Origin of the sequence: Neorhizobium sp. S3-V5DH (assembly GCF_004343065.1) — a bacterium.
Classification (GTDB): domain Bacteria; phylum Pseudomonadota; class Alphaproteobacteria; order Rhizobiales; family Rhizobiaceae; genus Neorhizobium; species Neorhizobium huautlense.
The window spans coordinates 1-50,981 of record NZ_SMCL01000016.1 but is presented as its reverse complement, the minus strand read 5'-3'; the positions used below and the strand labels follow the sequence as shown (position 1 = coordinate 50,981).

67 protein-coding genes, 2 tRNA genes and 1 pseudogene (1 of these 70 running past the window's edge) are annotated in these 50,981 nt (G+C 58.5%); 51 read left to right on the top strand and 19 right to left on the bottom strand.

Going from position 1 to position 50,981, the window contains the following annotated elements; genetic code table 11:
• The 6 genes in view from EDE09_RS19880 to EDE09_RS19855 are tightly spaced (at most 10 nt apart) and all read right to left on the bottom strand, a layout consistent with a single transcriptional unit that may run on beyond the window.
• Positions 1–311, bottom strand: partial view of a hypothetical protein gene (locus EDE09_RS19880; RefSeq protein ID WP_132412561.1) — the 5' portion only. 121 nt of this gene lie to the left of the window's left edge; only the first 311 of its 432 coding nucleotides appear in the window; its start codon is at positions 309–311; its stop codon lies off the left edge, out of view.
• 2 nt (positions 312–313) lie between these two features.
• Positions 314–1,288, bottom strand: coding sequence for a recombinase RecT (locus EDE09_RS19875; protein ID WP_132412559.1), 975 nt, complete (start codon positions 1,286–1,288; stop codon positions 314–316).
• 10 nt (positions 1,289–1,298) lie between these two features.
• Positions 1,299–1,634: a hypothetical protein gene (locus EDE09_RS19870; RefSeq protein WP_132412557.1), complete on the bottom strand. Its 336-nt coding sequence runs from the start codon at positions 1,632–1,634 to the stop codon at positions 1,299–1,301.
• Positions 1,634–2,662, bottom strand: coding sequence for a hypothetical protein (locus tag EDE09_RS19865; RefSeq protein WP_132412555.1), 1,029 nt, complete (start codon positions 2,660–2,662; stop codon positions 1,634–1,636). The genes EDE09_RS19870 and EDE09_RS19865 overlap by 1 nt, the downstream gene beginning before the upstream one ends.
• Positions 2,649–2,915 (bottom strand): hypothetical protein, encoded by a 267-nt coding sequence (locus EDE09_RS19860; RefSeq protein ID WP_132412553.1) that lies wholly within the window; start codon positions 2,913–2,915, stop codon positions 2,649–2,651. The genes EDE09_RS19865 and EDE09_RS19860 overlap by 14 nt, the downstream gene beginning before the upstream one ends.
• Positions 2,915–3,172, bottom strand: a complete 258-nt coding sequence (locus EDE09_RS19855; RefSeq protein WP_132412551.1) for a hypothetical protein — start codon at positions 3,170–3,172, stop codon at positions 2,915–2,917. The genes EDE09_RS19860 and EDE09_RS19855 overlap by 1 nt, the downstream gene beginning before the upstream one ends.
• 175 nt (positions 3,173–3,347) lie before the next feature.
• On the opposite strand from EDE09_RS19855, the gene EDE09_RS19850 reads away from it, so the two are divergent.
• Positions 3,348–3,593: a hypothetical protein gene (locus EDE09_RS19850; protein ID WP_132412549.1), complete on the top strand. Its 246-nt coding sequence runs from the start codon at positions 3,348–3,350 to the stop codon at positions 3,591–3,593.
• On the opposite strand, the gene EDE09_RS19845 is transcribed toward EDE09_RS19850, so the two are convergent.
• The gene (locus tag EDE09_RS19845) at positions 3,590–4,243 is read right to left on the bottom strand and encodes a S24 family peptidase (protein WP_132412547.1); all 654 of its coding nucleotides are present in this window, start codon (positions 4,241–4,243) and stop codon (positions 3,590–3,592) included. The two genes, EDE09_RS19850 and EDE09_RS19845, sit on opposite strands and share 4 nt — an antisense overlap.
• An 85-nt stretch (positions 4,244–4,328) precedes the next feature.
• Here EDE09_RS19845 and EDE09_RS19840 point away from each other — a divergent pair, with 85 nt between their 5' ends.
• The 18 genes and pseudogenes from EDE09_RS19840 to EDE09_RS19760 all read left to right on the top strand — a co-directional run bounded on the left by EDE09_RS19840 (position 4,329) and on the right by EDE09_RS19760 (position 14,502).
• Positions 4,329–4,523: a hypothetical protein gene (locus tag EDE09_RS19840; RefSeq protein WP_132412545.1), complete on the top strand. Its 195-nt coding sequence runs from the start codon at positions 4,329–4,331 to the stop codon at positions 4,521–4,523.
• A complete protein-coding gene (locus tag EDE09_RS19835) occupies positions 4,520–4,831 on the top strand; it encodes a hypothetical protein (protein ID WP_132412543.1) in 312 nt (103 codons plus the stop codon). The genes EDE09_RS19840 and EDE09_RS19835 overlap by 4 nt, the downstream gene beginning before the upstream one ends.
• A gap of 3 nt (positions 4,832–4,834) precedes the next feature.
• Positions 4,835–5,077: pseudogene (locus EDE09_RS19830) on the top strand (DUF2312 domain-containing protein); the annotation flags it as partial.
• Between the two features lie 979 nt (positions 5,078–6,056).
• Complete coding sequence (locus EDE09_RS19825; protein ID WP_132412541.1) at positions 6,057–6,380, top strand: hypothetical protein; 324 nt, start codon at positions 6,057–6,059, stop codon at positions 6,378–6,380.
• Positions 6,377–6,550 (top strand): hypothetical protein, encoded by a 174-nt coding sequence (locus tag EDE09_RS28290; RefSeq protein ID WP_165924239.1) that lies wholly within the window; start codon positions 6,377–6,379, stop codon positions 6,548–6,550. The genes EDE09_RS19825 and EDE09_RS28290 overlap by 4 nt, the downstream gene beginning before the upstream one ends.
• 339 nt (positions 6,551–6,889) lie before the next feature.
• Positions 6,890–7,327, top strand: coding sequence for a hypothetical protein (locus tag EDE09_RS19820; RefSeq protein ID WP_132412539.1), 438 nt, complete (start codon positions 6,890–6,892; stop codon positions 7,325–7,327).
• A 4-nt stretch (positions 7,328–7,331) separates the two neighbouring features.
• Positions 7,332–8,762 carry a DNA cytosine methyltransferase gene (locus EDE09_RS19815; RefSeq protein WP_132412537.1) on the top strand — a complete coding sequence of 477 codons (1,431 nt, stop codon included), beginning with the start codon at positions 7,332–7,334 and terminating at the stop codon, positions 8,760–8,762.
• A complete protein-coding gene (locus EDE09_RS19810) occupies positions 8,759–8,959 on the top strand; it encodes a hypothetical protein (protein WP_132412535.1) in 201 nt (66 codons plus the stop codon). The genes EDE09_RS19815 and EDE09_RS19810 overlap by 4 nt, the downstream gene beginning before the upstream one ends.
• Positions 8,956–10,221, top strand: coding sequence for a site-specific DNA-methyltransferase (locus tag EDE09_RS19805; RefSeq protein WP_132412533.1), 1,266 nt, complete (start codon positions 8,956–8,958; stop codon positions 10,219–10,221). Before EDE09_RS19810 ends, EDE09_RS19805 begins: the two co-directional genes overlap by 4 nt.
• Positions 10,218–10,454 carry a hypothetical protein gene (locus EDE09_RS19800; protein WP_132412531.1) on the top strand — a complete coding sequence of 79 codons (237 nt, stop codon included), beginning with the start codon at positions 10,218–10,220 and terminating at the stop codon, positions 10,452–10,454. Before EDE09_RS19805 ends, EDE09_RS19800 begins: the two co-directional genes overlap by 4 nt.
• Positions 10,451–10,825 (top strand): DUF1064 domain-containing protein, encoded by a 375-nt coding sequence (locus EDE09_RS19795; RefSeq protein WP_132412529.1) that lies wholly within the window; start codon positions 10,451–10,453, stop codon positions 10,823–10,825. Before EDE09_RS19800 ends, EDE09_RS19795 begins: the two co-directional genes overlap by 4 nt.
• The gene (locus EDE09_RS19790; protein WP_132412527.1) at positions 10,822–11,376 is read left to right on the top strand and encodes an HNH endonuclease; all 555 of its coding nucleotides are present in this window, start codon (positions 10,822–10,824) and stop codon (positions 11,374–11,376) included. The genes EDE09_RS19795 and EDE09_RS19790 overlap by 4 nt, the downstream gene beginning before the upstream one ends.
• Entirely contained in the window at positions 11,369–12,151 is a 783-nt protein-coding gene (locus EDE09_RS19785; RefSeq protein WP_132412525.1) for a YdaU family protein, read from the top strand. The genes EDE09_RS19790 and EDE09_RS19785 overlap by 8 nt, the downstream gene beginning before the upstream one ends.
• 37 nt (positions 12,152–12,188) lie before the next feature.
• A complete protein-coding gene (locus EDE09_RS19780; RefSeq protein WP_132412523.1) occupies positions 12,189–12,512 on the top strand; it encodes a GcrA cell cycle regulator in 324 nt (107 codons plus the stop codon).
• Positions 12,509–12,973 carry a hypothetical protein gene (locus EDE09_RS19775; protein ID WP_132412521.1) on the top strand — a complete coding sequence of 155 codons (465 nt, stop codon included), beginning with the start codon at positions 12,509–12,511 and terminating at the stop codon, positions 12,971–12,973. The genes EDE09_RS19780 and EDE09_RS19775 overlap by 4 nt, the downstream gene beginning before the upstream one ends.
• 82 nt (positions 12,974–13,055) lie before the next feature.
• Entirely contained in the window at positions 13,056–13,670 is a 615-nt protein-coding gene (locus EDE09_RS19770) for a transcription termination/antitermination NusG family protein (protein WP_245505206.1), read from the top strand.
• A gap of 95 nt (positions 13,671–13,765) precedes the next feature.
• A complete protein-coding gene (locus EDE09_RS19765; RefSeq protein WP_132412517.1) occupies positions 13,766–14,293 on the top strand; it encodes a hypothetical protein in 528 nt (175 codons plus the stop codon).
• 134 nt (positions 14,294–14,427) lie between these two features.
• Positions 14,428–14,502, top strand: a tRNA-Ile gene (locus EDE09_RS19760).
• Between the two features lie 319 nt (positions 14,503–14,821).
• On the opposite strand, the gene EDE09_RS19755 is transcribed toward EDE09_RS19760, so the two are convergent.
• The gene (locus EDE09_RS19755; RefSeq protein WP_132412515.1) at positions 14,822–15,070 is read right to left on the bottom strand and encodes a hypothetical protein; all 249 of its coding nucleotides are present in this window, start codon (positions 15,068–15,070) and stop codon (positions 14,822–14,824) included.
• 23 nt (positions 15,071–15,093) lie between these two features.
• On the opposite strand from EDE09_RS19755, the gene EDE09_RS19750 reads away from it, so the two are divergent.
• From EDE09_RS19750 to EDE09_RS19695, 13 genes are read left to right on the top strand one after another with little or no spacing between them, the layout of a single operon-like run.
• A complete protein-coding gene (locus tag EDE09_RS19750; RefSeq protein ID WP_132412513.1) occupies positions 15,094–15,708 on the top strand; it encodes a terminase small subunit in 615 nt (204 codons plus the stop codon).
• Positions 15,672–17,126, top strand: a complete 1,455-nt coding sequence (locus EDE09_RS19745) for a PBSX family phage terminase large subunit (protein WP_132412511.1) — start codon at positions 15,672–15,674, stop codon at positions 17,124–17,126. Before EDE09_RS19750 ends, EDE09_RS19745 begins: the two co-directional genes overlap by 37 nt.
• The gene (locus EDE09_RS19740; protein ID WP_132412509.1) at positions 17,123–18,502 is read left to right on the top strand and encodes a phage portal protein; all 1,380 of its coding nucleotides are present in this window, start codon (positions 17,123–17,125) and stop codon (positions 18,500–18,502) included. Before EDE09_RS19745 ends, EDE09_RS19740 begins: the two co-directional genes overlap by 4 nt.
• 6 nt (positions 18,503–18,508) lie before the next feature.
• Entirely contained in the window at positions 18,509–19,651 is a 1,143-nt protein-coding gene (locus EDE09_RS19735; RefSeq protein ID WP_132412507.1) for a hypothetical protein, read from the top strand.
• 3 nt (positions 19,652–19,654) lie between these two features.
• Positions 19,655–20,104 carry a hypothetical protein gene (locus tag EDE09_RS19730; RefSeq protein WP_132412505.1) on the top strand — a complete coding sequence of 150 codons (450 nt, stop codon included), beginning with the start codon at positions 19,655–19,657 and terminating at the stop codon, positions 20,102–20,104.
• Positions 20,105–20,116: 12 nt separating this feature from the next.
• On the top strand, positions 20,117–21,160 hold the full coding sequence (locus EDE09_RS19725; protein ID WP_132412503.1) for a major capsid protein: 1,044 nt from the start codon (positions 20,117–20,119) through the stop codon (positions 21,158–21,160).
• Between the two features lie 54 nt (positions 21,161–21,214).
• Positions 21,215–21,595, top strand: coding sequence for a hypothetical protein (locus tag EDE09_RS19720; protein WP_132412501.1), 381 nt, complete (start codon positions 21,215–21,217; stop codon positions 21,593–21,595).
• A gap of 3 nt (positions 21,596–21,598) precedes the next feature.
• Entirely contained in the window at positions 21,599–22,093 is a 495-nt protein-coding gene (locus tag EDE09_RS19715; RefSeq protein ID WP_132412499.1) for a DnaT-like ssDNA-binding protein, read from the top strand.
• 1 nt (position 22,094) lies between these two features.
• On the top strand, positions 22,095–22,457 hold the full coding sequence (locus EDE09_RS19710; protein WP_132412497.1) for a hypothetical protein: 363 nt from the start codon (positions 22,095–22,097) through the stop codon (positions 22,455–22,457).
• Positions 22,457–22,633, top strand: a complete 177-nt coding sequence (locus tag EDE09_RS28285) for a hypothetical protein (RefSeq protein WP_165924238.1) — start codon at positions 22,457–22,459, stop codon at positions 22,631–22,633. Before EDE09_RS19710 ends, EDE09_RS28285 begins: the two co-directional genes overlap by 1 nt.
• A complete protein-coding gene (locus EDE09_RS19705) occupies positions 22,633–22,833 on the top strand; it encodes a hypothetical protein (RefSeq protein ID WP_132412495.1) in 201 nt (66 codons plus the stop codon). The genes EDE09_RS28285 and EDE09_RS19705 overlap by 1 nt, the downstream gene beginning before the upstream one ends.
• On the top strand, positions 22,830–23,879 hold the full coding sequence (locus EDE09_RS19700) for a head morphogenesis protein (RefSeq protein WP_132412493.1): 1,050 nt from the start codon (positions 22,830–22,832) through the stop codon (positions 23,877–23,879). The genes EDE09_RS19705 and EDE09_RS19700 overlap by 4 nt, the downstream gene beginning before the upstream one ends.
• Positions 23,879–24,325, top strand: a complete 447-nt coding sequence (locus EDE09_RS19695) for an HK97 gp10 family phage protein (protein WP_132412491.1) — start codon at positions 23,879–23,881, stop codon at positions 24,323–24,325. Before EDE09_RS19700 ends, EDE09_RS19695 begins: the two co-directional genes overlap by 1 nt.
• Here the strand turns inward: EDE09_RS19695 and EDE09_RS19690 are convergent.
• A complete protein-coding gene (locus EDE09_RS19690) occupies positions 24,282–24,515 on the bottom strand; it encodes a hypothetical protein (protein WP_132412489.1) in 234 nt (77 codons plus the stop codon). The genes EDE09_RS19695 and EDE09_RS19690 overlap by 44 nt on opposite strands.
• Here EDE09_RS19690 and EDE09_RS19685 point away from each other — a divergent pair.
• The 11 genes from EDE09_RS19685 (at position 24,514) to EDE09_RS28480 (ending at position 35,415) form a co-directional block, all read left to right on the top strand.
• Positions 24,514–24,762 carry a hypothetical protein gene (locus tag EDE09_RS19685; RefSeq protein WP_132412487.1) on the top strand — a complete coding sequence of 83 codons (249 nt, stop codon included), beginning with the start codon at positions 24,514–24,516 and terminating at the stop codon, positions 24,760–24,762. The genes EDE09_RS19690 and EDE09_RS19685 overlap by 2 nt on opposite strands.
• On the top strand, positions 24,762–25,196 hold the full coding sequence (locus EDE09_RS19680; protein WP_132412485.1) for a phage tail terminator-like protein: 435 nt from the start codon (positions 24,762–24,764) through the stop codon (positions 25,194–25,196). Before EDE09_RS19685 ends, EDE09_RS19680 begins: the two co-directional genes overlap by 1 nt.
• A gap of 12 nt (positions 25,197–25,208) precedes the next feature.
• Complete coding sequence (locus tag EDE09_RS19675; protein WP_132412483.1) at positions 25,209–25,703, top strand: phage tail tube protein; 495 nt, start codon at positions 25,209–25,211, stop codon at positions 25,701–25,703.
• A gap of 9 nt (positions 25,704–25,712) precedes the next feature.
• The gene (locus tag EDE09_RS19670) at positions 25,713–26,120 is read left to right on the top strand and encodes a hypothetical protein (RefSeq protein WP_132412481.1); all 408 of its coding nucleotides are present in this window, start codon (positions 25,713–25,715) and stop codon (positions 26,118–26,120) included.
• A 363-nt stretch (positions 26,121–26,483) separates the two neighbouring features.
• Positions 26,484–28,430, top strand: coding sequence for a phage tail length tape measure family protein (locus tag EDE09_RS19665; RefSeq protein WP_132412479.1), 1,947 nt, complete (start codon positions 26,484–26,486; stop codon positions 28,428–28,430).
• Positions 28,430–29,137 (top strand): hypothetical protein, encoded by a 708-nt coding sequence (locus tag EDE09_RS19660; protein ID WP_132412477.1) that lies wholly within the window; start codon positions 28,430–28,432, stop codon positions 29,135–29,137. Before EDE09_RS19665 ends, EDE09_RS19660 begins: the two co-directional genes overlap by 1 nt.
• 3 nt (positions 29,138–29,140) lie before the next feature.
• A complete protein-coding gene (locus tag EDE09_RS19655) occupies positions 29,141–29,356 on the top strand; it encodes a hypothetical protein (protein WP_132412475.1) in 216 nt (71 codons plus the stop codon).
• Complete coding sequence (locus tag EDE09_RS19650; RefSeq protein WP_245505204.1) at positions 29,335–29,937, top strand: transcriptional regulator; 603 nt, start codon at positions 29,335–29,337, stop codon at positions 29,935–29,937. Before EDE09_RS19655 ends, EDE09_RS19650 begins: the two co-directional genes overlap by 22 nt.
• Positions 29,934–30,341: a hypothetical protein gene (locus EDE09_RS19645; protein WP_132412473.1), complete on the top strand. Its 408-nt coding sequence runs from the start codon at positions 29,934–29,936 to the stop codon at positions 30,339–30,341. Before EDE09_RS19650 ends, EDE09_RS19645 begins: the two co-directional genes overlap by 4 nt.
• Positions 30,338–32,476, top strand: coding sequence for a phage tail protein (locus EDE09_RS19640; RefSeq protein WP_165924237.1), 2,139 nt, complete (start codon positions 30,338–30,340; stop codon positions 32,474–32,476). Before EDE09_RS19645 ends, EDE09_RS19640 begins: the two co-directional genes overlap by 4 nt.
• A gap of 35 nt (positions 32,477–32,511) precedes the next feature.
• On the top strand, positions 32,512–35,415 hold the full coding sequence (locus EDE09_RS28480; RefSeq protein ID WP_207914869.1) for a hypothetical protein: 2,904 nt from the start codon (positions 32,512–32,514) through the stop codon (positions 35,413–35,415).
• Here the strand turns inward: EDE09_RS28480 and EDE09_RS19630 are convergent, their stop codons facing one another.
• A complete protein-coding gene (locus tag EDE09_RS19630) occupies positions 35,416–37,965 on the bottom strand; it encodes a glycosyltransferase family A protein (protein WP_132412469.1) in 2,550 nt (849 codons plus the stop codon).
• A 173-nt stretch (positions 37,966–38,138) separates the two neighbouring features.
• Between EDE09_RS19630 and EDE09_RS19625 the strand changes: the two genes are divergently transcribed.
• On the top strand, positions 38,139–39,875 hold the full coding sequence (locus EDE09_RS19625) for a hypothetical protein (RefSeq protein WP_132412467.1): 1,737 nt from the start codon (positions 38,139–38,141) through the stop codon (positions 39,873–39,875).
• 3 nt (positions 39,876–39,878) lie between these two features.
• Here the strand turns inward: EDE09_RS19625 and EDE09_RS19620 are convergent, their stop codons facing one another.
• From EDE09_RS19620 to EDE09_RS19610, 3 genes are all read right to left on the bottom strand, one after another.
• Positions 39,879–40,529 (bottom strand): class I SAM-dependent methyltransferase, encoded by a 651-nt coding sequence (locus EDE09_RS19620; RefSeq protein ID WP_112803124.1) that lies wholly within the window; start codon positions 40,527–40,529, stop codon positions 39,879–39,881.
• Positions 40,530–40,656: 127 nt separating this feature from the next.
• Entirely contained in the window at positions 40,657–41,526 is an 870-nt protein-coding gene (locus EDE09_RS19615) for an FkbM family methyltransferase (RefSeq protein WP_112803126.1), read from the bottom strand.
• Between the two features lie 43 nt (positions 41,527–41,569).
• Positions 41,570–41,851 (bottom strand): hypothetical protein, encoded by a 282-nt coding sequence (locus EDE09_RS19610; RefSeq protein ID WP_132412465.1) that lies wholly within the window; start codon positions 41,849–41,851, stop codon positions 41,570–41,572.
• 81 nt (positions 41,852–41,932) lie between these two features.
• Between EDE09_RS19610 and EDE09_RS19605 the strand changes: the two genes are divergently transcribed.
• Both EDE09_RS19605 and EDE09_RS19600 read left to right on the top strand, forming a co-directional pair.
• Complete coding sequence (locus EDE09_RS19605; protein WP_132412463.1) at positions 41,933–42,616, top strand: lysozyme; 684 nt, start codon at positions 41,933–41,935, stop codon at positions 42,614–42,616.
• Positions 42,616–42,864 (top strand): hypothetical protein, encoded by a 249-nt coding sequence (locus EDE09_RS19600; protein ID WP_132412461.1) that lies wholly within the window; start codon positions 42,616–42,618, stop codon positions 42,862–42,864. Before EDE09_RS19605 ends, EDE09_RS19600 begins: the two co-directional genes overlap by 1 nt.
• A 212-nt stretch (positions 42,865–43,076) precedes the next feature.
• On the opposite strand, the gene EDE09_RS19595 is transcribed toward EDE09_RS19600, so the two are convergent.
• Positions 43,077–44,384, bottom strand: coding sequence for a calcium-binding protein (locus EDE09_RS19595; protein WP_132412459.1), 1,308 nt, complete (start codon positions 44,382–44,384; stop codon positions 43,077–43,079).
• A 327-nt stretch (positions 44,385–44,711) separates the two neighbouring features.
• Between EDE09_RS19595 and EDE09_RS19590 the strand changes: the two genes are divergently transcribed.
• Together EDE09_RS19590 and EDE09_RS19585 are read left to right on the top strand one after the other, a co-directional pair.
• Positions 44,712–45,164: a hypothetical protein gene (locus tag EDE09_RS19590; protein ID WP_132412457.1), complete on the top strand. Its 453-nt coding sequence runs from the start codon at positions 44,712–44,714 to the stop codon at positions 45,162–45,164.
• Positions 45,148–45,480, top strand: a complete 333-nt coding sequence (locus tag EDE09_RS19585) for a hypothetical protein (RefSeq protein WP_132412455.1) — start codon at positions 45,148–45,150, stop codon at positions 45,478–45,480. Before EDE09_RS19590 ends, EDE09_RS19585 begins: the two co-directional genes overlap by 17 nt.
• A gap of 61 nt (positions 45,481–45,541) precedes the next feature.
• Here EDE09_RS19585 and EDE09_RS19580 read toward each other — a convergent pair whose 3' ends face one another.
• The 4 genes from EDE09_RS19580 to cpdR1 form a co-directional block, all read right to left on the bottom strand.
• On the bottom strand, positions 45,542–45,841 hold the full coding sequence (locus tag EDE09_RS19580; RefSeq protein WP_132412453.1) for a hypothetical protein: 300 nt from the start codon (positions 45,839–45,841) through the stop codon (positions 45,542–45,544).
• Complete coding sequence (locus tag EDE09_RS19575) at positions 45,838–46,074, bottom strand: hypothetical protein (RefSeq protein ID WP_132412451.1); 237 nt, start codon at positions 46,072–46,074, stop codon at positions 45,838–45,840. The genes EDE09_RS19580 and EDE09_RS19575 overlap by 4 nt, the downstream gene beginning before the upstream one ends.
• Before the next feature lie 118 nt (positions 46,075–46,192).
• Positions 46,193–46,267, bottom strand: a tRNA-Val gene (locus EDE09_RS19570).
• Positions 46,268–46,372: 105 nt separating this feature from the next.
• Positions 46,373–46,735 carry a response regulator CpdR1 gene (cpdR1, locus tag EDE09_RS19565; RefSeq protein ID WP_037077221.1) on the bottom strand — a complete coding sequence of 121 codons (363 nt, stop codon included), beginning with the start codon at positions 46,733–46,735 and terminating at the stop codon, positions 46,373–46,375.
• A gap of 180 nt (positions 46,736–46,915) precedes the next feature.
• Between cpdR1 and EDE09_RS19560 the strand changes: the two genes are divergently transcribed.
• Together EDE09_RS19560 and hisN are read left to right on the top strand one after the other, a co-directional pair.
• Positions 46,916–47,803, top strand: coding sequence for an N-formylglutamate amidohydrolase (locus EDE09_RS19560; protein ID WP_105374159.1), 888 nt, complete (start codon positions 46,916–46,918; stop codon positions 47,801–47,803).
• Positions 47,804–48,122: 319 nt separating this feature from the next.
• Positions 48,123–48,899 (top strand): histidinol-phosphatase, encoded by a 777-nt coding sequence (hisN, locus tag EDE09_RS19555; RefSeq protein WP_105374158.1) that lies wholly within the window; start codon positions 48,123–48,125, stop codon positions 48,897–48,899.
• Positions 48,900–48,908: 9 nt separating this feature from the next.
• Here hisN and EDE09_RS19550 read toward each other — a convergent pair whose 3' ends face one another.
• Positions 48,909–49,877, bottom strand: a complete 969-nt coding sequence (locus EDE09_RS19550) for an alpha/beta hydrolase (RefSeq protein WP_165924236.1) — start codon at positions 49,875–49,877, stop codon at positions 48,909–48,911.
• Between the two features lie 453 nt (positions 49,878–50,330).
• On the opposite strand from EDE09_RS19550, the gene EDE09_RS19545 reads away from it, so the two are divergent.
• On the top strand, positions 50,331–50,816 hold the full coding sequence (locus EDE09_RS19545; protein ID WP_105374240.1) for an Hsp20 family protein: 486 nt from the start codon (positions 50,331–50,333) through the stop codon (positions 50,814–50,816).
• The last annotated feature ends 165 nt before the right edge of the window (positions 50,817–50,981 follow it).

The window sequence follows — 50,981 nt, the reverse complement described above, 5'->3', positions numbered from 1 at the left end:
ATGCTGTCCGGAACGAGGGTGATCTCGCCAGTGCGAAGGTTCACGACCTGCTCGCGATAGCCGAAGGTCATCTTGATATCGCGGTGTAGGTTCTCGGCGCTGCCCCATTTTTGCGTGACCTTCACGACAAGCCCCAAGGCTTTCCAGTAGGTGCGGAGCTGCTTGTCCGACCGCTTGGTGACGGGCGCGATCTCAAAGATCGTCCCTTCCGGGATCGACGCCAATTTCTCGGCGTCGTCCTGGGTATGAGCGCGCAGTCCGCGCGGCGTCATGATCGTCTGGATGAGTGGGGGCTTCTCCTTCTTCCGCATGATCAGCCCCCATTCAGCGGATTAAGCTTCGCGAGGCGGCGGCTCTTGATCGCATAGGCGGCTTCGATCATGTCGGCATGGCCCTCCGTCTCGAGCACGGCCGGGGCGTCGAAGTCGTTCCAGATCTCTTCGACGCTGGCTTCGTCAGGAGCACTGTCGAGCGCAGTCTCGATTTCGTTCAGGAAGTCGCCGAGGATGAACTCCGATGCTTCGGAGGCTTCTTGCTCGGGTCCAACGTCAACGGTTTTGGCGGATGGCGGAGCCGGTGGCTTTGGAGGAACCGGAGGCTTCGATGCAGCCTTCACCGTCTCTGCTGCCGGCGTGACGTCGCGCATCTCCTCAATGTCGGCGATCTCGCGTGCCTCGAACTCGTCACGGATACCGCCAAGCACGTCGCCGAAGAGTTCGCGGAGGCAGTAGCCAGCCGCTCGCCAGGCCAGCATGCGCTTCGGGAAGCGGTACCAAGGTGCATCGTTTGGCACGTTGTCGCGCCAGACCTTCTGACCATTTTCCCATACCTGCTTCTTTACGACAGCGCGCTCGTCCCAGAGGCGCGCGCGAGTTGCGTCATCCTGACTGAACTCGACGCGCTTCTCTTCCCCGGTGTCGCTGCGCTTGGCTTCGCAGTAGCCTACAAGCTTGCCGCCGACCTCGTCGCAGCCGGTACGAAGGTACGCGACCCTGCCGGACATGCGGACGACATTGATAAGGCCGTCTCCGTAAAGCGCGGGCTTGCCGTTGATCACGGTGAAGCTCCGAAGGCTGACCATCGGCTTGAGGCCAAGCTCGGCGCCGGACATGATGGCGACCGCCACGGCAGCCGCGGCGTCGTCGCCGGTCAGCTTACCGACGAGTGCCGCCGGCGCGAGGCCAGAGGCAACGACGGCGCGGGATACCCGCATTGTCTCTTCGAAAGTCTGCGGGACTATGGCGATAACATTGCCGCCACCTGCAAGTGCTGGAACGTAAGCGTTCATGATGGGGCTCCTATCGATCGACGTCATCGAAGATCGATCGATTGCCCTTTTCATCGAGCATCGTCCGGTCTTCTGAGTATTTGCGCTGTCCGTTGGGGTACTTGGCGGCCTTCTCTTCGTCGGTGCGAAGGTCCTCGACCGCGCGGAGGATCAACTTCTCCGCTTTGTCAGAGGCGTCCTTAATCGCCACGACCTCGACCTTCGTCTCGCCTTTGGAAGTCGCGACATAGACGCGGTCGCCGACGTTCACCGTCAGGTCGGCCGGGATGAAGTAGTCATAGGTCTTGTCGTCCTTCTGCCACTTGAACTTGACAGCGGCGACGAGCAGGGGAGTTGCTTCGGACATCAGGCAGCCCTCTGCTCTTCGACGCGCTCGACGCCCGGCAGAGACTGCCCTGCTTTGATCGCGCGGTTCGCGAGTTGATCAATGACGGCCAGCAGATCTGGATGCTTCATCAGGACAAGAGCTGTGGCGGCGGCCTGATAATCATTCACGCGGGCGTTGACGAAAGTGCGAAGGGCGACACGTGCGCCGGTCCGGCCGGCGCTCGCGTTACGCGCCTGAGCTTCGCGCTCGGCATCCGCTGCCTGCTGTGCGAGGCGTTCAGCTTCGGCCACGCGGTTGTTGTGTTCGGCGATTGCCGCCGCGTCGGCTATCCCGTCGGCAACCTGTTTCGCGGCTGCCTTTTCGGCTGCAATCCGTGCTTCGTCCGCTTCTCGCGCAATCCGGTCGGCCTCCTCGCGAGCCTTGCGCTGGCGTTCCTGCTCCAAGCGCTGCTGCTCCTGCAGGTAAGCATCCATGTGACGCTTGAGCCGCTTGCTAAGGTCAGCCGGATCTTCCTTGAGGCCGCGCCACTTGTCGTCGATGCGCCGGCTCTCGTCGAGGCTCGGTTGCTTTTCGACTTTGTGAAGGTCGGTTGCCTTTTTGGCGATCGTCGCGAGCCGCTTGGACCAGATGGCCGCGCGATCGGCGTCGGCCTGCGTCGTGATCGGCTTTTTGAGGAAAGCAGCAACCTGCTCCTTCTCGGCTTCAAACTCGACCTGCAGCGCCTCGAACGGATCCGATGGGAGGTTGTGGCCGATGGCCGGAGCCTCCGGCTCATCATCCCAGCCGCCGCCGTCGATAGCCTTGTTATAGGCTTCATAGGAGATCGGGTTCCGGCAGCAGAACGTCCAGATCTCGGCAGCGTTGATCGCGCGCTCGCCGCGCATCGCGTGCCATTCGCCGTTCTCGAACCAGATCGCGACGGGCTCCCACGGCTTATCCTTGAACCGCGTGCGGTAGTATCCCTGCTGCGGGTCGCTGTCGTGGATCGGGCCGAAGTTGCCGGCAAGAGCGTCCTGCCACCATTTCCATGCATTATCGTTGGACATAGACATTCTCCTGGTTGGCGCGGGCCAGCTTTTTGCTCTCCGGCACGGCGATGAAGACGAATGAAAGGGAGATGAGGGCGAGCACGATGCAGAGGCTCGCGCCGTAGGTGAGGAGGGCCATACCCGCGCGGCGCTTTGCCTCGACGGTCTTGATCTTGAGATTGATCTCAGCGAGACGGGCGGAGGCCGATTGGCACTCGCCGGGATCGCAACAGCAGCCGTCAAAGGCGCGGGTTGTGCAATGGTCAGCCATTATTCAGCGGCCTCCAACAGCATGGCGTCTTCCGCCTCAGGAGCTTCGTCCTCAGTGGACCGCATCAGGATCTTCCACTCGGCAGCGCTCGGCACATCCATTTCAGCGCAGAGGCGGTCGAACTCTTCGCGCTCGCTTTCGGTAAAGAAGGCCACATCGACGAAGTTCTTCACGAGGAACCGGCGGCGCATGAAGGATACGAGCGTCCGCATCTCGCGGGTGTCGAAGTTGTGGGATGTGATTGCTGCGGTGTGCATCGCGGTCCTCATTCGTTGATGAGGTCAATGTAGGAAATTTCCTATATTCCTGTCAATAGGAAAAATCCTGCCGATAAGATTTTTCCGGACTCGGATAAATTGTTCTTGTTTTGTTCTGCAATCGGAGTCAGGCTAGAGGCCGCAACAAGAAAATCCCAACAGCGGAGAAGCCGTAATGATCACGTATTTCGTAGTGCAGAGCTTTACGCGGGGCAAAAGAGGCGCCTTGCTACCGGACATTCCCATCCAGGCGACTGACCAGGCGCACGCCTTTAGGATGCTCGATCGCTTGGCAGCTCAAAAGGCAGGCGTCGTCGCATTCAGCAGATCTGGAGATCCAGCGACGGGCGAATATACCGACGCAGTAATCCTCGGCACCTACGGAGACTTGCCAGACGAAGCGGCGGAAATGGCGGCTTAGCGAGCGTTATATTTCCCAACGACCCTATGACAAATCGACCATTCAACCCGGCTTTCGGTGAACTCCATGGCCGGGTTGTACTGCTTCAACCGCCATTCGCTGTCATTGAAAGACGTGAGGCGTTTGATGATTGCCTCTGCCTCATTGTGGGGAGGGACATGGAAAAGGACGACATCGCTATCGCGCGCCGGCGGCAGATGCGGATGCACAAGCGCCATGTCACCCGGCCAGTAAGCCGGCTCCATAGAGCTGCCGGTAAGTAGCACGCCATATGCGTCCCGGACACCTTCAAGGATCGCTGGGCGTTTCACCATCTCCACCGGATCAAAGGTGATAATCACGTGACCTTCGCCACCTTGTGCTGCAGCGAAGATTGGGAAATCCCGTGCGCCAACAAGCTCGCTACCCGGAGTGATGATCGGTTTGAATGCCGTCTGTCGGCCGCTGCTCGGTGCCGTCTGCGGACCTGGGCCGCGACTAATAATGTCACGGATTAACCGTTCGTCCCGCTCTTTTAGCTCACGAGGGGTTCCGCGCTCGACGAATTGCTGAACATAGGCGTGATTTTTCTTAATCGCCGCCGACAGGCCTTTGTAGTTAGTGATGCCAGCGTCCACGGCATCTTTGATCGCTTGCCTTAGCTCGTCCATGAAAATCCGATTGCAGATTCCTATTCTTACGTCCAATAGGTATTTTCCTCTTGCAAAGCAGGAAATTTCCTACTATCGATAGGGAATGAGCGAACTAGACGAATTCAAAAACACGATTGAGCAGTTCATCGAGAAGACCTCGATGACCCCGACCCAGTTCGGGAAGCGGTTTGCAAGCGATCCGCTTTTCGTCTTCCAGCTCCGCGAAGGGCGCGAGCCGCGCTCCGCCACGCGCCGCAAGGTGCTTGAGGCTCTGAAGTCTGCCGAGGTGGCTGCATGAGCACCGAAGGCCAGGTCCCCGAAGACACCGCTCGCGAGGCTGCAATCCGTGCTGTTGACGCGGCCCGGGAGGATTTTCTCCTCGCTAAGGTATCGGAAAACGACGCTCTTCTTAGGAGAGTTGCGATCAGCGTTGTTACTGGCGCTGTCCTTGCCGAGCGCGCCCGCATCGTGGCGCGCCTCCTCGAAGAGGCAGACCTCACGCCGTGCGGCGAAGACGCGATGGTCACCCGCTCCAATGCTTTCCTGATCAAAGCAGATTTTAGCTACGAAGAGGCTGAACGCCTCTCCGACAAGGAGGAGGCATAATCCATGTCTGACGCACACGGCGTAGCCCGCGACCAACTCCGCGCATTCGTCGAGCGCATCGAACGTCTCGAGGAAGAGAAGAAGACCATCGCTGACGACATCAAGGATGTTTACGGCGAGGCAAAATCGATGGGTTTCGATACCAAGATCTTGAAGAAGGTCATCGCGCTTCGAAAAAAGGATGAGCAGGAGCGGACGGAAGAGGAGATGATCCTCGACACCTATCTCCAAGCCCTCGGCATGATCCCTCAGTTCGAAATGTTCGACCGCGAAGAGGTGAGGCCAGCGTCCCGCGAACAGCGCCGCCGGCAGATCATGTCGGAAGACATGGCTGATCACAAAGCCCTCCTCGACGAGATGGCCGATGCTGGCCTGATCTCCGAGGAAGCGCGCCAAGAGAATAAGGTTCTCGCTGACGCTGTTGCCACCAAGTTCGGCAACGGCCCGGTCGGCGACGTCAATCCACGCCTCATCAAGCAGGTGGTCGATGGCATGCAGACCGAAGCCGGTCGCGCCGCGCTGACGGCTGCCGTCGATATCATGATCGCCCGCGAAGAGGCGGAAGAACAGAATGCACCAGAGAGGCCCTCTAATAACGACAAGCCATGCTCGAAGGTAGTTCCGCAAGACAATCCTTCCCCAGCCGGCACAGGGAGCGAGTTGCTTGCGGGTCGTGAGGGCCGCCACGAAGGGGAGGCGGTCTCGACCGGCCTCCCCACCAAATCCGAGATGGACCGTGCCACGGAAGGCTCCTTTGAGACCGGAAGTGAGGCAGCGGAAAAGGGGCGCGAGGCAATCCCGGCTGGGCCGGAAGGCGTTGACCTGAACCATGCTGGCGCCGGTGAAATCCCGGCAACTAATTCCACCGCTTCCGATCAACCTCTCGCAGGAGGCGATCATGTAACCGCTCATCCCGACAACGCCGCAACGGCCGATGGGCTCGTCAGGCATACCCCATCGGCCACCTTCATCCTTCGACCTAATTGCCTGCGGCCCGAGCGCTGCGCCGGTCATGGAACGAACCACTGCCACGCTTGCAAGGTCGCAGCGCGGGAAAGTGAGGCAGCATGAACACTCGTCTGTCCGCTGCAATTCAGAGCCGAAAAGCTCAGTTCCAACCTTACTCGACATGCCCGAAATGCGAACGCGTGCTGTCGATCGCGGAAGTGATCGAGCGCCATTGCGAACGGTGCGGGCAGACAGAGCCGCAGGAGGTGAGGGCGTCATGACGTGCAACTTCCAAGTCGGCCAGAAGGTCGTTTGCATCGAGAATTGGCACCTGAATGGCCGAGGGTATGGAGACGAGATCGGCCCCAAAAAGGGGGAGGTCTACACGATCAGGGACGTTGGGTTTTTGAGCCCTGTAGATCCTGAGATGGTCGTGGTGCGGCTTCAAGAAATACGCAATCAGGAGCGGCCTTATCGGCTGTGCGGTACGTTTGAACCGTGTTTCGACGCTAGCCAGTTCCGCCCGGTCGTCCAGCGCAAGACCTCCATCGAAATCTTCAAAACCATGTTGAACCCGGCTCGGGAAAGGGCATTCGCATGACATCGTTTCTCTACGGCGCCTTGGCTGGTGTCCTCGTCGGCGGCTTCGTCGGCTTCATCACCGCCGGTCTCGTTTTTGCTTCCAAGTCTGGGGCTCTCGCAAATCAGCGACGTGACGAAACGAGCCAGGCCGAACCTCAATTGGTCCGAGCCGCACGGCTCATGAATTGACGGGGCTACCCCTCCAGCCCGTCAACGCTCCGGGTCGTCCTCCTCCCTAGCGACCCGGAGCACTCTTAACCGGACAGCATCATTCGCAAGTCGCATGACGACAGCTTGAGTGACGGATCCGAGACTTTGAAACGAGGCTGGTGACGATGGCGGATCGCCACCAGCAGCAGGGCTAAGCGGCGGTTGTGCCCTGCGAAATGGAATAACGGTTGGCCCAGGCGGACCGGAGACGGCGGGCAAGAGCCCGGCAAGGCGCTTCCCGCCGTCTTTTTCATCATCTCTCCGGTGCATCTGAAAGCTCCCTTTGGACAAGGAGACAGATCGCACAGGGGCGCAGGAATGTACGGAAATAAGGATTCACGATCCGGAAATTCGGTTTCCGGATTCGGAAAGGGCAAGTCCGAGGAACAGATGACTAGCATCGCGTTACAAGAGGCTATCCGCTGGAACACCGAGCTCATGGACCGAGAGTTCCAGGGCCGCGGTGACAAGGACTATTTGATCAGGCACCGGCTCTCGCAGAAGACCGGCGTTCCTGAAAGCTATCTCTTTAGGCTTCAGCACAAGTCGAGGGGGATGAAGGATGTCGCGGGCGAATATTACAGGCGTCTAAAGCTCTACTACGACCGCGTCTGCGAAGTGAACGAGGAAGCAGCGGACCGCTACCGGTCCGAACGTCTGGGAACCAATCATGAAACGACTAACCAAAAGCCTGCTTCGGCGGGGCTGGGAATGGCTGTGCCTGCGGTGGGCAAAGCTAACCAGAAGAAAGCGTGAATAGATGAGATACGGGAGCGTTTGTTCGGGCATTGAGGCAGCAACCATGGCTTGGCGCAAGCTCGGGTGGACGCCGGAATTCTTCAGCGAGATCGAGGCTTTCCCGTCTGCGGTCCTCGCTCACCACTACGGTAGCAACATGCCAGGCGAGCCGCTGGCGAAGAACGGAATCCCCAACTATGGCGACTTCACGCAGATCGGCCCAGAAGCAGGACCTATTGACCTTCTGGTCGGAGGAACCCCTTGCCAGTCCTTTTCCGTCGCTGGAAAGCGTCTCGGACTGGATGATCCGCGCGGCAACCTCGCCCTCGAATATCTCGCCTTGGCTCGCCGCTTGCGCGCCCGTTGGATCGTCTGGGAAAACGTCCCCGGCGTCCTTTCCTCTCACACAGATGAAGAACAAGCAGAAGAGGACGTCGAAGGCGACGACGGGCTCGAAAGCGCCGACTTCGCCACGTTCCTCAGCTTCGTTCAAGAATGCGGGTATGGGTTCGCCTACCGGGTTCTTGACGCTCAATATATCCGAGTGGACGACTACGCTCGTGCCGTCCCACAGCGACGGCGCCGTGTCTTCCTTGTCGGATATCTTGGAGACTGGCGACGTGCCGCAGCGGTACTACTTGAGCCCGAAGGCATGCGCGGGGATTCTGCGCCGCGCCGAGAAGCGGGGAAAGGAGTTGCCGGAGCAATTACGGCAAGCGCTGGCCGCCGTGGCGGCACAGACGATCCGGAGCGCGGAAAGCTTGTAGCTGAGGCCTTCGGTGGCGGCAACACAAGCGGACCCATCGACGTATCGACGGCCCTGACGGCCCATGGTCAACGGCAAGATTTCGAAGTCGAGACCTTTGTTGCAGAAATCGCGGCGACTTTGCCGGCCGGCGGAAATTCGACCGGTGGAGAGCGGCAGCCAAGAATGGGAGCGGAGACAGCCGCAACTATGCTGGTTGCTCACGCGCTGCGCGGTGAAGGGTTCGACGCAAGCGAGGATGGAACCGGGCGAGGCACTCCTATCGTGCCGGTCAGCTTTGGTGGGCAGATGTCCACGCCAATGTGGGACTTCGACTTGTCTCAAACACTGCAGGAGAAGAATCCTCAGGCAGTAGCCTTTAGCGTCAGTCAGAACTCAAACGGTTTCGCCTGGGAAAGCGAGGTCAATCCGACGCTCCAAGCAAGGGCCCAGAGCGAAACGGCAAATCAGATTGACGGCGTCCGCCAAGGTTGGGCCGTCCGCCGCCTCATGCCCATCGAGTGCGAACGCCTCCAGGGATTCCCCGATAACTTCACCAACGTTCCATGGCGCGGCAAGGACACCGCACCTGATGGCCCTCGTTACAAAGCCCTCGGCAACTCCATGGCCGTCAATGCAATGCGGTGGATTGGTCAGCGCATCGACATCATGGAGAAACTGATCAAGGCGGGAAGGATTGCGGCATGACCGACCCCACCGAAATGATCGCTTGGCTCGACCGCCGCATTGCCTCCGCAATGACCTGGCTCGACGACCACGGGCGCGGCTCGAAGAAACCTCGCCCGATCGATCTCATTGAGCTCAAGGAATACGACATCGCCCGGTTCGAGGAGATCAAGGGCGCGTACCTCAAGGCGCTGAAGAAGCGCGAGGAGGCGGCATGATCCAGACCCGCTCACTTCTCGAAGGCCGTTGCACCATGCATGTAGGTGACTGCATCGAGGCGATGCGCGCCATGCCGGCGAACTCGGTCGACTGCGTCGTCACTTCCCCGCCGTATTGGGGTCTCCGCGATTATGGTGTTGCCGGCCAGATCGGGCTTGAGCGGACGCTTGGCGAGCACCTCGAAGTCATGGTCTCGGTGTTCCGTGAGGTCTGGCGCGTCCTCAAGCCCACAGGCACGCTCTGGCTCAACTACGGTGACTGCTACGCCGCCCAGCCGAATGGCAAAAGTGCAGCGGCCTACAAGGCAGACGGTACCGACGATCGCACATTCCGCGACAAGCCTTTCTCGACGGTCGGGCCTGTCTATGATCCGGACTACAATCGGACGCCGCGCGGACATTTCCAAGTCAGCGATCGCCAGAGCCGTGTCAAAACCGGTGGTCGCGTTGTCGCCGGCGGATATCTGAAGCCGAAAGACCTCTGCATGATCCCGAACCGCTTGGCGATCGCGCTGCAGGATGACGGTTGGTATGTCCGTTCTGAGATCGTTTGGCACAAACCTAACCCCATGCCGGAATCGGTCTACGATCGCCCGACATCATCGCACGAGAAGATCTGGCTGCTGACGAAGGGCGAGGATTACTTCTACGACCACGAGGCCATTCGTGAGCCTGTCTCCGGCACCGCCCACGCTCGTAAGCCGGGTCCGAACAGCCGCCAGAACGTCGATCGCGTTCCCGTCTCCAGAAAGATCAAGGTTCCCGGTGGATGGGATGTTGAGAAAGGCTCCCACGGCACCATCAATCGCAAAGGCCGCACGGAAGCAACATACAAGCTCGCTCCTGAGGGCGATCCTTATGTGAAGAGCAAGCAGTCTTTCCGAGATGGCACTTCCGACCTGACTGAAACGAAGAATGCCCGCAACGTCTGGACAATCGCACCGAAGGCTTTCCGCGAGGCTCACTTCGCCACCTTCCCGCCGGCGCTGGCCGAACGCTGCATGAAAGCTGGAACACCTAAGAGGATCTGCGCTTGCTGCGGCGCCCCGTCTGGGTGTGGCCCCATCTGCGAAGTCTTCGGTACCGAGCCTGGGATCGTCTTCGATCCCTTCGGAGGCGCTGGCACAGTGTCACTTGTCGCGGAGAAGCTCGGCCTTCGCAGCGTCATGATCGAGCTCAATCCTGAGTATGCCGATATCGCGGAGCGGAGGATCACCGGCGGACTCCCTGCCTCGATCGAGGAAGACGAGGTGGCGGCATGAACCCCCTCGAGCTCTTCCGCGCTGGTCACGACTACATCGCCATAGCGGCCTACTTCAGCACGACAGAACCGGTCATCGAAAAGGTGATCCACAAGCTTCGCCATGCGGAACGGATGACCGACCGACAGGCGGCCGCGCAGATCAAGCACGAACTTATGCGGTCCCTGGAAAAGAAGGCTCGCGACGCACGCATTCGCGCCGAACTGGCTGAAATCAGAGCGAGGCGAGCATGACAGAGCGCATGTCTGCCAAGCAGTACCGGGAAGAGATCGGTAAGCCAAAAGGCCGGAATAAGTTCGGAGCCAAAAAGACTGTCGTCGACGGCGTAACCTTCGATTCCAAGCGAGAGAGCGAGGTCTATTCGGACCTGCTGAACCTCCATCGTGCCGGCGAGATATCGGGCTTGGTTCGTCAGCGTGCTTTCAACCTGATTGTCGAAGGACAGATCATCGGACGCTATACGGCCGACTTTGCCTTCATAGACCACCGGGAAGACGGCAGGTTTCGCGTCGTCGATGTGAAGGGCGTCATCACCCGTGACTTCCGGCGCGTCCAGAAGATCATCAAGGCAATCTACAACATCGATGTGGAAGTCATAAAATGAAAAACAAACTTCCAGATGAGACGACGCTCAACCAACTGCTTGTCTATTCGCCGGACGATGGGCTTCTGTTTTGGCGCCAGAGACCTCGTTCTATGTTCTCATCGCAGCAGGCATTCAGCAGTTGGAATGCTAGAAAAGCTGGCAAGGAAGCCCTCACGTGCATCAATAGTGCCGGATATAAATCGGGTATTCTTCTCGGGAAGGCCGTCCTCGCTCACCGCGTCATCTGGAAGATGGTGACCGGTTACGACCCGGATGAAATCGACCACATCAGTGGCGACAGGACCAACAATCGATTCATCAATCTTCGCGACGTTTCCAAGTTCGACAACCAGAAGAACTGCAAGCTCAGAGCGGATAATACCAGTGGCGTGCCAGGCGTGGCGTGGAACAAGAGAGACCAGCGGTGGGTGGCGTTCGGTCGCTTGCGGGGGAAGAGGATATCCATCGGGACATTCGTCGAACGTGCCGACGCCATAGCCGCTCGGCAGGCGTGGCAATCATCCGTTGGTTTCCATGCAAACCATGGGAGGAACGGCGGCCATGAGTAACCGCGCCTGGATGCCACTCCACATTGCTGACTATCTGTCCGACACCGGGCACCTAACGGCCGCTGAACATGGGGCATACCTGCTGCTTATCATGCATTACTGGCAGAACGGGAGCCTGCCAGAGAATGAGCGCGTTATTGCCCGCATCGCCAAACTGTCGCCGGAGCAATGGGATGAAAGCCGCGACATCCTTGCTATGTTGTTTGGCCCAGGCTGGACGCACAAGCGCGTTGATGCCGAGCTTTCTAAAGCGGATGATATCATCGAAAAGCGGCGTGCGGCCGCAGAGGCCCGGTTCGCAAAAGGGAAGAAGCAACCTGTTGATGCAAATGCGATGCATGTGCAAAGCAAATGCATTGATACGGGCGTGCCACCGACAACCTCTGACCTATCCTCACTTCGTTCGGATCAAATTGAAAAAGAAACGCGCGAGCGCGACGAATTCTCGGTTTGGTTCAATGATTGGCCTTCGGCTGCCAGCGACGACGATGATGTAGCGTTCGCTGCATGGCGGGACCTGAGCCCGGAAGACCGCTCCGAAGCCATGGCGAAGTCCGCAGCTTATGTCGAGGCTGCCAAGGGCGGCGGTCGAACCGCGATCTGCTCGGCAGCCAAATATCTCCGCAAGCGTATGTGGACCCGCCTCGGCAAGATCAAACCCGCATCAACCGCGCCTCCAAAGCCGAACGGCCTTGCTCACCTGCAGAAACCGCAGAGCCGAGCCGAATACCTAGCTCAAGAATTGGAACGATCCGAGAGGAGCTTCAGAAGATGATCGTAACTGCCAGAGAGTTCACGTCAGGAGCGGAATGATGCCAAAGCTCGTATGGACCGAAGATAGGCTGGCCGAAGCCTCGGCTATGTGGAAGGGCGGCACATTGACCGCCGACATGGCCGAACACTTTGGCACAACCGAAGATTCCATCAGCAATCTCGCCGGCAGCCGGCGTGATCTTTTCCCGCACCGGAAGAACTATTTCCGCCGAGCAGCCGCACCCGTCCGGAGCGAGAAGCCGCGGACTGAGGTTCTTCCATCCTATCCCGACCGCGTGATGCGGAGAACAGCCGCCGGAGCATTGGTGACCCTTCCGCGCGTCGTTTTCATCGACGGGCCATACACGGGAGCCGCGGAATGAGCTACCGCCGCGCTGACTTCGACACCGTCGCTCCTCTCATGCCTTTCGACAAGACCGCAAGCATGGTCACCGGAAAGGGAGAGCATTTCGAATGGTCCCCATCGAACCTGCAAAAGGTTCATTCAACCGATCCGATCAGGACCCGAGCGCCAAACCGAGACGAGCTGCAAAAGCCTTCCTTCACAGATCTGACTGGCAAGAAGATCGGCAGGTTTACGGTGCTGGGCATCGCGGCCGACGTCGTCACGACCAACGGCCAGAACTGGGTCGTCCGCTGCGTTTGCGGGGCATATGAGACGCGGAAATCGCGCTTCATCAAGAAATGCGTGGCCGGTGACAATCCAGGCGAACAGGAGCCCATGTGCGATGCCTGCGGGTATACCCGACGTCTCCAGATGGGCCGGTGGCATCCGAAGAAGGCGGCTGCAGCTGCAGAGGCAATTCAAAACCACATGCGATAACCGAGCGGCGGCTCGACAGCGAGGAATGAAGATGGCGGATACACATTGGTACGCGGTGCGGGCGGTCCCAGGATCTCAGCGTATGGCAACAATCCTGGAGCCGGCGAATGATGAGACTGAAGAGGAGAGATTACAGCGAGAGCGGCGGAAAGGCGAAAGCGTCATCGAGCGTAACCTCCGAAACGAGAACATCGATGTCTATATGCCGTCCTTCTGGACCATCACGCAGCACCAGCGGACGAATAAGATGCGGGAGAAGCGTTTCCCGCTCCTCGTGGGTTATGTCTTCGTCAACATCCACCAGCGCGATTTCGAGAAGGTGAGGGGTGTCGAGGGTGTCATGTGCTTCATGCGACCGTCCCCGGACCGTGGGCCGATCGCCTTCCGCGACACGGACATCGGAAGTCTCATGTTCGCTGACTTCCAGAAGCAGCAGGAATGGGAACGCGAGCGTGAGGAGCGGCTGATCGAGGCGCACTCATATCGTCGGAACGCGCTCAACAAACGTCTCGGCTTGGTATTCCCAAAAGGCAGACGAAAGAACATTCCGCTCCGCGCCATGGCAGAAGCAGCAATAAACGATCTGGCGCCGGCCAGCCGTCAACAGGTTTTAGCGATTCTCGCGGAATTACAGGCTATGGACAAAGAAATGGAGGCTTGCCGAGAAAGTTCGATGTCTCTATATTCGGCAGCGTGATTTGGTGTAGCAGTCGGACCTTCCTATGAGGAAAGGGAATACTCGACGGCCAAGCTGGAAGAAAATCCAACTTCCACCCAAAGGAGAAATGCGCCTTGGGAAATCATAGCATTCCTATGCATTGGCGATACTGCGGTACCAAGAATCCAGACAAGTTCCTCCTTGAGACAGCGTTCCGGTTCGTCACCGAGTTTATCGGTGACGTTCATCGTGATGACGGGTTCAAGAAGAAGGTAGTCAGGCTGCCGGGTAGCAAGATATCCCCCAGCAGAGCACGGCCTGGCGCCGGGGAAATGTGGATCAAGCTGTTTTCTGAATATCAGGGCGATGAATGCATCATCTTCCCATTCTCGACAGCCGCCACCCCTCGCGGAGCCGTGACTTTCAATTTCAAGCAAATGGAAGCCCACCGCGCCATGTGCTTGAAGGTCAACAAACTGCCGGCAGATCCGACGATGATGGCACTGCATAAGTGCGGCAACGGCCACCTTGGTTGCTGCACACCCAATCACCTCTATTGGGGCGACGGGTCCAGCAACGCGAAGGACGCGCATCGGCACAGAATAGAGGGCAAGCCCTCGTGCGAGCGGTCAAACCCGCTTCGTCGCACCAAAGTAGCATAGGCCGCCTTCAGGGCGGCTTTTCTCTTTCCAGAATCGGGCGGCCTCCCGTTGCAATAATACGGTCTGGCGAGGATCGGCCTGATGGCCAAAGGGACGGCTGTTGACCAGGCAGAACCCTGCGGCCCACCTCTTTACGCAGGCAGGGCAAACGGTAAGCCACGCGGCTCATAACCGCGAGATAGTCGGTTCAATTCCGGCGCCTGCAACCAAATACCAGGGGAAGCCGACGCGCCCCGAACTCATGGAGCGCTGGATACGCAACCAGCGCCGTCGGCCAAGCCGGGAGGGTAGCCCGGCATCAGTTCACCAGCGCCGGCACACACCCCGGCTTACCTCCATACCGTCTCCGGCAATTCGGGTGCGAGGGACAACGATAGCCGGCAGGCATTGACGCCTCTACGACGATGCGAGGGTCACAAGCCTGATAGCGAGGCGCGGAACGGGTCAACATACCGGTCTACGGCGTGGAGTGGGGGAGCCCCAGCCTCGAAGTTTCGGCCCCGTCAGCAATGGCGGGGCTTTCTCTCTTCAAAGGCGGATGCTTGTTATGGCGTCGGCGAAGCGCGCCTTGGCTTTCTCCGCAACAATCGCCCGGCGCTCTTTGGGGAGACTGTAATAATTAGTCTTCTCCATCGCTGCCGACCCGTCTTCCAGCACCTTCGCAAGGAAAGCTTTGGGGTCAGTTTGGGTTTTGGCGATAGCTTGTAAAGCGGTCATCGCCAACGTGTTAAGGGAAGCCAGTTCGGCGATCAGGTCTTCGATAGCTTCGTCATCCATTTCATCGTCCCTGAGGTTAACCCATGCCAGTCCTAAAGAACCCACGGCATGAAACGTTCGCGCAAGAGCTCGCCAAAGGCAAGACAGCAGACGAAGCGTATCGGCTCGCAGGCTTTAAACCAAACCGCGGAAATGCTGCGACGCTAAAGCAGAAACAAAGCATTTCAAACCGGGTGACCGAGCTTTTGGAATGGGAGCAGACGGTAGAGCGAAAAGCTACCGAAAAGGCGATCGAGAAGCTCGCCATCACGAAAGAGCGGGTTCTCGCTGAACTCGCCAAGATCGGGTTCGCCGACATCCGCAAGGCCATCAAGTGGCAAGGCACGCTTGTAACCGAGGAAGACAACCCGGATGGCGGTGATGTCCTCGTGATCAAGAATGTCGTGACGAACAATGTACAGCTCATTTCGAGCGACGAGATCGACGACGACACGGCCGGGGCGATTGCCGAGATTAGCCAGAACTCGACCGGCGGGATAAAGCTCAAGCTTCACGACAAGAAGGGCGCGCTGGTCGACATCGGCAAGCACCTTGGCATGTTCGTCGAGAAGCACGAGCACTCAGGCCCTAACGGCGGACCAATCCAGACAGAGACGAGGACATGGCGCGAGGTGCTGCGGCAAGAGACGAAGGGCTGATTGCTGCCGCAACCCTAACCAACCCGGCGCTGTTCGATTTCTGGGAAAAGGTCTTCTTCGGAGAGAACGACATCGCCGTCCTTCATGGCGGCCGGTCGAGCTCCAAGACCAGGGACACAGCTTGCCAGTTGGTCCGGTTGGTCGATCATGTCCGCGTCAAGATGCGCGTCATGTGCATCCGACGGTTCCAGAACCGCATTCAGGAATCGGTTTACACTGAACTGAAGTGGGCGATCAGCCACCTTGGCCTGACAGATGCCTTCGACGTCCAGAAGACGACGATCATCCACATCGCCACCGGTGCGGAGTTCATATTCTACGGCATCGAGCGCAACCTTGAGGAAATCAAGGGCACCTCAGATATCGACATTCTCTGGGTGGAAGAGGCAGAAAAGCTTACCGAGGAGCAGTGGTCAGTCATCGCGCCGACAATCCGCAAGGAAGACAGTCTCGCGATCCTGCTGTTCAACCCGAAGTTCGTCACCGACTACGTCTGGAAGAACTTCGTCATCAACACGCCACCTCACTGCGTGGTGCATCAGATCAACTATACGGAGAACCCGTTCCTTTCCGAGAAGGCGAAGCGCGACATCGCAGCGATGCAAGAGCGCGACCCGGAGATGTTCGAACACATCTATGGCGGCGTGCCTCTCGGAGACAGCGAGCTATCGATCTTCAAGCGCCGTTGGCTCGAAGCCTGTGTGGATGCTCACAAGGTCCTGAAGATCGAGCTGACCGGCCGGAACATCATTGGCTTCGACCCTGCCGACGACGGCGAGGACAAGAGTGCGACGGCCGACAAGATCGACGGCGTCTTCACTGACGCTGAAGACTGGTCATCCGGCAAGGATCAGTTGGTGCAAAACGCCAAGCGCGTTTGGGCGAAGGCCAAGAACGCCGGCGCGACGGTCTCTTACGACACGATCGGCGTGGGTGCGTTTGTCGGCGGCTACATCGACGAGCAGAATGAAGAGAACGGCGCAAGCGTCGAGCACTTCGCATTCCATGCCGGCGGCGGGGTCATGGATCCTGACAAGCCGAGCGATGCGCTGAACGACAACAGCCCGCTGAACAAGGACGAGTATCTGAACCTGAAGGCGCAGGCCTGGGCCAACACAGCCCGCAAGGCGATGCTCACGTTCAATGCCGTGACGCGCGGCCAATCGATCAAGCCTGAGGACGTGCTCTCATTCTCGTCGGAAATGGGCAAGGAAAAGCTCGAAGCTCTCTTCACTGAGCTTTGCGTGCCGTGGTGGGTTGAGACGGAAGGCAAGAAGCGCGTCGTCCCGAAACTGAAGCTCAAGAAGGACTTGGGCGTGAAGTCGCACAACCTCGCTGATGCGGTGATTGCGGCCGACAACGTCAATATCGACGTAGGTCCGACCGTGGCGATGTTCCTGAGGAAGAAGCACCGATGAACAACGTTGTCCGCTTCGTCGGGAACCGAGCCTATCGCAGCATCTATTCGATGTTCGGCGGCATTTTCGCAGGGACAAACGCGAAGCACGATCATTCCAAGGATTTCGGTTATCCCGACGTCCTGACGTTCGAGCAGCTTCACCGGATGTACATGCGAAATGGTATTGCCGCGGCTGGCGTCAACAAGACCGTCGGCAAGACCTGGCAGGACAACCCTTTCCTGTTGGAGAAGGAGAGGGACGGGTCGCAGACAGGCGAAGACGAGGAAACGACGCTCGAGGCGGAAATCCGCCAGCGTTTCGACGATCTGCGCCTCTGGGCGCGGTTTGCCGAAGCCGATCGCAGGTCAATGGTCGGCTGCTATGCGGGTGTTATCCTCCGTTTCGCCGACGGAAAGCCCTTTAATGAACCAGTCGATCGGGTGAATGGTGGCCTCGACGGCTTGATCGAGGTAATCCCCGTTTGGGAAGGGCAGTTGCAGGTAAGCGAGTGGGATACGGACCAAACGTCCGAGACCTACGGCGAGCCGACGATGTTCCAGTTCAACGAGGCTGCCGTCGGTAACTCCAAGCAGCCCCGTAGCATCATGATCCATCCGGACCGCATGATCATCTGGTCGCACGACGGGACCGTTAACTGCACGTCGGCTCTTGAGCCTGGCTACAACTCCCTCGTCGACCTGGAGAAGGTGAGGGGCGCCGGCGGCGAAGGCTTCTGGAAGAACGCCAAGTCTGCACCTGTCCTTGAGATGGATAAGGAAGCTGATCCCAAGAAGATGGCAACCGCCATGGGGATCAAGGTTGAAGATCTGGCCGACAAGATGAACGACCAGGTGGCCGATTATAACGCCGGCTTCGACCAGCTTCTTATGCTGATGGGAATGACGGCAAAGCCTCTGCCCGTCACGCTTCCGTCGCCAGAGCACTTTTTCGCGGTGGCCCTGCAGGACTTCGCCGCATCGATCAACATGCCGGTGAAGATCCTCGTCGGGATGCAAACCGGCGAGCGCGCCAGCAAGGAAGACGCCGACGAGTGGGCGCAGACCAATATGTCGCGCCGCGCGAACCAGACGATCCCGAACATCATGTCGTTTGTGAAGCGGCTGGAACGGGTCGGCATCCTGCCAGAAATGGACTGGTATCTCGATTGGGCTGACCTGACCGAAGCCTCGATGTCCGAGAAGATCGAGCGCGCCAACAAGATGGCCGACACCAACCAGAAGATGGGCAACACCCTCTACGTCTTCACTGATGACGAGATCCGTGCGGCTGTCGGCTACGAGCCGCTGAGCGAGGCCGATAAATACCGCGACGACCTTAGTGAAGAAGAGCAGGGCGCCGCAGCAGGCAAAACGCCGCCGACCCAAGAGGATTGATCAATCATGCCCCAGGTGCGTGTGAACGTCAGGACACTGGCGAACATCAAGGCTGTCCGAAAGGAAAAGCGCAACGGCCGGGACGTGGTCATCGTCCCTAGCGCTACCCTGCCGGACAACGTCGTCATGAACGACATCATGTACCCCGCCGACGAGATCGAAAAGGGCTACATCACCCTCAACCGGACGCCGGCACCCCTCGGCCATCCGACCATCAATGGCAAATTCGTCTCCGCCCGCGATCCGGAAGGCATCAATATCGGCTGGATTGGCGCGTGGAACGAAAACCTGCGCCGCGAGAAGGGCCGCGTCTTCCTCGACAAGGTGATCGACGTCGAGCGCGCCAATCAATCCGAGGGTGGCAAGGCTGTCCTGGCTGCCATCGAGAAGGGTGAGCCTATCCACACCTCGACCGGGCTCCTCTGCAATCTGGAAGCTGCCAACGGCGACGTTCCTTACAAGCACATCGCTCGCAACATCGAGTTCGACCACGACGCAATCCTCCTCGACGAGGAAGGCGCAGCAACGCCCAAGCAGGGTGTCGGCATGCTGGTCAACGCCAAAGGCGAGCAGGAAGAAATCAAGGTCATCAACTCCTCACTCACTGAGGACATCGACCGCGAGATCGATTGGGCGGGCTCCCGCCTCGTCGAAGCTCTCAAGCGCCGTGAATCGGTCGGCACATGGGAGAAAATGAAAGCCGCGATATTGGAAGCCCTTGGCTTTTCCGAGCGGGAACCCTCCACGAACACAAAGGAACTCGACATGACTGTTGAAGAACAGCTCAAGGCGCTTTCCGCGAAGGTTGACGCCCTCTCGGAAGCAAAGCCGAGCGAGGCGATGAACAAGACCATCGCTGACGCCGTAACCGCAGCGGTGAACGCGGCCGTCAAGCCGCTCACCGACGCTCATGCCGCCCTGGTCGCCAACCAGAAGGCCAAGGACGACGCCGAGCATGCAGATCTGGTGGCCAAGGTCGTCAAGGCGAACTTGCTCGACGAGGCAACTGCCAAAGAGACCCCGCTGAACACTCTGCGTGCTCTCGCCGCGAAAGCTGAGCCGGGAAAGGCTGCGCCTCTCAATTCCGGCGGCTTCCGCCCGAAAAGCAATGAGGGTGGCTTCAAGCTCCCCAAGGCAGAGGAGAAGTAATCCATGGCTCGCTATAACAAGATCTTCGCGGGCCCGGTCTCGGAGACCCTTCCGCAGGTCCAGGAGCGCCTCTGCGCTGCGACGATCCTGCCGGGCACCGCACTGGTCGAATCCGGTTCGAGCTTCGCTCAGGCCGGCGCCAATGCCCTGACCAAGGTCTACATCGCCCAGGACAACTACCTGGCGATGAAGGGCGTTGATGACGCTTGGCCGGCCAACGATCGCATTATCGGCATGGAAATGCTCGACGAGCAGTTCTTTAACGTTCGCGTCCCGACCGGCACCAACGTCGCCCGGGGCTCGCAACTCACCACCTCCGCCGCCGGCAAGTTCGTTCTCGCGACCACTGGTCAGAGAGTGATCATGATCGCCGAGGAGGCCTACAACAACACGTCCGGTTCGGACCAGCTTGTGCGAGCGCGCGTTGCTCGTAACCAGCTTGCAGCGGCGTAAGGGGGAAACCAGATGCGCTACTTTGACGAACAGCTCGTCGCCAACTCCCGACCGCATGCTGAATGGTGGGAAGACGTATCCATGAACCGTGAGCACTTCCATCAGGTGGAAGAGCACATGGCTTCCTTGGCCAACGCTGCCGCTGTCCTTCCTCGCGATGCCTGGATCGACATCGACAGCATCACCCGCCGCGTCCTTCGCGATGACGAGGGTGAGGTCTACATGCGCGACCTGATGGCGCTCGCTCGCCCGATCAACATCGGCAAGCTCGTCAGCATGACCCGCGTGGCGTCCGACTCCTCGAACCCGGTCATCCGGTCCATGTCGGGCCAGACGCCGGTCCCGATGGATAAGGTCGTCTATGCCTACCGTGGCACGCCCATTCCGATCTTCCAGGACGGCTATGGCCGGGAATGGCGCGAGTGGAACACTCTCCAGTCCGAGAACTTCGATGCTCTGGCTGACGACGAGGAAGCCGCAAACGCCAAGATCCGCAAGGATCAGGCCGATTATGTCCTCAATGGCGATTCCTCGATCGTCTTCCAGGGCTATACTGGCACCGGCATTCGCAGCAACCCGCTCGCAAAGACCATCAACATCGGTGCTTCTGGTGCGAACATCGATCTCACCTCGCCGGCAACGACGTCCGATGCTATCGATACGTTCTTCACCCAGACGCTCGGTGCGATGCTCGACGCGAACCTGATCACCGGCAAGGTGAACATCTACGTGTCGCCGGAGATCGGGAGAAACCTCGATCGGTCGTATTCCGGCGCCAACGGGTTCAAGGGCGGGACGCTCCTGCAGTACCTGCTCACGAACCGCCGCATCAACAAGATCGAAGTGACATTCAAGCTCTCGGGCAACGAGTTCTTCGGCTTTGTTCCGTCGGCCGAGTTCATCCGTCCCATCATCGGCATGGCAGTGAACACGACTGCCATCCCGCGTCTGTATCCGACGGCGAACTACCAGTTCCTGAAGATGGGCGCGATGGGTCTGGACATCCGGGCCGACTACAACGGCAAGTCCGGCGTCTTCTACTCCACCAACACCTGATGATGCGCCTCGCCTTCGGGCGGGGCACACCAATCGCAACAGGAGAACGATCCGATGAAGATTCGTTTGAAAGCGCCGGCAGGTCTCACCTCTACCGGCATCTACGGCAAGAACGGCGAAGAGATGCCGGTCGGCCACGAAATGGAAGTCAAGGAAGAGCCGAAGGGCTGGGCCGGCCGATACGATATCCTTTCGGGGGGCAAGTCCGAGGCAAAGTCAGAAACGAAGACCGAAACCAAGACCGCCGTCACCAATCCGGCGCCTACGCCTGAGACCGGCTATGCCGTCAAGGACAAGGGCGGCAGCTGGTTCGTCATCACCAAGGACGGCGAGGAGGTCACGAAGAGCTTCCGCAAAGCTGACCTTGAGGGCTTCGAAGAGATGAGCGACGAGGACAAAGGCGCCTTCGTCGACCTTCACAAGAAGGACGCCTAAGTCATGGCAGGGTACGGCAGCGATGGAGCATTTGAGACTTGGTTGACCGATAACGGCTACACCTTGCCTGTCAATGCGCCGTCGCCTGCCGTCCTTCGCCAGCGTGGCAGCCAATACATTGACGCGGTCTATGGTGACCGCTTCGTCGGGTTCATTGCCTCGCACAGTCAGGAGCGCCAATGGCCGCGCACCGGCGCGATTGTAAGCGGTCAGGCCATCCCAGATAACGTGATCCCCGTTGCGGTCGAGCACGCATCCTATTTCGCGGGCTACCAGGAGGCATTGAAGCCCGGGAGCCTATCGGTCGTTGGCACCTCGTCGAGCGCGGTCAAGCGCGTGAAGGTCGGCCAGATTGAAAAGGAATACCAGACGGCCAAGAGCGACGACGGCACGGCCGGTTCGATCACGCCTCTCATTTCGATCGTGGACGGCATGCTTGCGCCGTACCTCGAAGACGAAGATCTCGTTTGCTTCGGCATCTGGTCGGTAGGCTGCTGAGATGGCGACCTTTGACTATGCCGAAATGCAGGCAGTCGCCGACGAGCTGATAACCGAGTTCGGCCAAGCTGGCACGGTAACGCGCATTACTCCTCCCGATCCGGTAGAAGGTGGAGAGCCAACCGAAACCGCTCATCCGGCCACGCTCGTGCCGATGACCTACGACCAGCGGTACATAGACGGAACGAACATCACGACGGCCGATCGGCAGATTTACATTTCCTCGGTCGGCCTCGCAATTGAGCCGACGGTCGGCGACATCATCACGGCCGGCGGCAAGACGTTCCATGTGATCGCCGGCGACCCGAACAACTACGACCGCGTGACGAACGTCGTTTTCATCGTCCAAGGAAGGATTGCGTGATGAGCAAGAAGGTCAAAGTCGAAGTCGCCGTCCCGTTCGAGCGCTACAAGATCGGCGACACGCCCTCCCTCGCGCCGCAGAAGGCCGCTGCCCTTGAAAAGCAGGGCCTGGTGAAGCCTGCGACCAAGACTGCTGAGAAGCAGATTGCCAAGGCAGCCGCACCAAGTGCTGTGTAATGGCTACTCCAGACCACGCCGCTGAGATGGATCGGACACGTCTCCACATCGTCGAGGCTGTCCGAGACCTGTCTGACGTCCTACCCTCCATCGTAGCGAAAGGCGTCAAAGTCGAGATCGAGTTCTCGTTCTTCCGGCACGTCGGCTCGGTTACCAAGACCGACAGCGTGTCGGTGATCTTCTCCAAGGACGAAGTATGACCTTCGACGAACTGCTCGCCACATATGAGCCCAAGCTTGCCGCGGCGTTCCGCGAAAGCATCGAGGCCATCAAGTCGAGCGTCGTCTTGCGAACGGTAACAGAGGCGTTGGACCGTGGCGATGTAGCCGCAGCCATTCGCGCCATCCAGATCGAACCGGAAGCCTTCACGGCTCTCGAACTGGCTTTGCAGGAGGTTTTCAACGCTGGCGGCGTGAGCGCCGTGCAAAGCCTTCCGCAGCTTGTCGCTCAAGATGGCACGCGGGTGATCTTTCAGTTCGGTGTGCGCAATCTCATGGCTGAAACCATGCTGCGGACCATCTCTTCCTCCATGGTCGCCAATATCGTCGAGGACCAGCGCGAAGGTCTTCGCATCGCCTTCGAGGCGGGGCTTGCTCGCGGGCAAAACCCGACGCGCACGGCCTTGGATGTCGTCGGCCGCCTGTCGAGGATCACAGGACGACGGGAAGGCGGGCTTATCGGCCTGACGGCGCCACAGATCGAGTTGATCGAGAAATATCGCGATCGTCTGCTGATGGGCGACGTCGACGGCATGAAGGCTTATCTCGAATTGAAGACGCGGGATCGGCGCTTCGACAGGACCGTTGCCAAAGCCATTCGGGAGGGCAAGCCTGTTCCGGCCGACATGGTCGACAAGATCGTCGCCCGTCTCTCCGATCGCAATCTCCTCCTCCGCGGGAAGACGATTGCTCTGGAGGAAACCCGTACGGCGCTGTCCTCTGTTCGAGACGTGGCCATCCGCCAGCAGATCGAGGCTGGCAAGATCCAGGCGCAGGACGTAACAAAACACTGGCTGCATTCCGGCTCCGAGCATCCCCGCATGCAGCATGTTGAGATGGCGGCACGGTATAAGGCTGAAGGGGTTCCACTCGATCAACCATTCATCGCCGGCGATGGCACATTGCTGATGTATCCGCATGCCCCAGAAGTGCCGGCGCGCCATAAGATCGGCTGTAAGTGTCGGCTTGAGTATCGGATCAACTACATCGCCGCCGGCCTCCGTCGATATCGCGCGCGAGCAGCCTGATGGCCAAGCTTTCATTTTCAGCCAAGATCGCGGCATTTGCGGAAAAGGTGCCTGAAGCTTTCGAGGCTGTGTTCAAGGAGAGCACGCAGGAAGTCGTTCGGGAGATGCAGACGCTGACCCGCGAGGGTGGCCGGATGCGATATGACACCGGGTTCCTGTGGGCCTCTCTGATGGCGTCCACGTCGGCTATGCCTCGGATAAACCCGAATGCGTACCCTGCCGAAGGTGGCTCCTATGCATTTGACTTCGGCCAGGTTGAAGCAGTGATTGCCGGAGCGGATGTCTCGGACACCCTTTATTTTGGGTACACGGCGGCCTATGCGGCTTACAGGGAGTTTGGCGCCCGTGGGCAGCCTCCGGATGCTTTCGTGCGTTCAGCGGCGCAGAACTGGGACGTAATCGTCAATCGGAACGCGAAGAGGGTTCAGCAGGCGTATGGTCTGTGATGCCCTCCATCTTCATCATCATGGTCATCTGAAGAGTGAATAGGGCCAGGCGAGCTGCCTTTAGGGTGTTGTTGCCGTATTCGGTCGCGCCCGATTCCTTGGCCAGCATGATCCACGCGTCGTTGAGAAGCGAGTGGATTTCGCGGTCAGTGAGTAGCGGCTTTTCGGACATCACCAAGGGGTAACACATGCGCCTTTCATCAGACAAGGACGATGCTGGCTATGCCGCATGGTGCCATCTCAATGGCGATGGCAAGGTAGCGAGGGTCTTCCTCGACGGCATCCCTCAGAAGGACGCCACCATGGCCGATGACGAAATCGGTGAAGTCCGGCGCTGTGTTCGCACTGCCGAAGGCAACCTTGCCGTGGGGCATGACGAGATCCTGATGGAGACCGTAAAGGGCGAAGTCCGCATCGTGATCGAGGACCTAACGTAATGCCCTTAGGCGTGGAAGCAAACATCTTTCGGGCATTGTCCGATCGGCTGCAGACGCTTGTGTTCACGCCCGCGCTGTCGATCGCCTGGCCGAATATCCCGTTTCCGGCCGCCGGTCAGCAGATGCCGAATTCATACATCGAGGTGATCTACCTCCCGAACCGAACCAACACGCGAACGCTCGCCAACAGCGGGCACCAGCAGCATCGGGGCATCTTCCAAGTGTCGCTGCACATGAACAAAGCGGCGAATACCGGCATGCGGGTGCCGCTTGAGAAGGCAGACCAGATCGTCGCGCACTTCCCGCTTGGTCTGGTGCTCCATGAGAGCGGTATCAAGGTGAAGATCTACCGCAAGCCCTACCAAATCCCCCAGCCCCCGCGCGACGGATGGCTGACCGTCCCCGTGACGATTGAGTACGAAGCCTACGCTTAAAGGAGAGCGACTATGACCATCAACACGGCGACTGGCGCCAAATACTATATCGGCGGATCTGGGCCGATCGACTATTCCAGCGATGCCAATGCGATCGATGACTTTGAAGCCCTAACCTGGGTGGAGATCGGCGAAGTCGAAGACGGCGGCGAATACGGCGACGAAGCAGCCGACGTCACCTTCCAGTCCCTCAGCGACGGCCGCGTTCGCCACCTGAAGGGTGCGCGTGACGCTGGCGTTCTCGCGCTCGTCTTCGGTGATGATCCAATGGATGCAGGTCAGATCGCACTCAAGGCTGCCGAGCAGACCAAGCTCGATTTCAATTTCAAGGTCGAGTTCGAAGACGCGCCACAGGCTGGCTGGTCCAATTCTGTCGACTACTTCCGCGCCAAGGTGCAGTCGGTCCGGAAGCAGGTAGGGCAGGGCGACAACGTTATTCGGCGCACGGCCAATTTGGGCATCTCCACCGAGATCCTGACCGTCGAACCCGCCGACCTGACGCCGTAAGGAGCGCCCATGTTCGATCTTGCACAGTTCGAAACATTCGACTTCGAACAGGTTTCCGATTTGGAGATCATCCACCCGGTGACAGGCCAGCCGACCGGGCTGGTAGTCGGCGTCCGCTCCTATCGGTCCGAAGCGGTCAAGCGTGTCCAGCGCCGCCTCGGCAATGCCGCCATGCTCGCCAACAAGAGGAACCCGCGCAAGGCGGGGACCATCGAAGAGGTCGAGGAAAAGACGACTGAGATCGTTGCTGCGTCTGTCGCCCATTGGAACATGACGAACGGCGGCCAACCGGTACCGGCCACGCCTGAGAGCGTCATGAAAATCCTGTCGGATCCTCGGTACTTCTTCATTGCCGAGCAGATCGACGCGCGCGCCGATGAGGACGCCCGTTTTATGACGCCCTCGCCGAAGAACTGATCGACTACGCGAGGGCTTATTTCCTACCGCGCCGGAAAAACGATCCGGAGCCGGAGCTTGCTGACGATCTCGAATACATCTGGGATTGGTTCGTCGAGCTCCACAACACACGCCAGTCCGGCTTCTCTGCCAATCCCATCAGTTATCAAGAGATCGAGAGCTTCTGTCGGCTGACTTGTGCGGTGATCTCGCCTTGGGAGCTTTCCGTCATCCGGAAGATCGATTCCGTCGTCGTCTCGATCATCAACAAGACCGGCAGTCATAGGCGTGAAGCGACTGAGGCCGACGTTGCTGAGCAGAAGCAACGCATCAGGTCAGTGACTTCGAATAGACGCGTCGTAAAACGCGAAAGGAAACCGGCGGATGGCTGAACTGGCAACACTCGGCATCGAGGCGAAGGCACAGGGCGTCGATGAAGCGTCGACGAAGCTCGACAAGCTCGCTGGTGCCGCCAAGCGTGCCGAGGCTGCCGTCGAGGGTATTGGGCCAACATCCTCCAAGGCCGGGCAGATGGCTTCCCAGGCTGCCAATGCGACCGCCACCGCACTGAACGCCGAAGCAGTCGCGGCGACGAAAGCTGCATCTGCGATGAAGCTGCATGCTGCGGCGGCCAATCAAAACGGACGTGGCATGAATGCCGCAGCATTGAACGTGGGTAACTTGGCGGCGCAGTTTCAGGATATCGCGGTCACGTCGGCGATGGCGATGAACCCGCTTCAAATCGCGCTCCAACAGGGCACACAGATCAGCGCTGTCTTGGGCCCTATGGGAGCAGCTGGAGCCGTCAAAGCCCTTGGCGCGGCCTTTTTGTCCGTTCTCTCCCCAGTCAGTCTCCTGGTCATAGGCCTCACGGCTTTGGCAGCCTGGGGTTTGCAGACCGTCAACTGGTCGAAGCTCGCGGCCACCGCCTTGACCGGCCTGGCGAACATTCTTGACGAGATTGCACCTTATGCCGTGGCCGCTGCTGGCGCGCTGGCGCTGATCTACGCTCCGGCGCTGATTGGTGGAGTGATCCAGTTGATTGCGCTGCTTGGGCGCCTTGCTACTGCTGCGATGGGCTTGGCCGTTGCCTTTGCCGCTGCCAACCCAGCAACTGCCTTCGTTCTCGGCATCACGGCTGCCGTGGCTGCTGCCAACATTTTCCGCGACGAGTTGTCTCAAATCTTCGGTCGAGACATCGTTGCTGACGCAAAGAATGCCGTGAACTTCATCATCGGCGCCTTTGTTGGCGGGTATGAGGGTGTGAAGGCCGCATGGTCGAAGCTGCCGGCCGCCCTTGGTGACATCGTCATGTCCACCGCAAATGCTGTGATCGCCGGCGTTGAAAACATGATCAACAGCGTCACCAGCGCGATCAATGGCTATATCCAGAGCGTCAACTCGATGATGCAGTCGCTTCCTTTCGGAGTAGGCGAGGGTGTGAGCATCGGCACGATTGGCTCCGTCAGCTTGGGCAGGGTGGGCAACCCATATGCGGGCGCTGCAAACGATGTTCAATCCACAATCGGCTCGGCTGTCTCCGGAGCGATGGGCACGGATTATGTCGGCGGCTTCGGTGCAGCGATCGCCAAGGGTGCCTCCATGGCATCCGAGAAGCTGAAGTCCCTCGCATCAGACCTGACGAAGGTCGATGGTGAGGCGAAGAAGGCTGGCGGATCCGGCAAGGGTGCCGGCGATGCTCTCGACGCTGCAGCAAAGAAGGCCCAGGCAGCGTGGGAAAAGACCAAGGAAGCTGTAGAAAGCGCGAAGCAGTCCCTGGGGGAAGGGTTCGGCGGCATTCTGCAAGGCCTCATCACAAAGTCTATCTCCTGGAAGGACGCAATCCTCCAGGCGGGCCAAGCCCTCCTGAAGTACCTCGACCAGATGTCGATTGCCCAAGGCGGGCAGGGGGTTTTCGGGGGCGGACTGTTTGGTGGTCTCATGAAGGGTCTGCTCGGCTTCGCCTCAGGCGGCTACACCGGCAACGGTGCGGCGTCTCAGGCGGCTGGCATCGTCCACAAGGGCGAATATGTGTTCAGCAAGGCTGCAACGGCGCGCATTGGTGTCGGCAATCTTGATCGGGCTCATAAGGCTGCCAAGGGTTATGCGTCGGGCGGATACGCCAACACGGCCATGCCCACTGCTGCCCCCGCAAACAACAACATCCTGATCGAGGGCTCTCAGATCGTCGTCCAGGGCAACGCCGACAAGCGGACGCTCGCGGAGATGCAAAAGATGCTCGACCAGCGCGACCGCCAGATCACCCGCAACATCGGCAAGACGATCGACGATCGCAACAAGGTCGTTCAGACAAGAAAGACCCGCGCCTGATGCCTCGCCTCACGCCCTTCGTTGACGTCCCGGTCGTGTCGCAACGGCCGCTGGCTGGACCTGAGGCCGTCAACGGGTCGCAGAATACGTCGATCGGAAACTTTACTCAGAGCGTGGCATCGCCTTTTGGCGGATGGGTATGGGAGTTCGTCTTTCCTCCAATGGAAGGCGAGGAATACCGGCATTTCAGAGGATGGCTGTTCGCCCAGCAGAAGGGCGCGAACGCGACCCGCTGGCAGATGGTGGATAGAGACCTGATGCCGCGTTCCCGCGCTGGTGTGGCTGCGGAGGGCGGCAATATGCCCTGGTCGAACGGCATGCGTTGGTCCAACGGCATGCGTTGGGGGCTGACATACCCGAATGTAGCCGTGGCGGCAGCCACGGCGAAGGATGCGACGATCATCAATCTGGCTGACACATTCTGGGGGCATGGCCTCAAGTGGGGAGACCGTATCGGATTCTTCCCGCTTCACCTTGGGCTCTACCAGGTGACGGAAGAGTTGGGGTCAGGGCAGTACCGCATATGGCCGCCGCTCCGGAAGGCGATCAGCACGGACGATTTCGCCACGCTTTACCCGACGCTGGCGCTTCGTCTGATGATGCAGGACTTCGAGTATCCGACCGAAGAGCAGGTCCACACCACCGGCGCAACAGTCCGAATGATCGAAGTTCCGGATTACTACGTCCGACAATACTTCACGGATTGAACGATGCCAGAAAGATCGATCGAGCAGGTCGTCGCAATGAAGCGGCGGGATCTGGCGCGGCTCCATGCCAATGAGCTTAGTTCGGCGCTGTTTCCGGAGCCGGAGCGACACGACGACAGTATTCCTCAGGATGAGAAAGCTGAAATCCAGTTGACCGTCTCGGAACTGGTCGCGCTCCACCGCCGTGAAGTCGCTGCATGGGAAGAGGCGAACGGCTGATCATGGGGCTTTTCAGCGAAGAAGACCGGGAGTTCCTGCGCCGTCCGCATATCGCTCGAGCATGGTTTGCCGAGCTTGGTTTGCCGTCTGGCACGTGGCGGCTGCACAATGGCGTTGGCACGCAAACCGTTGGTGGACATGAGTGGTCCGGTATTTCCGACCCGTCAGGTCAGCAGCTCGTCTCCATGTCCGCGGTGGAGGATCCACGATTTGGTCAGGCCGCCAAGGTCGATATCGTCCTCTCTGGGGTCAATCTCGATTTCCTCCGTTCGGTGAAGGACCAGGCACGGCAAACCGAAGGGGCGGTTGCTGATCTCTACTGGTGTGCTTTCGACCAAGAAACGCAAGAGATTTGGTCGGGCGGGCTGAAGAAGCTGTTCCCCGGTTACCTCTCCGCGCCGAAGCGGCAAAGCACGGGCATTGGCGTTCGCCTTGTCTCCTTCACCGTCGAAACCCTTTGGCAGAGCCAGAACTTCCCCTTTGGAGGGAAATGGACCGATGCCGATCAGCGGCGGCGCTATCCGGGCGATAAGGGGTTGATGTTCGTCGGCGTGAAAGTGCAGGAGGTCATCAAGGCATGACGGACATTTCCGAGATGCTGAAGGCCTATCTTGCCGAGGCGGAAGACGCTCCAATGGTCTGGGGCGAAAGCGACTGCAGCACATGGCCAGCGAAGTGGGTGGAGAGGGTGCGCGGCGTTAGCGTCCCGCTTCCGGCCTGGTCCAGCCGTGAGGAAGCCCATGCGCTGATGCGCGATACAGGTTCACTCGTCTCTCTCTGGGATGAGGCGCTGTCGGAATGCGGGATCTATGAAACGGCTGTTCCCAGCATTGGCGATGTCGGCGTCATCCTCAGTCACGCCCATGGCGAGGCTGGCGGCATCTTCATTGATGGCGGGTACTTCGCATGGCGAGCCGAACCGACGGGATATCGCATCCTTCGGCCGCGCCAGAACACGATCGTAAAGGTCTGGTCAATTCAATGAGGCTGACAAAGCTTTTTCTCGCCAGCGGCGCCACATGGGCCGCCATGGTCTCGCATGCCCATGCCGACCCTGTTTCGCTCATAGCGACGGCCATCCACGGCTTTTTGCTGTCAAGCACGGCGATTGCAGCGACGGCGGCCGGCACGCTCGCGACGATTGCGGCAAACGTGATTGTCGGCGGCGCATTGGTGGCAGGCTCGCTCCTGCTCGGAGGTCAGCGCCGCGGCGGGGCGATCAAGCCATCGGATGCAAAGAACACGTTCGAGAGCGGCGAGAGTTCGGTTATCGAAGGCGTCGGCCGCGTCCGCGTCGGAGGCCTTCAGGCATTCGGAAACACTGACGGCAGCACGCGCGCCCGTCTCGTGTGCAGGCTGCAAGGTCCGGTGGACGCGTTCGAAACGTTCTATCTCGGTGGGCGTGAGGTCATCGTTGAGGCCAATGGAGACGTCAGTTCACCGCCGTGGGCGCGTCCCGGTGGTTCATGGGCGAACTGGCAGAACAAGATAGGTAACGGCGCAGAGACCGCATGGGCTGGCCTCATGTCGCTCTTCCCGACGCTCTGGACGTCTGACCATCGGGTTCGTGGCATCGCGCAGTCGCAGTTGCTTTTCTACAATCCGGGGCTGACGGAAGAGAAGTACCTCAGCCTCTACCAGAACGGAGCGCCAAACTCGGAAGCGATCATTCGCGGATCTCTGATCTATGATCCTCGGACCGGATTGACCGTCTGGTCGGACAATAGCGCGATCATCTGCGCTCATGTCCTTCGGCGCGATCCTGCATTTACCTTCGAGCGGTTCAACTGGACGAAGATTGCGGCGACCGCCAACGCCGCGGACGTTCTTGTCGCCACCAGGACAGGCACGGAGAAGCGTTCTCGTCTCTGGGGCATGTGGGCATGGGAGAGCGAGCGTGGCGAGACCATGCAGCAGTTTCTCGACTCCGCAGGCTTGGAAATCCGGCTGGATGAGGATGGGTTGATATATTTCGAGTTCATCGACGACGTGATCGAGCCGGAGATCGAGTTCGATCCTCGCGATATATATGATTACTCCTGGCAATCAGGGCCGGAGGCGGTGGAACGGCCGAATATCTGCCGGGTCAAATATTACTCGCCGGAGAGGAACTACGAGCTGTCAGACCTGACGCTTGAGGGTATCGTCGCTTGGGCAAAGATCGACGATGAAGTGGACAGATACGGAGATAAGTTCTTTGATCTCGAATTGCCTTTCTGCCCCTCTGCTTCTCAAGCCCAGAGGATCGCACGCCGCAAGTTTGCTATCGCAAGGGCGGACAGAGGCAGAATGGTCACCAATATGGTTGGTCTCGCCGCCTGGGGCCTGCTCTATGCCGAAGTCGAAGAGCCAGACCTCGGCGACCTGATCAAGGTTCGGATGGACCCGCCGCGGATCGACGATGAAAACGGGTCCGTCGAAATTCCCTTTACCGTATGGCCGACTCTGACGACCTGGAACCCTGCGACAGACGAAGCGCCGGCGCCTGATGTCATCCCTGAGCTCGGTTACGAGACGGACATGATCACGCCGAACCCTCCGGGTGCCGCCATTCAGATCACTTATCCTGGCGGCGGCAAGGAGATGAGGATCGGCTACACATTGCCCGCGCAGCCATACACTACCGTCGAAGCAAACTATCGCACCTATTCCGGCGGACTACCGGGCGCATGGCAAAGCATGGCCGAGTTTGGCGGTACGGTTGCCGGTATCAACGGCGACTTCCTAGGACAGACTATTGATGCGCGGGTGCGCGTATTCAATGGCGACGACGGTTCTTATTTTTCTGATCCTGCCAGTCTTGTGGTTGGCGTCGACAATGCGCCGTGCGGAGCGCCAACCTTGGTATCGGGCGGCGTCGTCACAGATCCACCTCCAACAAAATTGGCCGTTACCGTAAGCGCTCCGGAAGGGCGCTGCGCCGCTATCCGGTTGCAGCGGCGCGTCAACCTCGGCGCGTGGTCGACGGTGGCGACATTCCAGACCCAGCCATTCGCGCCGGTCGCCTTCGAAAGTCTGGCGGATGGCTCCAGTGGGTCTGTGACTGAGTGGCAGATCCAAACTCTTACGAGCAACGGCACGGCCGGAACTCCTCTCATCTTCTCGTACACCGCGCCATAGCCCGCCCACTCCAATATCATTGAGGAAAGACCTGAATGAGCATTTTCACGAAGCTGGCTCAGCTTATCTTTGCGCCTGTCGACGAGAACGGAACCCCCCGATCTGTAAATAATCAAGATGTGCAGGTTTGGGGAACCGAGGTCGAGCGGCTTGTCGACTTGTTTGTCGCTGGCGGCGGCTTGATCTACTCCACCAGGGCTGCACTATTCGCCGACCTAGCTCATCCCGCGAACTCCATGGCATGGGTACTTGGGGACTCGACGGCAGCATATAACGGCATCTACGGCAAGGTCGGCGCGTCTGGATCTGGATCGTGGACGAGGCGCGGCGACCTGCCGTTCTCCTTTATTGTAGCAACCGATGCCGGCGCGGGCACCCCTAACGCGATCCAAGCAACCACCACGATTCCAGTATCGGCGTCCTCGCTGATCTGGATGAACATCGCCGACACGAATACGGCGTCGCCGGTTACGGTCTCCTTCAATGGCGGTTCGACGCTTACCGTTAAGGCGAACGGCGGGAATGACGTCGTGGCTGGTGGGCTGGTATCGGGCATGATCGTGCTCGGCATCGTCTCCGGAACCACGTTCAGATTGCTGAGCGACCAGGCAAGCACAGCCATCCTGGCAGCGGCAGAAGCAGCGCTAGCTGCCGCCGAGGCACTGGTGCAGGCGGCTGCCTATTATCCGTCTCGCAGCGCGGCTATCGCCGCTACTGTTCCGGAGATTGTAGAAACCCTTTGGGTTAAAGCGCAAAACGGTATGCTGTTAAACTACCGTAGCGTGCCCGGCGTCACACTTAATCCTGCCTTGACGACGAACGGTGGGACGCGCGCCTGGCTGCCGGCGGTGACGCCGCATGCGCCGGATTATTGGGCGGACAATGTTACGCCTGGCACGACGGACATGCTGGCTGCTATCTCGAACGCAATGCTGCACGGCCCTACCGAAATGTGGCCTGCGACGATATATGCGATTAGCGCCGAGCTCCCGTTTGCAGATGGATATCACCTGGAGGGGGCTGGCGGGTATTGGAAGCGCCGCACGGGCTATGACTACGCGACCGATCCTGAAGGTGCGTCCGTTATCAAGTATATCGGCGCAACCGGAGATAATACTTGTGCCGTTCGTATCTCCCAGACTGCTGTAGGGGTTGCCGGCAGTGACTTCGCAGGCCCTGAAACGGATGATCTGGTTAATGTCGTCGCAAAAAACTTCCACATCGATGCCAACGGCGCGGACTTTGGCTGCTATATCTATCGGGCTGGCAACCAGTCGAATATTGATGGGATAACTGTTGAGGGTGCCGCGTATAGTGGTCATACCCACCTAGGCTGCTTCGCCGCGTTTTTCGGGGTATTCGCTGCTTACGAATGCCAGAATATGGGCGCGATCATTGGCTATGACATTTTCGGTTGGGGTGGCGGCGAAAGCCCCAACTTCGCTTATAACGCGACTTTCCACGTTGCAAACAATGGACAAGGCGGCGCCTTCGTCGAGAACAGCACGACGTCTCAACCGGCCGTCTCCGGAAGGCAGACGTTGCCGTACGATCTATATGGCTGCGGCGCTCTTATAAGGATGGGGCGTGGGAGCCGGATCAATATTTCCTCGGAAAGCAACCTCGGCCGAGCGTTCTATGGTGAGAGCATTGTCGTTGGCGGCGCTGATGGCGGCCCGACAGTTATCATTGCGGAATACATCGAAGGAAATTCGGCTGGCCCTCTTCTTGTCCAGTCCGATTCTGATGGTGGGCTCGTGGTCAAGGATGGGTTTTTCCATCCTGGCAACGGCGGTTCGCTTGCCAAGCAGACAATCAAGATCGAAGGCCGCAACAACAGCAACGTAGCAACGACCGACGCCGGTTCAAACCTCCCTGACCAATGGATACTGCTTCAAAACCTAAAGGGCCTGTTCGAAGTCAACTCTAACACCGACAAGTATAGGGTCGAGAACTGCCAATACGACATCACGTTTTCATCGCGCCGGCCAACCGAACCTTTTGTCGAGCGCCAGAACGAGATGATCAATGGTGATTTCTCGGTGTGGCAGCGTGGGTCAGGCCCGTTCTCCGCAGATGGGTACACGGCGGATCGATGGTATGCGGGCTTTCAGGGAGGGACTGGTACTGTCAGCCAGGAGGCTATCACGGTTGGGTCTCTGGAGGGATTTGACGCTCCCAGCCCGGAATATTGCCTCAATATGACGATGACCGTCGGCGCGGCTAATGCTGGCATGACGTGGCGAGCTGCAGATGTCCGCAAGTATGCGGGCCGGAGGATTATCGTTTCGTTCTGGGGCGCAGTAGATGCACTTAAAAGCATCCGAGTTGATGCCACCCAGAATTTCGGCTCAGGCGGCAGCACTGCCGTTACCACAGTTGGCGTTAGCGACGCGAGTGTATCGACAACCTTCCGACGCCATTCAGTCGCGATCGATCTACCATCCATCTCGGGGAAGACTATCGGGACGGATAGCTACCTTGGCATTCGCTTCCGGTATCAGGGGTCGGGAACATTCACTCTCAAGCTTGCTGCCGTTAAGATCGAGATGGCTGCTTGGGGGCCGTCGTTGTACCGGCAGAAACCAAAGTCGGAAGAGTTTGCGGCCTGCTCCGCCTACTTCAACCGTCTTGTCTCTGGCATTGACATTCATACAGGTTTTGCAGGTCAGGCCATCAGCTCGACGGCGCCGGTTTACAGTATCCGCTTTCCTCGGATGAGGAAGACCCCCACATTGTCCGTATCCAGCGCCGCGCATTTCTCTGCACTTGGGTCAACAGGGGCGGACATCGCTTTGAGCGCTCTCTCGCTCTCACAGGCAAACGATCAAAGCGGTCGTCTTGTTGGTACAGTGGCCGCGGGCCTGACGGCCGGCAACGCAACGCTTCTCCGGTCAACAAACGCCTCCGCCACCCTTGACCTAGTGGCGGAGGTATAATCAAGCATGCTTTCGCTTCGCCAGTTCCATCACGCTATGGAAGTGCGAAAGCAGCGCATTGTCGGGCGAGATGTTTGCGGAAGCCCGGTCGATAGCCTCTTTGACTGACGGTTCGGTTTCCACGAGAGATAGAGCGTTCTTCCCGTCAGTCAGGAGGTGCGACGCGAGGGAGGTCAAGAATATGACATCCTTCTTCTTGTCCCTGGCAATCCTTCTGATGAAGTCGGGAGCGGTTTCATTGGCGTGGTTGTTTACGGCTTGCATGATGCGCTCCATTGCGTGGTAGGATCTACCACCCATTGAAAGCAATTTTTCCTCTGCCGTAAAGGGATCGGGGAAAAGTGGCTCGTTGTCTATCCGGACTTGGGTGAACGACGCGGTATGCTCGTCAAGAACTTGAAGATTAGCCCGGAATGCCGAAAGGATTGCGGGGTCCGGCTCGTCTCCAAGATGATCGTTGAGGGCACGGGCACAACGAACTATGGCGCCTTCGCCAAGGGGGCCGGAATGGTGATCGAGGAAAGCAGGTCCTCGGTCGGCAGCCATCTCGTGCAATCTCCACCAATCGGCAAGCTGTTCCTTCAGGGCCGGTTTGTCGAGCGCCAGGGTATAAGCGCTCATTGGATCGGCTTGGAACTTGTCGACTTTCTCCCCGTGGGGGTTGAAGTAGATAACGCCAATATCGCGAGCAAGGCATTCCAGAACGCCGGAGGCAAATCGCTGGACCGAAACGTCGCAACGCTCCATTGCGTCGTAGAAGTTTTCGGACGTGACATATTCAGGGAAGAGGTTTCCGGTGTCGCCCGGGTGTCGAGATATGATAGGCGTCATGCCAAGTTCAAGGACAGCCTCAACGGCTTCCGTCAGCCAACGGTCGCGATGCTCGACCAGAACGCCATAGGAAAAATTGCAGTTGATGAGGACGCGAGGCGTTACGTCCTTTGACCATTCGCGTTTCGGCTTAAGCCGGAGAGATTCCATCCGGGGAACGCCGACAGAGGCGATGATTGCCGTGTGGCCCTCGAAGTACTTCTTGTCGAAGTCTCCGGGCAGCAGGACGATGTCGCTCGTCTTGTAGGCATAGCGCTTCCAGTGAACGTCGGCGTCGTCGTAGTCTTGGATTCCCTCGACAATCGCGATTGTGCGGATACCTGAAGCCTTTGCCGCTATGATGATAGGCCGAGTGACCGGATCCCAATCGTTGAATGTGACAATAGCGCGGGGCTTGTAGCGGCCGAGAACGAACTCGCTCAAGGTAATCAGCTCTACGCCATGTTCGGCGGCAGCGGCGCGCACCTTTCCATCGCGCCATTCTGCAGAGATATCGACTGTAATAAAATCGATGCCCATTTCTTTCAGAGCATTTCCGATAAGGGAGATAGTCCAGACGTGATAGGCAGAATGGGGGATGAATACGATCTGATGGGCCTGCATACCGGAAAACCACGGACGATCCTTAGAAGGATCGCCATAGACGGTCCCGGTACCAACAATGTTGCTTTCTAACTGGCTCCCCTTGGCGTCGGTTATCTTGGCAACAAGGCGAGCCGCCATGTCACGGTCGTCAGGGTTGATAGGTCCGCTCGTTGATCTTTGGCGTTGGATACCACGGTGGAGTATGCCCTCCAGGTGGGTTTCCGAATGAGTGAGAAGGTGAATATCTGGGATTTCGCGGCGGACCAGACTTACAAGCGTCTCATCCGTTTCCGGGTGATCGCTGGCGAGGTTCATGCCGACGAACTCCATCGTCCGGTTAATTTTGCGCTGCTGCGACGTGTAGGCGCTTAGCGGCTTAGCCATCCTGTATCTGGTGGACCAGTCTAGTTGATCTTCCGCCAACGGCTTTTCAGCGCTGTTGATGATAGCTAGGGAAAGATCAAGGTGGGCAAGGGGCTGCTGTCTTACCATGCTACCGGCCCGTCTCCTGTAGGTCACGGACGAGAACCGAGTGGGCGCAAAAATATAACCGGCGCGCAGGATTCGAAGCCATAGGTCAAAGTCTTCGGCCTGCTTCAAGCCATGATTGAAGCCTCCTGCCATGCGAAGGATATCGCGGCGGATCATGGGCTGGTTTGCGTTAAACGGGCAGTGTCCGCTGGAGCCGACGAAGGTGACGTAATCGAGAGACTGAGCCTTGCTTTCCGGGGCAACTTTAAGCGTCTCCTCGATCGAGACGCTTCCGCAGTAGGAGCCGATGAACCTGTCACCTGTCCGTTGACCCCATCGGCAGGTGGCCAGGCGAACTTCAAGGCTGTTCTTCATCATTAGATCGTCAGCATCGAGAAAGGCGACAAACTCTCCTCTGGCAGCGCGGAGTCCGGTGTTTCGAGCGCCAGAGAGGCCGACATTCATCTTGTGGCGGATCAGCCGGAACCGAGGGTCTGAGAAGTGTTTTTTGGCTTGGGTGATGGAATCATCGGTCGAGCAGTCATCAACCACAATGCATTCGAAATTCTTGAAGGTCTGAGCAGCAATAGAGGCTAGCGTCCACTCCAAGAAATGACCGGAGTTATAAGACGGCACGACAACCGAGACTTCCGGATTATCCATTGATCACCCCACGTTCACCATAGAAAGGCGGGTTACGGATAGGGCATGTGACGGTGGCGATGCAACTCAAATGATGTATGGGCATCTCAATTCTTCGATTTGATGCACCCGAGAGGGCTCCCTCAGGGCTGACTTTTTCTCTAAGGTCCGCTCGGATCAAAAGGGAACTGGGGATGAGTTCATTTAAAAGAAGGGCGCTTCTTCAAGCATTCGGCGCCTCGGCGGCGGCTGTTCCAGCCGCTTCGCAGCCCGTAATGATGTCTTCCGAGCAGGTGACGGCTGACGGCGGAACTTATCTGCGCTTTCTGTCGAGCAAGCTAGGAGATGCGCTTACTGCCGAAGATTTTGGGGTGCAGAAGGGGGTAGCGAGAGATCAATCGGCGGCCTTAAACTCAATGTTCGGTGCTGCGGAAGATGTTGTGGGCCAGGCCGCAAACAATGGCCTGCAATTGGGGAAGTTCACAATCGATCTCGGCAGCGGGTCTATCCATTTGGAACAGCCTGTGAACCCTATACCTTTCGGGATAACAATCGCGGGCCGCGGGCCAGCTCACACCCGTTTCGAGTGCCACGGCGACTTCTATGCCTTCGATGTCCAGGAATTTGAAAGCGACGGTACCACCCGGCGATATCACAACGGCATGTGGTTCCGAGACTTTACTGTTATATCCCGCGATCCGTCCAACCGGACCTCGGCATTCAGGCTTCGGAATCTTATCCGCAACAGTGGGCTTGAGCGCGTCTTGCATCAGGGCTGCAAAACCGGTTTTGACATTGATTGGAGTTGGACATTTCAACTAGCCAACTGTGGAGGACAAGGCGGGACCGGCGAAGGTGCTGCTGTGATGAGCCTAACTGACAACCACATCTACCTCGGGAAAAATAATGGAGCAATTCACGTCATCGGTGGGCGCTTCGACGTTTTCGAGGAAAATGGGATCCACGCTGTCGGCTCAGATACCCTCGAGCTTTTTGTCAGAGGCGACGCAACTTTTCAGTTTGGCAAGAAAGGTGGGATCAAAGTTCGATCGGCGCGCACTGTTGATATCGATGGGGCGTTCCTCGAAGGGAATTGCATCGGCAACCCGTCCGAATACTATCTCGACCTCAACGGCTCCGCGTCACCCCTCGCACAGTGCCGCGTTCGCGCGACAGCAATAAACAACAGGGGCGACCGAAACCGCGACGGACTCGGCATAGCGCGAATTGATGGCTTCGAGACGGTCCAATTTGAGGAACGGTGGTCGCGAAACGGAGTGAAAGACCTTCCGATAATTGGCCCAAATGTTACCCGGGCGAAGGTCTTCCTTCAGACATCGGCACAAATGACCTCTGCCGAATTGCTGCATCTCGCCGGCCCAAAGGCCGCGGAGGCTTCTGCGGAGATCAACAGTCCGGCCCGCCCGATGCAGTTCTATGGAAGAGTGATCAACGGAAAGAATCTCTCCCAGGCCGGGACAGCGTCATTTGGGCGACAAGGGGAGGCGTCGGTAATGCTGGGTGCCGCAGGGGGCGAGGCTATAATCCAGGGGCATGATGGCAATGCAAAGAGGACATTGAGCTTGCAGGGGGGCGCTGGAGGCTTGGTTTGCCTGTCTGGCATTCAGAAGAGGTTAACCCACACATCGTCAAGCTACACGCCCAGCGATGCGATATCGACAGCCGTTCTAGATACTAAGTCTGGCGGTCTCCTCGTCAGGATGGATCTTGCCAAGTTCGTTTTCCCCGTCGGGTATGAATTGGAGGTTCTTAAACCGTCTGAACTGAACGATGTTGTGTTTGTCCCGCCGGACCCGACAGACGAAATCAACGGTATACAAGGCATGAAGAGCGTTTCAGAGCCCGGGCGCTATGTGATGACGAAGATTTCGACTATCGCTTGGATGCTAACGCATCAGTATCTCGCGTAGGGGTTAGAGCGGCTGAGACATGATTGAAATGCAGTCGTGACGGTTGCGGAAAGGTTGGGCTACAACGGTAAGGCCAGCCTCGGCCGCAAACCCAGCCATCTTTTCGGGCGTCATGTCTGTGCGATGTCCAGAGTCCGCTGGGCCGCTCCCACTGTGATCGATCCACAGGATGCCGCCGGGCCTCAATCTCTTGGAAAATTGAAGAACGTACCCTCTGATGATCTCAGGATGCATATGGACGGCGCTGTCGAAGCACGCGATCAGTTCGTAATCGTCGCGATCGAGCATTTCGACGCTCTGACCGTCGTTCAAGAAGAACCGCATAGGAACAGGATAGTATTTAAATCGCTCGCGACAAACGTCCAGGCACGCTTGGTTCATGTCGAGTAGATCCATTGTGGACGCGTACCGAATAAGCTCTGCCGTAAACCGCCCGCCGCCAGGGGAAAGTTCGAGGATTGCGAGGTCGCGGCGCCCGCCCAAATGTGGGCGGAGAAGGTCGTCTGCTATATCAGCGATGTGGCCGATAGTCTGCTGAGCCCCGCCGCCCCAGCGATAACCAAATTGGTCTTTGCCGGTCCAGTTTTCTGCTTTACCCCAACGGTTCCGATTGAACTCGAGGTTCTTTTCCTTGTCGCTGATCGACTCTTGCATAAGGCTCTCTTTTCGACATGCCGTTACTATCGGCGCATACAAACATAGGTCGGAACTCGAGTCGAGTAGCCCGATCGGGTTCTCTAACGCGGGTAGCTAGCCCCTCGAATGTTTAGGAAGGGAGGTTTCAACGTCTCCAAAGATTGCGCCAAAAGCCTGAGCTGTTAGCTTGGTATCCGCGCTTTTCTGGGTTCGGCAGGACGTAAAGATCTACCCACCCCTTGCCATTCAATACGAGCTTTCGGACATACGAGACGAAATCCTCTTCACTTCCCGCCTTGAGAGGAGGTCCGATCAATTCGGCTAATGAGGAACAGTTCCAGCGCTGCCGACCAGGGCTTTCATGCACCGCGTAGTTTGCTGTCAGGTCGCGGAGGAACGTGACCGGGTCGGTGCCTTGGCTGTCCATCCACTGGGGCGCGAATTCGGTCTTGATGAACCACTTCTTGTGCGAGGAAAGGAACCTCCGACCACCGGCGAACACTCGTTCCTCCCATCCTTGGGTGTCAATTTTGATGTAAACGCCGCTGTCAGCGTCGACGTCCTTTGTCAGCATATCGAGTGTGACAACATCCGTTTCTACGATCGACCAGCCGGGCTGGGCTATCACGCGGCTATCCTGGGAGGCTTTTTCGTTGACGCCGAATTTAGTCTTTTGAGCCTCGCTGTCCGAAACAATGGCGGAATAAAATCTGTCGTACCTAAGGCCATTAGCTACGAAATTGTCTGCAATGAAATCCGCCAACCATGGGATTGGCTCAATCAGCGTAAGCTTGCTCGATGGAAAGGCCCGCCGCATCAGCATGCCTGTGTATCCGTAATTTGCCCCAACATCGATGCAGACCTTTGGGTCGACCGTCTCTCGCAAGACCGCGTAGAACGGGCTGTAATATTCCTCGGAATGGCCTCTTTGGTAATAGTGTGTGCCTCCGGCGTCACCTTTCCGGAACATCAAAGTTACATCGCCAATTTCGACACTTGCACGTTCTTCGGTCATTCGGGGGAGTCCTTTAAGCGACGGCCAAGATTTTCTGGTGCTTCTACAGACGCTTGATCATTGCGCCGGCGGCTGTATAGACCTGCTCGACAGTCGCACGTATCTGTCCGACGATCATAGGGTCCGTAAAGGCGGGCTCTCCTTGGTCAACCTGTCGACTGACCGATTCGAACATCTTTTGGAAAAATGCTTTCGGGTTCTCTTGGGAAGCCGCCGAGACGAATATTTGCTGCTTCATCAGGTATTGAAGCGCGATGTTTTGAGCCTGCAGCTCCGCAATCCGTTCTGCCAATAAATCAATCGCCTGCCTGGTCTGGTCGTCCATTTCGTTTCCTCTTCAGGGAAGGATGCTGCGGCCTCGCGTAGCGAAAATCAATCCCAACCGCCACCACAAAAGGAAAACACCATGAACCGACGCATCAACGCGGAGGGGCTTTCGCACATCAAAAAGTTCGAAGGCCTACGGACCCGCGCCTATCGTGATGTCGCCAACATCCTGACGATCGGCTACGGCCACACCTCTGCAGCCGGCGCTCCGGAGGTACGTGACGGAATGACCATTTCGGAGACCCAGGCGGAGCAGATCCTTCAGTCCGATCTTCGGAAGTTCGAGGATCGGGTTTCCCGCCTCGTGAAGGTGCCGCTATCCGACAACCAGTTCGCGACGCTCGTCTCCTTCGATTTCAACACTGGCGCGCTCCACAAGTCCACGCTCCTCAAGAAGCTGAACAAGGGCGACTACAATTCCGTGCCGGTCGAGTTGATGAAGTGGGTGAACGCCGGCGGCAAGAGGGTCAAGGGCCTGGTCAACCGCCGCGCTGCGGAAGCGGGTCTTTGGGCAAAGGGTGAGTTTGTCTCTTCCAACTTCGTCGATGCTGAAAAGCGGGTTCCGAACAAGGAAGTCGCAGCGATCGGCGGCGGTGGTGCGGCTGCGACGGCCACGACGGCCGCTCCGGTTATACCGGATGTCCTCGATGCTGTCTCGGGTCAGCAGTACGAGCTTTCCAGTGGGGACTGGATCCGCATCACGATTGCGGCAGTGATCCTGGGGCTGACGATCTGGGGAATCTACCAGAAGGTCAAGAACTGATGTTCGGCCTCACATCATGGCTCAAGATCGGCCTTGGCGCCCTCGCGGGCGCCACGTTGGCCTTCGCTGCCGGTTATCTCAGTGGGCGCTCTGACGGCAAGGAAAGCGTCCTTGCCGATCTCAAAGACGACCGGATCACAATCCTCGAAGATGGGAAGAAGATCGATGCGGAAGCACTTACTGCTGACGATCCCGGCCTTTGCGCTCTGCTTGGCGGGTGCGAGCTGCCAGACAACAGCGCTGACTAAGCCCTGCGACGTGCTGGTGCCGATCGACCCGAAGCCGGCGACGAACAGCTATCTCGTGGCAAATGACCGCGAGACAGCCGTCTCGATTGCGCGCCACCGTGGACGGGTCCAGCAATACAATTGCAGAGCCCGCTGATGCCGATGCTCATCAAGCTGGGAGACTGTGTGACTACCTCTTTATCGAGCTACGCGGCGCGGCGACGAGTTGCTCGTCAGTAGATAAAGAAGTCGGCCGATGTCAGGGATAAACCGGGATCTACCCTTGCAAAGAGCACACGTGCTGCGCTGCCAGTGCCGTCGCTGTCATAATAGAGGCCACCCCCGTCGGTGTCGTAAATGATGCGGTCATCGGCATCATGCGCAGTACCGGCGGTACTAAAATGGAACTGAGCGGCGGTCATGACGCCAGTTCCCACTAATGCCGTAAAGGCGGCGTTGTCCAACCTAATCGTATCTTCAGCCACGGAGTAATCGAGAATGTTGTCGACGTTGGTTGAGGCATTTAGAGCTGTACTGAAGTAAAAGGAGTCGAGCCCCCCTCCGCCTATCAAGTCATCATTCCCGGCTCTGCCATTGATTAGGTCGTTTCCACCCTCACCTCGTAGGATGTTGCGGGCAGTGCTACCGTTCAATATGTCAGCAAAATCGGTTGCCCGGACGCCTTCGATCGAAGTTAGCGTATCAGTCTTTCCAAAGCCGTCTCGCGCAACGCCGCTTTGAAGGTCGACGTTTACCCCGCTATCGCCACCCCTTCGAACATCGCGGTGATAACGAACGACATCGAAGCCACCTCCGCCATTGATCCGGTCGGCTCCGCCAAGACCCATGAAATCCTCATTTAGGGAAGACCCCGTGAAAGTGTCCGCAAATTGGGTGCCGCGAAAACTCTCAATGCTCGTGAAGGTCTCGGCGTTGCCGAACTGATCAGTCGCCGTCCCATTAGCAGCATTCACGATTACGCCACGGAGCGCGTTTGGGCTCGAATAGGCGTCGTCGAAACTTAGTTGGTCAATGCCGCTGCCACCGTCGTAGGTGTCCCGACCCTCGCCGCCAACGAGGAAGTCATCGCCTGCGCCTCCGTTCAGCGTGTCGTTCCCGGCGAATCCATAGACATCGTCGCTACCGGAACTTCCGTTCACCGTGTCGTTTGTCTTCATCAGCCATTGTTGGAAATTCCAGCCGTTGAACGATTCGGCGGCCGCCTGGAAGTCTGGAAGGCTCAAAGACAGACCGGTCAGGTTATCTATGACGGCACCGCCACTTGTTCGGGTCTGTACAGACGTTACCGTGCCTCCGGTAGCATTGCCTTGTGCGTCGAAGGTGAAACTGCTCCCGATGACGCGGAACTCAATCCCATTGCTAAATTTGTAGACCATCAAGGTCGCGCTTCGACTTACCAGCGTGGCTTCATCAAAATTGATTAGCTCGCCCATCGTTGGCATGTAATCGATACCCGCGATCGCGGGAGTATACTGGTAGGGATAAATGCCCCCGGGGAAGCTTTTTGTAAGTGTTGCCATAACGAGTCTCTCCTATCCGCGGTTATCATTACGTTCTTCGCCCCCCCGCGCAACTAAGTACTAAGGTGTAGGTCGCTACCATCGGCGTGCCCTGGGACTTCATCAACAAATACGGTGGAGAGACAGATCAATCTGGACAGTGCATCGCCTTAACAACGATTGCGAGGTCAGGGCATCCCCGCCGCTCCGCAGCCGCACCCATGCGTCCCGGCCCAAGGCCGATCGGGATGCTCCTCACATACCATGCTGTGTCTCTACAGCGGCGGCAGATCATGGAGGGGAGAATACCGCAATCGACCCCAAATTAAATCATCAAGGAAACACCAGATGACTGACGGTTATCTCGGGCCAGGCATCTGGATAAGGATCCAGCATCGCTTTGGCCCGCGCATGATGGAGTGGTTCATGGCCGGGCATTTGATCCTGTTCGGCTCGATCCTGCTCCTGCCAACCGAAACGTTCAATCAACCGGCATGGGCATCGTTCCGTGACTTGTTCCGATCTGAGGACCTTCTCGGATGGATCATGTTTTGGGTAGGTATCCTCCGCCTGGTGGGTCTCATCGTCAACGGAGCAAGAAAAAAGGTCACACCGCAAATCAGACAGATATCAGCCGGGGTTGGCTGTGTTATCTGGGCAGGCATCTCATATGGATTCGCTTCCTCTGATGTCGTCTCGACATGGCTCGCCATCTATCCGCTTTTTGCGCTTGGCGAGCTGGTCAATATTCACCGTGCGGCACACGACGAGGGGGAAATCAGGAATGGATCAACTCGCTAATCTCCCGGCTCCTGCGCTGATCACGTTTGGAGCCGTTCTGGCAGTCATTTTCGCCGTCCGGTACTTGGGGCTATGGCAGGGGCAGAAAACCTCACCATCGTCGTCGCCTGCGTCGGCACAGGTAGCCGCGGTCATCGTCGATCCTACTGCTCTCAACAAAGCAACAGCAGCCGTAGAGGCGCATACAGCGGCCATGCATCGAGCCATCGATGTTGAGGAGCGCCGGACTAGGGCAACCGAAACCATGGCGATCGAGCTCGACCGCATCCGGGAGGAGTTACGCATCCACCGGGAGATAAGGCGCGCCGATCGATAACGCCGCATCTCTCTAGCCTCGCCCTGTGCCCTTATCCGGGTGCAGGGCGCCTTCTTGCGTTTCAGTCCAGGCCATTCTTCTTTTTCATTGCGTCCCAATATTCCTCGGCGGTGCGCGCCGCTTCGGCCGCCGTCGGCGCATACCCTCTGTTCGGCATGATTGGTTGGCCGCTCCATCCCTTCGGATAGCTGCCCGACCACTGCCACTGACCTTTTTTCAAGGTCTCCTGGTCCAGCCGAATCCTCCCCGCATATTGCTCGCCGTCGTACGCTGAATAATCCTCCAGCAGCTTTCCGTCCAAGCCGCGATCCCCCGGCCATGTCCTCATCCAGCGGTATTTCTTTTGCCAGTCGCCGGTCATTCCAACTTTCGCTTCATCGCCTTTAGCAGAGCGTCAAGCTCCGCATTGTTGACGTCCGCCAGCATGAGGTTGTCCGCAACCTCGATGATTGCTGCGAGCGTCTCCGCCTCGGTCCATCCGGCTGCTACCGCTGCTTCGATCACGTCTTGTATGGGAAGCTCTACCGCCATCTGGCAGTGTAGGTGACGGTTCTCGTCGTCGGGTGGCACGGTTGGGGGAGGGATGTCTACCATGCAACGAGGATAGAGCGGTAGGTCTCATATTGCGATGGTTAGGTTCGATGAACCTACGGAGCACTATGTAAAAAGGGCTCTCGGTTTCCCGAAAGCCCTTGCTTTTCAGCTAATTGGATGGTGGGCGTGACAAGGATCGAACTTGTGACCCCTACGATGTCAACGTAGTGCTCTCCCGCTGAGCTACACGCCCATCCGTGGCGGCGCATAGACCATAGACTGGTCGGGCCGTCAACTGGTTTTTGTCGCGAAATGCGAAGCTTTTTTGAAGGCCTCGCATTTCCCGGCATTCGACATCTCAGGCGGCGAGAAGCTTGTTCACTTCGTCCACCAGATCGCGCAGGTGGAAGGGCTTCGAGAGCACCTTTGCGTCCTTCGGAGCCTTCGAATCGGAGTTCAATGCAACGGCGGCGAAGCCGGTGATGAACATTACCTTGAGGTCCGGATCGAGTTCCGTCGCGCGGCGGGCAAGTTCTATCCCGTCCATTTCCGGCATGACGATATCGGTCAGGAGAAGCGAGAAGGGCTCCTCGCGCAACCGGTCATAGGCGCTTGCGCCGTTATCGAAGGAAGCGACCTTATAGCCCGCCTTTTCCAGCGCCTTCACCAGGAAGCGGCGCATGTCGTTATCGTCTTCGGCGAGAAGGATTTTCTGAATCATCTCCGGGACCGTCATCCAATGCAATTTTTAAGTTAGGGAACACTCACACTGCCAAGACACGGTAAACATCCGTTTAATGGGGGTGGAAGAGGTTTTCGTGGGGTATAGATAGTATGGACTTCATGCCAGGCAACTGGCAACATGCGGTCTTGAACAAGTTCGTGACATGGTAAAGGCAGGATGGATTGCAGCGAGGGTGATTTTGGACATTTCGAAGTAAGGGAGCCCGCTGCGCAGACAATCCCCTTCGTTTTCAACTCGCCCCATAGCGGCCGCTTCTATCCTCCCTCCTTCCTTGCCGAGACCAATCTCGATTCGCTCGCCATCCGCCGCTCGGCCGATCATTATGTCGACGATCTGTTCGCAGATGCGCCGGAGCTCGGCGCGCCGCTGCTGCTTGCCCATTTCCCGCGCGCCTACCTGGACGTGAACCGCGAGCCCTATGAGCTCGATCCCCGCATGTTCGACGGGCCGTTGCCGCCCTTCGTCAATATCGGTTCCATGCGGGTCGCAGGCGGGCTCGGAACGATCCCGCGTATCGTTGCGGAAAACATGGAAATCTACCGGCATCGCCTGTCGGTGGAAGAGGGTATGAGCCGCATCGAGACGATCTACAAGCCCTATCACGCCTGCCTGAGAAAGCTGATCGCCCGAACCCATGCCCGTTTCGGGCTTGCGATCCTGATCGACTGCCATTCCATGCCGGGCAATATCCGGCTGTCAGGCTCCGACGTCCGGCCGGACTTCATCATCGGCGACCGCTACGGCACCAGCGCCTCTGCCGAGCTTTCCCGCGCGGCGATGCAATTCCTGGACGGCATGGGCTTTTCGGCCGTCCGCAACAAGCCCTATGCCGGCGGCTTCATAACCGAACACTACGGCCGGCCGGTCCGGGGTCTGCATGCGCTGCAGATCGAAATCAACCGGGCGCTCTATGTGGACGAGATGACGCTTGCCAAAAAGCGCGACTTTCCGGCGATCGCTGCCGCGCTTTCCACCTTCATGCGCCAGATGGCAGATTTCGCCGTTGAATTTTCCGGCAGCGGCGGCGCACTCGCCGCCGAATAACACCCCATTATCCACAAGCTTTTGTCTGCCGGTCGATCGCGGGCAAAAAAAACCGCGCTTGTGGGCGCGGCTAAGTCTAGGGAGGAAACACCCAAGGAGGGTATTTACAGTCAAAGACTGTAAGATGAGATTAGTATTGCGCTGCACAATTGTCAAGCAATAACTTTTTGTGCTCAATTTTTCAGCATTTTTGGGCGAAGTGGTGAGATATGCGCCAGTGCCTGCCTGTTTTCCCGCTCTACGCCTCCAAATTCAGCCGGTTTCCAGCTTGCGGCGATTCGATTAGAAGAAGTTTCCATTCCACGAGGGGATTTCTTCGATGCTTCCCGACCGCAATTTTTTCTATACGCTTGCCGATGCCGCCAAGGCTGAAACGCTGCCGCGTTTCCGCACCGGCCTTTCAGTGGTCAACAAGCTGGAAAGCGGGTTCGATCCCGTCACCGAGGGCGACCGCGCCGCCGAGACCGCGATCCGCCTGCTGATCGAGGAAAAGTTTCCCCATCACGGCATCCTCGGCGAGGAGCACGAGAATATCGGTCTCGACCGCGAGCATATCTGGGTCATCGATCCAATCGACGGCACACGCGCCTTCATCTCTGGCCTGCCGGTCTGGGGTACGCTGATCGGCTTCCGCTCGAACGGGCGGGCGACGATGGGGCTCGTCGACCAGCCGTTTACCGGCGAGCGTTATTTCGCCGATGGAACACATTCCTGGTACCGCGGTCCGGACGGCGAGCGGCAGATCGCGACGCGGGATTGCGGCGAGCTCAAGAATGCGATTCTCTTCACCACCTCGCCGCATATCTTCACGGGAGCGGACCTGGCGCTTTACCGCTCCGTCGAGGAAAAGGTGCGGCTCTTCCGCTACGGCTGCGATTGTTATGCCTATGCGCTGCTCGCCTCGGGCAACGTCGATCTCGTCGTGGAAAACAACCTTCAACCTTATGACGTCGGGGCGCTCATCCCGCTGATCGAACAGGCGGGCGGGATCATTACCACCTGGGACGGCGGTCGGCCGGAAAATGGCGGCAATATCGTCGCGGCCGGAAGTCCGGCGGTGCACCGGCAGGCGCTGGAGCTGCTTTCCGGCAAATGACCGGAAAGATCAGGCGGCGCTTTCGGATAGGCCGAAACCGCCGTCCTGGCCGGGCATGAAGGCTTCGATCGCGGCCAGTCCCTGGGCGCGATAGATGTCCTTGTCCTGGAAGAGTTCGTGGCGAGCGCCGTTTATGGTCACGAGCTGGGCGGCGCGGAAATTGCGCGACAGCTCCTCCTGGGCCCGGTAGGGGACGATTCCATCCAGCACCGGAGCGAGGATCAGAGTCGGGATCGTTATCCGGGTCAGATGCGCCTGGTTCGATACGCGGCGCGCGGCCTTGAAGGTTTCGCGAAGCCAGCGGGCGGTAGGCGCCCCGACCGTCAATTCGGGGTGGGCTGCGATGATTTCCGCATTGCGCTGGAAACGCTTGAAGTCCGAGGTCAGCGGATTGCCCTCGAACGGCCGACGGCTCTTGTCCGTTCCAAGCTGGATGCGGCCGAAGCCGGTAAGGCAGGCGAGACCGGCAACAGTCCGGATCACGCCTTCCGGTACGCCCTGGCCGGAGAGCGCGACATAGGGGGCCGCGAGGACCATGCGGTGGATACGGTTCGAAAGCCGCGGTGCCGCAGACAGGGCTATCAGCGATCCCGTCGAATGGCCGACCAGGAAAAATGGCAGGCGGGCATCCGGCAGCACGATGTGCTCCAGGAAGATCTCGAGATCCCGCTCGTAGTCGGAAAAGCGGCGCACATGGCCCTTGCGCGGATTTTTCGTCAGCCGGTCCGATCCGCCTTGGCCGCGCAGATCGAAGGTTGCAACCCACAGCCCCATGGCGTTGAGGTCGCGGATCGTTTCGAAATACTTTTCGATAAATTCGTTGCGGCCCTGCATGATGACCACGGTGCCGATCGCCGGCGAACGCTCCGAACGGAAGAGTCCGTAGCGCAGCCGCGTGCCGCGATGACCGGTGAAATAACCGGCCGTATAATTGGATGGCGCCGGATTGCCGGGGGTGAGGTGGAAAACGTCGTCCATGGAATCTGCCGCTTCGGTCATAGGCATAAGCGACAGCAGCAGCGGCGGCGCGTCAAGGGGAAAAGAGGCGGCGCGCAGCAGACAGAGAGCGTCGCATTCGCTGGCTGCGGGTTACAGTAAAAGAAAGCCGGAACCGCGGTTGGGGAAACCGGACGGCTCCGGCCAGGCAAAGGCCGAAGCGAAGGGACGAATAGGCTTCAGCCAGTAGAGGCAGTCTGCCTTCCAATAATCTTTGTTCTATCAGATGCCGTCTGAACCTAAGCCGAATCAGCTGTTCATATGGGGTTCAGGCGCAAAACCGGTTTCTTCAAAAAAAGGCCTTGAAGCGGGAAAATTCAATTCCCATCTCAGTCCTGCGGGCGCCGATGAGGGTCCGCCGAACGGCTCCGGCATCGCCAGAACGGGATGCTGAAGGCCAACCAGAACCGCAACGTCGCTTCAAGAGAGGACACCATGCGTCACGTCGATTTTTCCCCCCTTTACCGCTCCACCGTCGGTTTCGACCGCCTTTTCAACCTGCTCGACAATCGTAGCGTCGCCGACCAGACCCCCAGCTATCCGCCCTACAACATCGAGCGGACTGGCGAGAATACCTACCGCATCACCATGGCCGTCGCCGGTTTCGACGAAAAGGAACTTTCGCTCGAAGCCCACGCCCATGTGCTGACCGTCAAGGGTGAAAAGAGCGAAGAAGACATTGGCAACGGCCAGAGCGAATACCTCTACCGCGGCATCGCCAAGCGCGCCTTCGAGCGCCGCTTCCAGCTCGCCGACCATGTCGAGGTACAGTCCGCTTCGCTGAAGAACGGCCTGCTTCACATCGATCTTCTCCGGGACATCCCGGACGCCATGAAACCCCGCCGCATCGCGATCGCTGCCGAAGCCGGCGATACCGCAAAGCAGATCGAGGCCCAGGTCGCCCCGCAGCAGATCAACTGATCTTCGGCTCCCAGACCTCTAGCCGAGGACAGCAAGCCCCGCGGCCCTTCCGAAAGGAGGGGCCGTTTTCGTTGTGCGCCCAGCATGGGCGCATTCTTGTGGGTGCAAGTCCCACCGTGAGCTGGTCACAGCAAGCGAAGAGAAGCGCAACTGCGTGAGGGTGAC

Excerpts from the sequence above, each read along its gene's own strand:
- EDE09_RS19875 (WP_132412559.1), bottom strand. The coding sequence starts at position 1,288 with ATGAACGCTTACGTTCCAGCACTTGCAGGTGGCGGCAATGTTATCGCC.
- EDE09_RS19870 (WP_132412557.1), bottom strand. The coding sequence starts at position 1,634 with ATGTCCGAAGCAACTCCCCTGCTCGTCGCCGCTGTCAAGTTCAAGTGG.
- EDE09_RS19865 (WP_132412555.1), bottom strand. The coding sequence starts at position 2,662 with ATGTCCAACGATAATGCATGGAAATGGTGGCAGGACGCTCTTGCCGGC.
- EDE09_RS19860 (WP_132412553.1), bottom strand. The coding sequence starts at position 2,915 with ATGGCTGACCATTGCACAACCCGCGCCTTTGACGGCTGCTGTTGCGAT.
- EDE09_RS19855 (WP_132412551.1), bottom strand. The coding sequence starts at position 3,172 with ATGCACACCGCAGCAATCACATCCCACAACTTCGACACCCGCGAGATG.
- EDE09_RS19850 (WP_132412549.1), top strand. The coding sequence starts at position 3,348 with ATGATCACGTATTTCGTAGTGCAGAGCTTTACGCGGGGCAAAAGAGGC.
- EDE09_RS19845 (WP_132412547.1), bottom strand. The coding sequence starts at position 4,243 with ATGGACGAGCTAAGGCAAGCGATCAAAGATGCCGTGGACGCTGGCATC.
- EDE09_RS19840 (WP_132412545.1), top strand. The coding sequence starts at position 4,329 with ATGAGCGAACTAGACGAATTCAAAAACACGATTGAGCAGTTCATCGAG.
- EDE09_RS19835 (WP_132412543.1), top strand. The coding sequence starts at position 4,520 with ATGAGCACCGAAGGCCAGGTCCCCGAAGACACCGCTCGCGAGGCTGCA.
- EDE09_RS19825 (WP_132412541.1), top strand. The coding sequence starts at position 6,057 with ATGACGTGCAACTTCCAAGTCGGCCAGAAGGTCGTTTGCATCGAGAAT.
- EDE09_RS28290 (WP_165924239.1), top strand. The coding sequence starts at position 6,377 with ATGACATCGTTTCTCTACGGCGCCTTGGCTGGTGTCCTCGTCGGCGGC.
- EDE09_RS19820 (WP_132412539.1), top strand. The coding sequence starts at position 6,890 with ATGTACGGAAATAAGGATTCACGATCCGGAAATTCGGTTTCCGGATTC.
- EDE09_RS19815 (WP_132412537.1), top strand. The coding sequence starts at position 7,332 with ATGAGATACGGGAGCGTTTGTTCGGGCATTGAGGCAGCAACCATGGCT.
- EDE09_RS19810 (WP_132412535.1), top strand. The coding sequence starts at position 8,759 with ATGACCGACCCCACCGAAATGATCGCTTGGCTCGACCGCCGCATTGCC.
- EDE09_RS19805 (WP_132412533.1), top strand. The coding sequence starts at position 8,956 with ATGATCCAGACCCGCTCACTTCTCGAAGGCCGTTGCACCATGCATGTA.
- EDE09_RS19800 (WP_132412531.1), top strand. The coding sequence starts at position 10,218 with ATGAACCCCCTCGAGCTCTTCCGCGCTGGTCACGACTACATCGCCATA.
- EDE09_RS19795 (WP_132412529.1), top strand. The coding sequence starts at position 10,451 with ATGACAGAGCGCATGTCTGCCAAGCAGTACCGGGAAGAGATCGGTAAG.
- EDE09_RS19790 (WP_132412527.1), top strand. The coding sequence starts at position 10,822 with ATGAAAAACAAACTTCCAGATGAGACGACGCTCAACCAACTGCTTGTC.
- EDE09_RS19785 (WP_132412525.1), top strand. The coding sequence starts at position 11,369 with ATGAGTAACCGCGCCTGGATGCCACTCCACATTGCTGACTATCTGTCC.
- EDE09_RS19780 (WP_132412523.1), top strand. The coding sequence starts at position 12,189 with ATGCCAAAGCTCGTATGGACCGAAGATAGGCTGGCCGAAGCCTCGGCT.
- EDE09_RS19775 (WP_132412521.1), top strand. The coding sequence starts at position 12,509 with ATGAGCTACCGCCGCGCTGACTTCGACACCGTCGCTCCTCTCATGCCT.
- EDE09_RS19770 (WP_245505206.1), top strand. The coding sequence starts at position 13,056 with ATGGCAACAATCCTGGAGCCGGCGAATGATGAGACTGAAGAGGAGAGA.
- EDE09_RS19755 (WP_132412515.1), bottom strand. The coding sequence starts at position 15,070 with ATGGATGACGAAGCTATCGAAGACCTGATCGCCGAACTGGCTTCCCTT.
- EDE09_RS19750 (WP_132412513.1), top strand. The coding sequence starts at position 15,094 with ATGCCAGTCCTAAAGAACCCACGGCATGAAACGTTCGCGCAAGAGCTC.
- EDE09_RS19745 (WP_132412511.1), top strand. The coding sequence starts at position 15,672 with ATGGCGCGAGGTGCTGCGGCAAGAGACGAAGGGCTGATTGCTGCCGCA.
- EDE09_RS19740 (WP_132412509.1), top strand. The coding sequence starts at position 17,123 with ATGAACAACGTTGTCCGCTTCGTCGGGAACCGAGCCTATCGCAGCATC.
- EDE09_RS19735 (WP_132412507.1), top strand. The coding sequence starts at position 18,509 with ATGCCCCAGGTGCGTGTGAACGTCAGGACACTGGCGAACATCAAGGCT.
- EDE09_RS19730 (WP_132412505.1), top strand. The coding sequence starts at position 19,655 with ATGGCTCGCTATAACAAGATCTTCGCGGGCCCGGTCTCGGAGACCCTT.
- EDE09_RS19725 (WP_132412503.1), top strand. The coding sequence starts at position 20,117 with ATGCGCTACTTTGACGAACAGCTCGTCGCCAACTCCCGACCGCATGCT.
- EDE09_RS19720 (WP_132412501.1), top strand. The coding sequence starts at position 21,215 with ATGAAGATTCGTTTGAAAGCGCCGGCAGGTCTCACCTCTACCGGCATC.
- EDE09_RS19715 (WP_132412499.1), top strand. The coding sequence starts at position 21,599 with ATGGCAGGGTACGGCAGCGATGGAGCATTTGAGACTTGGTTGACCGAT.
- EDE09_RS19710 (WP_132412497.1), top strand. The coding sequence starts at position 22,095 with ATGGCGACCTTTGACTATGCCGAAATGCAGGCAGTCGCCGACGAGCTG.
- EDE09_RS28285 (WP_165924238.1), top strand. The coding sequence starts at position 22,457 with ATGAGCAAGAAGGTCAAAGTCGAAGTCGCCGTCCCGTTCGAGCGCTAC.
- EDE09_RS19705 (WP_132412495.1), top strand. The coding sequence starts at position 22,633 with ATGGCTACTCCAGACCACGCCGCTGAGATGGATCGGACACGTCTCCAC.
- EDE09_RS19700 (WP_132412493.1), top strand. The coding sequence starts at position 22,830 with ATGACCTTCGACGAACTGCTCGCCACATATGAGCCCAAGCTTGCCGCG.
- EDE09_RS19695 (WP_132412491.1), top strand. The coding sequence starts at position 23,879 with ATGGCCAAGCTTTCATTTTCAGCCAAGATCGCGGCATTTGCGGAAAAG.
- EDE09_RS19685 (WP_132412487.1), top strand. The coding sequence starts at position 24,514 with ATGCGCCTTTCATCAGACAAGGACGATGCTGGCTATGCCGCATGGTGC.
- EDE09_RS19690 (WP_132412489.1), bottom strand. The coding sequence starts at position 24,515 with ATGTGTTACCCCTTGGTGATGTCCGAAAAGCCGCTACTCACTGACCGC.
- EDE09_RS19680 (WP_132412485.1), top strand. The coding sequence starts at position 24,762 with ATGCCCTTAGGCGTGGAAGCAAACATCTTTCGGGCATTGTCCGATCGG.
- EDE09_RS19675 (WP_132412483.1), top strand. The coding sequence starts at position 25,209 with ATGACCATCAACACGGCGACTGGCGCCAAATACTATATCGGCGGATCT.
- EDE09_RS19670 (WP_132412481.1), top strand. The coding sequence starts at position 25,713 with ATGTTCGATCTTGCACAGTTCGAAACATTCGACTTCGAACAGGTTTCC.
- EDE09_RS19665 (WP_132412479.1), top strand. The coding sequence starts at position 26,484 with ATGGCTGAACTGGCAACACTCGGCATCGAGGCGAAGGCACAGGGCGTC.
- EDE09_RS19660 (WP_132412477.1), top strand. The coding sequence starts at position 28,430 with ATGCCTCGCCTCACGCCCTTCGTTGACGTCCCGGTCGTGTCGCAACGG.
- EDE09_RS19655 (WP_132412475.1), top strand. The coding sequence starts at position 29,141 with ATGCCAGAAAGATCGATCGAGCAGGTCGTCGCAATGAAGCGGCGGGAT.
- EDE09_RS19650 (WP_245505204.1), top strand. The coding sequence starts at position 29,335 with ATGGGAAGAGGCGAACGGCTGATCATGGGGCTTTTCAGCGAAGAAGAC.
- EDE09_RS19645 (WP_132412473.1), top strand. The coding sequence starts at position 29,934 with ATGACGGACATTTCCGAGATGCTGAAGGCCTATCTTGCCGAGGCGGAA.
- EDE09_RS19640 (WP_165924237.1), top strand. The coding sequence starts at position 30,338 with ATGAGGCTGACAAAGCTTTTTCTCGCCAGCGGCGCCACATGGGCCGCC.
- EDE09_RS28480 (WP_207914869.1), top strand. The coding sequence starts at position 32,512 with ATGAGCATTTTCACGAAGCTGGCTCAGCTTATCTTTGCGCCTGTCGAC.
- EDE09_RS19630 (WP_132412469.1), bottom strand. The coding sequence starts at position 37,965 with ATGGATAATCCGGAAGTCTCGGTTGTCGTGCCGTCTTATAACTCCGGT.
- EDE09_RS19625 (WP_132412467.1), top strand. The coding sequence starts at position 38,139 with ATGAGTTCATTTAAAAGAAGGGCGCTTCTTCAAGCATTCGGCGCCTCG.
- EDE09_RS19620 (WP_112803124.1), bottom strand. The coding sequence starts at position 40,529 with ATGCAAGAGTCGATCAGCGACAAGGAAAAGAACCTCGAGTTCAATCGG.
- EDE09_RS19615 (WP_112803126.1), bottom strand. The coding sequence starts at position 41,526 with ATGACCGAAGAACGTGCAAGTGTCGAAATTGGCGATGTAACTTTGATG.
- EDE09_RS19610 (WP_132412465.1), bottom strand. The coding sequence starts at position 41,851 with ATGGACGACCAGACCAGGCAGGCGATTGATTTATTGGCAGAACGGATT.
- EDE09_RS19605 (WP_132412463.1), top strand. The coding sequence starts at position 41,933 with ATGAACCGACGCATCAACGCGGAGGGGCTTTCGCACATCAAAAAGTTC.
- EDE09_RS19600 (WP_132412461.1), top strand. The coding sequence starts at position 42,616 with ATGTTCGGCCTCACATCATGGCTCAAGATCGGCCTTGGCGCCCTCGCG.
- EDE09_RS19595 (WP_132412459.1), bottom strand. The coding sequence starts at position 44,384 with ATGGCAACACTTACAAAAAGCTTCCCCGGGGGCATTTATCCCTACCAG.
- EDE09_RS19590 (WP_132412457.1), top strand. The coding sequence starts at position 44,712 with ATGACTGACGGTTATCTCGGGCCAGGCATCTGGATAAGGATCCAGCAT.
- EDE09_RS19585 (WP_132412455.1), top strand. The coding sequence starts at position 45,148 with ATGGATCAACTCGCTAATCTCCCGGCTCCTGCGCTGATCACGTTTGGA.
- EDE09_RS19580 (WP_132412453.1), bottom strand. The coding sequence starts at position 45,841 with ATGACCGGCGACTGGCAAAAGAAATACCGCTGGATGAGGACATGGCCG.
- EDE09_RS19575 (WP_132412451.1), bottom strand. The coding sequence starts at position 46,074 with ATGGTAGACATCCCTCCCCCAACCGTGCCACCCGACGACGAGAACCGT.
- cpdR1 (WP_037077221.1), bottom strand. The coding sequence starts at position 46,735 with ATGATTCAGAAAATCCTTCTCGCCGAAGACGATAACGACATGCGCCGC.
- EDE09_RS19560 (WP_105374159.1), top strand. The coding sequence starts at position 46,916 with ATGGATTGCAGCGAGGGTGATTTTGGACATTTCGAAGTAAGGGAGCCC.
- hisN (WP_105374158.1), top strand. The coding sequence starts at position 48,123 with ATGCTTCCCGACCGCAATTTTTTCTATACGCTTGCCGATGCCGCCAAG.
- EDE09_RS19550 (WP_165924236.1), bottom strand. The coding sequence starts at position 49,877 with ATGGACGACGTTTTCCACCTCACCCCCGGCAATCCGGCGCCATCCAAT.
- EDE09_RS19545 (WP_105374240.1), top strand. The coding sequence starts at position 50,331 with ATGCGTCACGTCGATTTTTCCCCCCTTTACCGCTCCACCGTCGGTTTC.